This window comes from Collinsella aerofaciens ATCC 25986, from assembly GCF_964259375.1.
Lineage (GTDB): Bacteria > Actinomycetota > Coriobacteriia > Coriobacteriales > Coriobacteriaceae > Collinsella > Collinsella aerofaciens_BO.
In genome coordinates this window covers 1-57,671 of the sequence record NZ_CAXVJM010000014.1, presented here as the reverse complement: position 1 = coordinate 57,671, position 57,671 = coordinate 1, and the positions used below count along the sequence as shown (strand labels likewise).

The window sequence follows — 57,671 nt, the reverse complement described above, 5'->3', positions numbered from 1 at the left end:
TACTCGAGCGGCAGCAGACCCTCGCGGAAGTTCGCCTTAATGGGAAGGTCGATCGTCTCACCGGACATGTCTGCCATCAGGCCACGCATGCCGCCGAGCTGACGCAGCTGGGTCTTAGAACCACGGGCGCCGGAGTCGGCCATCATGTACAGCGGGTTCTCCTCGTCGAACATGTCGAGCATGAGCGCTGCAACCTTATCGGTACAAGCGGTCCACTCGTTAACGACTTCGATGTGGCGCTCCGTCTCGTTGATAAAGCCCTCCTCGAAGTACTCGTTAATCTGGTCGACGTTGGCCTGGGCGCGGTCGAGCAGCTCCTGCTTCTCGGCAGGGATAAGAGCGTCCCACACCGAGATGGTGAGGCCGGCGCGGGTAGCGTAGTGGAAGCCGGAGTACTTGATGGCGTCGAGGATCGGGCCGACCTTGGCCTCGGGGTAACGATCGCAGCAGTCGGCAACCAGCTTGGCCACATCGCCCTTGACCATCTTGTAGTTCATGAACTCATAGTCTTCGGGCAGGCACTGGCGGTTGAAGATGATGCGGCCGATAGAGGTCTCGAAGCGCGCGGTCTTGTTGCCGGTGACGTCGTAGTCGACAAACTCGTTCTTGCCGTTCTTGACGCGGAAGATACGGGTGCCGTCCTCGTTGATGACGTTGGCATCGGCAGCGGACACGCGGACCTGGATCTTGGCCTGCATGTCGACCTCGGAGCGGCAGTCATAGGCGTGCAGCGCGTCGTCAAAGCTCGAGAACACGTGGTTCTCGCCCGGCAGACCCTCGCGAACCTGGGTGAGGTAGTACACACCGATGATCATGTCCTGCGAAGGGATGTTGACCGGCTTGCCGGATGCCGGCGAGCGCAGGTTGTTCGCAGAGAGCATGAGCACGCGGGCCTCGGCCTGAGCCTGGCTGGACAGCGGCACGTGGACAGACATCTGGTCGCCGTCGAAGTCGGCGTTGAAGGGCGAGCAGACCAGCGGATGCAGGTGGATAGCCTTGCCCTCGACCAGCACCGGCTCAAAGGCCTGGATGGACAGACGGTGCAGGGTCGGTGCACGGTTGAGCAGCACGACGCGGCCGTCGATGACCTCTTCGAGGATATCCCACACAAAGGTGGCACCGCGGTCGATAGCGCGCTTGGCGCCCTTGATGTTCTCGACCTTGCCAAGCTCGACCAGGCGCTTCATGACGAAGGGCTTGAAGAGCTCCAGCGCCATGGTCTTGGGCAGACCGCACTGGTGCAGCAGCAGCTTAGGGTCGGTAACGATTACCGAACGGCCGGAGTAGTCGACACGCTTGCCCAGCAGGTTCTGACGGAAACGACCCTGCTTGCCCTTGAGGGCCTCGGCGAGCGACTTGAGCGGGCGACCGCCACGGCCAGAGACCGGGCGACCACGACGGCCGTTGTCGAACAGGGCGTCCACGGACTCCTGGAGCATGCGCTTCTCGTTGTTCACGATAATCGCAGGGGCGTCCAGGTCGAGCAGGCGCTTGAGTCGGTTGTTACGGTTGATCACGCGACGGTACAGGTCGTTGAGGTCGGACGCGGCGAAGCGGCCGCCGTCGAGCTGGACCATCGGGCGCAAATCGGGCGGAATGACCGGAATGACGTCCAGAATCATGTTCGCGGGGCTGTTGCCGCCCTTCAGGAAGGCGTCAACGACCTCGAGGCGCTTAACGGCCTTCTCGCGCTTCTGCTTCTGGGAGTCCTCGTCGGCGATGATGGCCTTGAGCTTCTCGGCCTCGGAGGGGAGGTCGATGGCAGCGAGCAGGTCGCGGACGGCCTCGGCACCCATGCCACCCTTGAAGTACATGGAGTAGTAGCGAGTCATCTCGCGGAACAGCGGCTCATCGGAAATGAGGTCGCGCTCGCTGAGCTTCATAAAGGCGTTGAAGGCGTCCGTGCGGAGCTGCTTCTCGTCCTTGCACTCTTCCTCGATGTCGACGATGCCAGAGGCGATCTCCTCGGGGGTCAGCGGCTCCTCGTCGGAGAACTCGTCAAAGTTCTCGGGGTTGCCCTGCTCCTTGAGGGACTCGATCTGGCGGGCGCACTCGGCATCGATCTCTTCCAGATCGGCGGCGAGCTCCTCGCGCAGGTCGTCGGCGTCGGCCTCGCGGGCCTCATAGTCGACCTCGGTGATGATGTAGCTGGCAAAGTACAGAACCTTCTCGAGGTCCTTGGACTTGATGTCGAGCATACGGCTCATCGGGAAGCTCGTGGGGCTCTTGAAGTACCAGATGTGGGACACGGGAGCGGCGAGCTCGATGTGGCCCATGCGGTCGCGACGCACCTTGGCCGAGGTGACCTCGACGCCGCAGCGCTCGCAGACGATGCCCTTAAAGCGGATGCCCTTGTACTTGCCGCAGGAGCACTCCCAGTCCTTGGCGGGACCGAAGATCTTCTCGCAGAACAGGCCGTCCTTCTCGGGCTTGAGGGTACGGTAATTGATGGTCTCCGGCTTCTTGACCTCACCGTGCGACCAGGAACGGATCTGGTCGGCGGAGGCAAGGGAGATCTTTACCGAGTCAAAATCAGTAGCTTCGAAATCTGCCACAGTCAACTACTCCTTATCAGTGGTCGTGGCGGCGACAGCCTCGGGTGCCTCGGCGGCCTCGGCATCCTCGGCCTCGACGTCGGCGTCAACGCCGGCGAGCGCAGCCAGGTCGTCGAGAGCAGAGGTCTCCTCGGCGGTCACAGGGGCGGAGGCGTCCTCGTCGGCATCGTGCATGGGCTCGATGTCCAGTGCGAGGGAGCGAATCTCCTTGACGAGAACCTTGAAGGACTCGGGGATACCCGGGACAGGAACGTTCTCGCCCTTGACGATGGACTCGTAGGTCTTGACGCGGCCCACGGTATCGTCGGACTTGACGGTCAGGATCTCCTGCAGGACGTTGGAAGCACCGTAAGCGTACAGTGCCCAAACTTCCATCTCGCCGAAGCGCTGGCCGCCGAACTGGGCCTTGCCGCCCAGAGGCTGCTGGGTAACCAGGCTGTAAGGGCCGGTCGAACGGGCGTGGATCTTGTCGTCGACCATGTGGCCGAGCTTGAGGATGTAGGACGTACCCACGGTAATGGGCTCGCGGAACTCCTCGCCGGTGCGGCCGTCGAACAGGCGGGTCTTGCCGCGCTCGTCAAGCTGGGTGACGAACTCGGGACGCATGTGATCGCCAAAGGCAGCGGTGGCTTTGTTGAGCATGTTCTTGTTGGCACGACGGATGACCTCGGCGATCTCGTCCTCCTTGGCGCCGTCGAAGACGGGCGTGGCGGTGAAGAACGGACCGGGGACGTACTTGTCGGAGTCGGCCTGCTCGGTATCCCAACCGCACGCAGCAGCCCAGCCAAGGTGGCACTCGAGCAGCTGGCCGACGTTCATACGCGAAGGAACGCCCAGCGGGTTGAGGATAACGTCGATCGGGGTACCGTCAGCCATGTAGGGCATGTCCTCGACCGGCAGAACGTTACAAATAACACCCTTGTTGCCGTGGCGGCCGGCGATCTTATCGCCCTGCTGGATCTTACGACGCTGGGCGACGTAGACGCGCACCTGCTCGTTGACGCCGGGGGCCAGGTCGTCGCCGTTCTCGCGGCTAAAGCGGACGACGTCGATGACGCGGCCGTAAGCGCCGTGAGGCATCTTAAGGGAGGTGTCGCGGACATCGTGGGCCTTGGCACCGAAGATGGCGCGCAGCAGGCGCTCCTCGGCGGTCAGAGCGCTCTCGCCCTTGGGCGTGACCTTGCCGACCAGGATGTCGCCAGGGCCGACCTCGGCGCCGATGCGGATGATGCCGTCCTCGTCGAGGTTGGCAAGCATGTCCTCGGAGAGGTTCGGGATCTCGCGGGTGATCTCCTCGGGGCCGAGCTTGGTGTCGCGGGCGTCGATCTCGTGACGGGTGATGTTGATGGTCGTCAGCAGGTCCTCGGCCACCAGGCGCTCGGACACGACGATACCGTCCTCGTAGTTAAAGCCTTCCCACGGCATGTAGGCCACGGTGAGGTTCTGGCCCAGTGCGAGCTCGCCGTGATCGGTCGAAGGACCGTCGGCCAGAGGCTCGCCCTGCTCAACGGTGTCACCGACGCGCACGAGCGGACGGTGGTTGATGCAGGTGGACTGGTTGGAGCGCTGGTACTTGGCCAGGTGATACTCGTCCATGCCGCCGGCATGCTTGACGATGATCTTGGCGGCGTCGGCAAAGATGACCTCACCGGCGTTCTTGGCCAGGGTGACCTCGCCGGAGTCCAGAGCGGCGCGACGCTCCATGCCGGTACCGACATAGGGAGCGGCGGGGTGAACCAGCGGCACGGCCTGACGCTGCATGTTAGCGCCCATCAGCGTACGCTTGGCGTCGTCGTGCTCCAGGAACGGAATCAGCGTGGCTGCGACGGAGAGCATCTGACGCGGTGAGACGTCCATGTAGTCGACGTCCTCGACGGGCACGTCGGCGGGAGCGCCGAAGGAGCCGTCGAAGTCGCGGGTACGGGCGATCACGGTGTGCGGACGGACGATCTTGCCCTCGGCATCGGTCGTGATGAACTCGTTGGTCTTGGGATCGAGCGGCGTGTTGGCCGGCGCGATGACGTGCTTCTCTTCCTCGTCAGCGGTCATCCAGTCGATCTGATCGGTGGCAACGCCGTTCTCGACGCGGCGGAACGGGGCCTCGATGAAGCCGTACTCGTTGACGCGGGCGTAGAGGGCGAGCGAGCCGATCAGGCCGATGTTGGGGCCTTCGGGGGTCTCGATCGGGCACATGCGGCTGTAGTGCGAGTTGTGAACGTCGCGGACGGCCGTCGGCACGTTGGTGCGGCGGCTGGAGCCGGACTTGTGGCCGGCAAGACCGCCAGGGCCGAGTGCGGACAGACGGCGCTTGTGGGTCAGACCGGTCAGGGGGTTCGCCTGGTCCATGAACTGCGAGAGCTGCGAGGAACCGAAGAACTCCTTGATGGAGGCCACGATCGGGCGGATGTTGATGAGCGACTGCGGGGTGATCTCGTCGATGTCCTGGGAGCTCATGCGCTCACGGACGACGCGCTCCATACGGCTCATGCCGATACGGAACTGGTTGGCGACGAGCTCGCCGACGGTACGGATGCGGCGGTTGCCAAAGTGGTCGATGTCGTCGACCTTGAAGCCCTGCTCGCCGGCAGCGAGGGACAGCAGGTAGCGCAGCGTCGCGACGATATCCTCGTCGGTGAGCACCGTGACCTCTTCCTCGGTGGTGAGGTTGAGCTTCTTGTTGACCTTGTAGCGACCGACGCGGGCCAGATCGTAGCGCTGCGGGTTAAAGAGCAGGCCCTCGAGCAGGCTGCGGGAAGCGTCCACGGTGGGAGGCTCGCCCGGGCGCAGGCGACGGTAGATCTCGATGAGGGCATCCTCGCGGGTAAGGGCGGTGTCGCGCTCCAGGGTGCGCTTGATCACATCGGAGTTGCCGAGCAGCTCGATGATGTCGTCGTTGGTGACAGCGATGCCAAGGGCGCGCAGGAACATCGTGGCGCTCTGCTTGCGCTTACGGTCGATGGAGACCATGAGCTGATCGCGCTTGTCGACCTCAAACTCAAGCCAGGCACCGCGGGACGGGATGATCTGGGCCTTGTAGATCTGCTTGCCCGAATCCATCTCGGAGCTGTAGTACACGCCCGGGGAGCGGACGAGCTGCGAGACGACGATACGCTCAGTACCGTTGATGATGAAGGTGCCCTGATCGGTCATCATGGGGAAGTCGCCCATGAAGACGAGCTGCTCCTTGATCTCGCCGATCTCCTTGTTGGTGAGACGGACGTCGGTCAGAAGCGGAGCCTGATAGGTCATATCCTTCTCGCGGCACTCCTCAACGGTGTGCGCGGGGTCGCCGAACTGATGCTCGCCGAAGGTAACCTCGAGAACATGGTTCTGGCTCTGGATGGGGCTGGATTCCTTGAACGCCTCACGAAGGCCCTCGTCCTTAAAACGCTCAAAGGATTCCCTTTGAACAGAGATAAGGTTGGGGAGCTCCATGGCCTCCGGGATTTTCCCGAAGCTGACGCGCTTGCGCTCAGTGGCAGTGTATGCGTAGGTCACCAGGTTTTTCCTCCTTCACGGAAATGCTCGGTGGGTTGGCGAGGCATAGCTTCGCCAGTTATCGCAACCTAATAGTTTATCAGGTACCGACCGTTGGGCAAGAAAAGCCTTGACGCGATTGAGTTTTTGGAGTAGCAAAGTTTTTCGACAGAAAAGGCGCAGGTAGATGGATGTGTATCGAACACCTGTTCATATATTTTCTGTGAACAGCGCTACTGATGCGCGCCGCTGAATGGCGGAATGGCTTTGAGGGTTAATCGGGCGGAAACTGCGTCCCGTTTTGAGGCCTCAAACTGGGCCGCAGTTTCCGGTTGAGCCCTGTTTGGGAAAGCATATCCCGTTCTGAGCCGATATTCCGGGTCGCAGTTTCCGCTAGGGGCCCCAACCGGAAAGCGCATCCCAGAATTCGACCGAAGGGTGGGACGCGCTTTCCGACAGGATGCGACAAAGGGACCGCCGCTTTACCACATCCGTTTGGCTATGTTGCGCAACAGATTCTTCGAATCCGGCATGAAGATACTAGATAGTTACTTATAACCCAACGAAAGGATTACCATGTTTAAGAGCATCCGAAAAGGCGGGAGGATCGCCGCGGTCGCAATCGGCATCGTAGCGGCGCTGACCCCGCTGGCTGCCCCCCCCGCAGCATTAGCTGACGGCCTACCGACACCGGAGCTGGAAAAGTCGCTAGCTGTCGACGTCGAAGGCGAGGATTCGTCTGCACGGGTCACAGACGACGGCAATTATGCCATCATCGCAGACTATGACTATGATCTTTACGATAACTATAACGATAATTATGTATATTACGGTTATTCACGGCTTGATTTTAAGAGCGGTGAAGTCACTCCTATCGACATACCGAAATCCTGTCTATCCGATGTTCAGAGTACTTGGGACAACAAGTACCTTTATTGGCTGGAGGACGGCAAGGTCATCGTCTATTCCGTCGAAGATCAACAGCGGGTCGCCCACTCTATACAAGTAAAGAAATCAGAGGTCAACGGCATCGAGCTTAATGAAGACGGAAGCAGCTTGACTGCCTATTGTTCGAATGGCAAATACGGGAAAGTTTGCGTTTTCAATCTGCAATCAAATGAGAAAACATTTACGTACAAGTTCGAAAAAGGCGATTTAGATGCCCTCCTCTCAAGGGATGGAAAGCGTTTGTATGTCTGCTCGAATCGAAAGCTCAAGATAATCGACATTCCCGATGGCTCCACGTCAATTAAAGAGATGCCAGGCAACGCCCAATGTAATGGGGTAACTAGGGCATGCAGGTCCGATAAACTACTCATAGAAACCACCAGCGACGACGATTCGCTATATACAACCTATTTCATGGCGGATTACGATGGCAACATCGATAAAGTAGCCGACGGCAATAAAATTAGTATCTATGACACCTGGGGAAAATATATCCTAGCCATTACTGGCGAAAACTACGACACTATTGTTATTGACCCAAACACTGGGAAGCAAATTCGATATTTAATAAAAAACGACGACGAGGACTGGATTGATAATACCGACATCTCGAGAGACGGCAATATCGTGCTGGCCTCGATCTCAAACGACAGTTCAACCGTCGTTCGCCTCATCGACACCAAGACAGGCCAGAGGGTCGACTGTAAAATTAAATTGGATAGCTATTGCTCCCCCGAGTTCGTCGATAACGACCAAAAAATCGTTGTGGACTATTCCGATGCCGAAGACCCCACGAAGATGCACATCGACGTCTACAAGTCGAATATCCACTATAGCCCGATCGAAAAACTCATCTTCTTTGCCCAGGACAACATGCCAATCGTTATTGGCGGTGGGATTGCGCTTGTCCTGATGATCATCGGCGGCATCGCAGTCGTTTGCATCCGTCGCAAAAAGCGCGCCGCAGCTCAAACAAGCATCGCTGGCACCGCACCCAAAGCAAAGAAGCACAAGCGCAGCCGCCACAAGAAGTATGCCCAGCAGGAACAGGTCGCTCAACAGTCTTCTGCTGATTCGGCATTTGATACACAATGGCAAACGTCAGGGGAGCCCCTCACAGACATTTCCCAGCAGCCGGTCGCATCTTCTGCCCCGAAATTCTGCCGCCACTGCGGCACCCCACTCGTACCAGAAGCCAAGTTCTGCCCCAAGTGCGGCCATCCGGTCGAATAACATCTGACAAGCGAACCCACAGCCAAATCGGGCCGCCCCTCACGGGACGGCCCTTTTGCTTGGAAGGAAATCAGTTGAAGCGGCAGGATGTGACAAAGAGACCGTCCCTTTGTCACATTGGCTGAAAAAAAACGGGTGCAGACCGAAGTCCGCACCCGTAAATGTCGATGCCCGAAGGCTTATTTGCGCATCAAGCCGCCGCGCTCGTCGATGGCGTCCCAGAAGGCGCCGGCAAAGCGAGGATCGCTTGCAGCCATGAGGGCGTTGGTGGCCATCCAGCCAGACGGGGTGCCGGTGTCGTAGCCCGAGAGCGGGTCGATGACGACAGCGTACATGGCCTCGCGATCGAGCGAGCGGGCCATGGCGTCGGTGAGCTGGATCTCGCCGCCCTTGCCGGCCTGCTGATCGGCCAGCAGGTCCATGACCAGCGGGCTCAGCAGGTAACGACCGACGATGTACAGGTTGGACGGAGCCGCCTCGGGAGCGGGCTTCTCGACCAGACCGCCGATGCGCCAGACAGCGCCCGACTCGTCGTCAGCGGCATTCTCGAAGCCCTCGAGAGAGCCCACGCGATCGCCGGCGATAACGCCGTAGCGGCTGACTTCCTCGGGCGAGCAAGCAGCGACGGCGATAACCGAAGCGCCACCGTGCTCCTTGGAAACGGCGAGCATCTTGTCGCAGATGTCGCGGTTAGGCACAACGTAGTCGCCCAGAAGAACCAGGAAGTTCTCCCCTGCCACGGCGTCGGCAGCAGAGCGAATGGCGTGACCGAGGCCCTTGGGCTCGTACTGATAGCGGAAATCGACCGGCATACCGCCAGCGTGGGCGACGGCATCGGCATAGGCGTTCTTGCCGCGCTCGCGCAGCAGGTTCTCGAGCGAACGATCGGGCTGGAAGTAGCTCAGCAGCTCGGGCTTACCGGGAGAGGTAACGATGATGGCGTCGTCGACCTCCTCGGGGTCGAGCGCCTCCTCAACGACATACTGGATGACCGGCTTGTCGAGTACCGGCAGCATCTCTTTGGGCGTGCACTTGGTGCCAGGCAGAAAACGCGTGCCAAGACCGGCGGCGGGGATGATTGCCTTCATATTATTCAAGGATCCTTTCGCAGGCGCAGAATGCGCCCTGTGCGTGCGGCACGGCGGCCGCAGACCAAATTGCGATACCGAAGTATCTTACCGCCGGAGACATACGTCGCCGTAAGGCAAACGCAATTCTTCAGCAGGTCAACGCAAATTATTGCTCGAATGGTGCAATTTTACGCCCCAGCGGTAACGGGATTGGCGCGGCGAAGACAGCGGTGTGCTGCGTGCCGAGTAATGGGAATGAAGGGCCAAAACAAAAAAGACGGGGCTCGCAATGCGAACCCCGTCTGCAAAGAAATCTGGCGAGAAAGCCTGATTACTTGAGGGTGACAGCAGCGCCAGCAGCCTCGAGCTTCTCCTTGGCAGCCTCGGCGTCCTCCTTCTTGGCACCCTCGAGAACAGCCTTGGGAGCGCCCTCGACGACCTCCTTGGCCTCCTTCAGGCCAAGGTTGGTGAGCTCACGGACGGCCTTGATGACCTGGATCTTGTTGTCGCCGAAGCCCTCGAGCACGACGTCAAACTCGGTCTTCTCCTCGGCCTCAGCAGCGCCAGCAGCGGGAGCGGCGACAACAGCGGCAGGAGCAGCGGCGGAAACGCCGAAGGTGTCCTCGATAGCCTTGACGAGCTCGGAAGCCTCGAGAAGGGTCATTTCCTTAAGAGCATCGATGATCTCATCGGTGGTAAGCTTAGCCATTTCTAAGTCCTTTCGGTTTCCGTGCGAATGCACGGAGATCAGTTAAAACACGGCGCGAATGCGCCAGGGGTGCGGCGTTGCCGCCGCGGGTGAAAACAGCAACTAGGCTGCCTTCTGCTCGGAGACCTGCTGGATCGAACGAGCGAGACCAGAGGAAACGCCGTTGACGCAGACAGCGATGTCGCGAGCGAAACCGGAGATGAGACCGGCGATCTGGCCGAGAAGCTGATCCTTGGTGGGCAGCTCGGCGATAGCCTTAACATCATCAGCGGAAACGGCCTTGCCGTCGGAGATACCGCCCTTGATCTCAAGGACGCCCTTGGACTTAGCGGAGAAGTCCTTAAGGGTCTTAGCGGCCTCGACCGGCTCGGTCTCGTAGAACACATAAGCGACGGGGCCGGCGAGGATCTCGTCGAGCTCGGGCTGCTCCTGGTTCTTGAGAGCGATCTTGACCAGGTTGTTCTTGTAGACCTTCATCTCGGCGCCGCACTCGCGAAGCTGATGACGCAGCTCCTGAGCCTGCTTAACCGTCAGACCATTGTAGTTGACGACGAACAGACCGGCGTTCTCGGCGATACGGGACTCGATCTCTGCAACCTTGTCGATTTTGTACTGCTGGGGCATGAATTACACCTCCTCGAATTCTTTCCGGGCACGGTCCGCCACAAGGACGTGACGGGGGCATGTCCAAAAAGAAAGCCCCCGCGCTGCATGAGCGACGGGGGCGAGAAGACATATCTACTCGACCACCTCGGCTGGCGGGATATCCCATTAAGCTCGCGGGCGATGCCCGTTTGCACCGGCTGTCTCTGGCAGCGGATTCGTGCGTGAACCGAAAGTATTATGGCGGGGACCCCGGCGTCGGTCAACGGCAACCCTGGCTGCACACAATTCCACCATCTCGGTCGCGCCGCCAAAGGCCAGGCGCAAGCTTTTCGCTCGGTCAAGTCCTGGGCTCGCACGAAGAGCACATTTAGTGCTCTTCGGCTCGTGCGGAATCTACGAAAAGCTTGCGCCTGGCCTTTGGCGGCGCGACCTGTGTTGACTTTGGGGCAGCCAGGGTTGCCGTTGGCCGGCGCGCCCCACGCATAATGCTTGGGTCGGCGGGCTGATGGTTTTGGGTCCCGGTGGGCTATAGGGTTGACACGAAGTTGGACAGGCGGCGGAGACCTTCGTCCAAATCTTGGTCGGAGACGCAGTAGCTTAGGCGGATGTGGCCTTCGGTTCCGAAGCAGTCGCCCGGGACTAGGGCTACGTTTGCCTCTTTGATGGCTTTGATGCAGAAGGCTTCGCTGGTTAGGCCGAATTGTTTGATGCTGGGGAAGGCGTAGAAGGCGCCGGCTGGTTCCACTACGTCGAGGCCCATGGCGTTTAAGGCTGCGAGCACGCGTTTGCGGCGGGCTCGGTAGACTTTGAGCATGGGGGTTGGGTCGACGGTCAGGGCTCGGGCTGCGGCGTCCATTTCGAAGGAGACGGCGCTCGATACTAAGTATTGGTGAGCCTTGGCAATCTCGGCGATAACGGGGGCTGCCGCTGCGAGCCAGCCCAAGCGCCAGCCGGTCATGGCCCAGGGTTTGGAGAAGCTCTCGATGACGACCGTCTGCTCGCGCAGCTCCGGGTGTCGCTGGGCGAAGCGCTCGTAGCCGTCCACATAGACGAGTCGGTTGTACACGTCGTCACAGACCACGTAGATGCCCGCCTGCTCCGCTACGCGCGCCACGGCGTCGAGCGAAGCCGCGTCGAGAATGCAGCCCGTAGGATTGTTGGGCGTGCAGATGACGATGGCCTTGGTCGCCGGCGTTACGCAAGCACGAAGTGCGCCCTCGTCAATCTGGAATTGCGCAGGCTCTGTATCCAAAAAGACCGCTTTGGCGTGATTGGCCACGACGATGCTCTCGTACAGGCCAAAGGCCGGCGTGGGAATAATGACCTCGTCGCCGGGGTTGAGCATGGCCATAAGCGTAGCCGACAGGGCCTCGGTCGCGCCGTCGGTCAGGATGACCTCGTCGGCGGAAAACGTCAGGCCCGCGTCCCCCATGTAGGCAGACAGCGCCTCGCGCAGGGCGGGGCGACCGTTGTTGGGCGGATAGTGCGTGTCACCGCGGTCCAGTGCGGCGGTCACCTCGGCGCCAATCACGTCGGGCGTGGGAAAATCAGGCTCGCCGAGCGCGAGCGCAATGCATCCTGGGTGCTGGGCGGCGAGCGCGTTGATTCGGCGGATGCCGGAGGGCTTGAGCGTGGCAAGCGAGGTATTCATGGGCAGACGCATGGCGTTCCTTTCGTAAGGGTTGCACTAGGATAGCGCGGCGGAGCGCCACCAGACGGTGTAACCTAAACGGAAACCAACCGAAAAGGAGGCGGCATGGAGACGACCGCACGCGGCGATGTACCAAAAGCACTGCACAACATCGCGTTTGTCAGTATTCCCGAGAGCGCCGATCTTGAGTTTTTGCTTTGGGACCTCCAGGATGCCATCGCCGCCTATGCTCAGCTTTCCGGCACCGCACTCCCCCGCCCGGTCAACTTGAAGGCAAATGACACCGGTGCAGTCGATGGCATGGTGCTCGCTGTTGATGATGCATTTGGTGATGAAACGATGACCGCTGTCGAGCAGACACTCGATCGCCTTAAGAATACAGACGCGCGCGTCTATGTCATCGTCCAAGCCCTGTCCAAAAACACCAAGCAGGCGGACGAAGTTCTCGACCGCCTGTATCGGGCATGTCTTCTACGTGACCTGCCATGGTGCGACGGCGTTGTCATCTGTGCCGGCAACGGCATCGCAGCACTTCGCCACTCCCCGCGTATGGGCCTCTTGCGTCGGCCATTTTCGGAAGCGATGGATAAGCTTGTGGGCGCTGTGCGCATGGGCTGCTCCATTGAACATGCGCAGCTGCTTGGCGGTGGCAATGCCGGTAGCGTCGATGCCGACGGCATGGTGCGCGTCAAGCCCGCGCTGCCCGCACCGATCTGGCATGCCATCATGAAACGCCTCAGCACCCGCGCCCAATCAGATATCTAAATTACAGAGCGCCCCAGTCAACGGCCTCGCGCCAGCGCTCGACAAGGCGTTCCAGGCGCCATGCCGCATTGGCGGGACTAGTCGACGGCAGAACGATGGCCGACAGCCCCGTGCGTTCTTGTAGATAGCGCTTGTAGAGCCGACCAGCTGTACCACCGTTGCATATCACCTGCTCAATGGGAGCTGCACCGGTAATGCGCTCGATATGTGCCGGCACAACGTTTTTGATGCTGGCGTCACTCGAGCCCTTGATGTCACAGCTCTCGATCACGTCCCACAGGGCCACACCGCCGTTCAGCAGCATAGCCCGCTTGGCGGCAATCGAGGCGTCAAGCGTCGCGGGCTCGCCACTCGCCAAAGAGTCTCCCTCGTTGGGCGGCACGGGCGCACCAAGGCACGCGGCCATCACGCGCCAAAAGCGGTTCTGCGGATTGCCATAGTAGAAGGCATTGGCACGCGAGAGCACCGAGGGAAACGACCCCAGCACCAAAACGCGCGAGCGCTCGTCAAACACGGGTTCAAACCCATGCTCAATATGCTGATAGCCCTCATCTGGCGTGGCCACGAGCTAGGCCCTCAACAGATAACGCACCTCATAGGGCGCAAGTTCAAGGGAGCCCGGCAGCTCGACCGTGGGCGCGTCGTCGGCAAGCAGGTCGACGAAGGAGCCGTTGAGTTCGCCGGCTCCAAAGGAATAGGGCTCGTTCACGGCATTGACCGCCACGAGCACCGTCGCGTCGTCGCAGGCGCGCTCGAACAGCAGTTGTTTGTTCTGGATCACCACGTTGCGATAGGCACCATAGTTGAGGGCACGAGCCGCCGCATCGTTTGCCGAGCGCAGGTGCGCCAGCTGCGTGACAAATGTCGTCAGATCGTTGGGCGCAGGCTCATCGAGCGCAGGACGCAGCGCCCAATCGCCATCGGAGCCGCCCTTTTCGCCGGCAATCCCCCACTCGCTGCCATAGTAGACGCACGGAATGCCCGGCATGCCAAACAGCATGCCATAGGCGGGGCGCAGGCAGGACTTGTCCGTCAGGATGCTCGCCAGGCGCGGCACATCGTGGTTGTCGACAAACGACAGCAGGTGTTTGCCACGGTAGATGCACCACGGGTCACCGCCAAACTGACGGTGCAACGAATGGGCGATCTCGAACATGTTGACCGAGTTAAAGCTGGAGTATAGGCCCTTGTAGCACTCGTAGTTGGTGCAGGAGTCGAGCATTTCCTCGTTGACGATCTGGTTGTAGTCGCCGTGAAGCGTCTCACCAATCAGCACAAAGTCGGGCTTGAGCTCACGGGTAAAGGAGTGCAGGCGGCGCATAAAATCGCGATCGAGCATATAGGCAACGTCCAAGCGCAGGCCGTCGACGCCAAAGACCTCGGCCCAGCGACGCACGGACTCAAGCAGGTAATCGACCACGGCGGGATTTTGCAGGTTGAGCTTCACAAGCTCAAAATGGCCTTCCCAGCCCTCATACCAAAAGCCATCGCCATAGCAGGAGTCGCCGTCAAAGCTGATGTGGAACCAATCCTTGTAGGGCGAGTCCCACTTACGCTCCTGCACATCGCGGAAGGCCCAAAAGCCGCGACCGACGTGGTTGAAAACGGCATCGAGCACCACGCGGATGCCATGGGCATGCAGCGTGTCGCATACGGCGGCAAAGTCGGCATCCCCACCCAGGCGGCGGTCGATATGGCGCAGGCTGCGCGTGTCGTAACCGTGGCTATCAGACTCGAGTGGAGGATTGATCAGCACGGCGCCAATACCGAGTCCCTGCAGGTAGTCGGCCCATTGGGCGACCTTCATGATGGGGGCATCGGGGCTAGCTGTGGCATCGGCGGCCTGGGCGAGCTCATCCTCGGCAACGGGGGCGGCGTTTTCGCGCGGAGCTCCGCAAAAGCCCAGCGGATAGATCTGATAGAACGTCGTCTCGTATGCCCACATAGCAACCTCCCGGAAATCTGTCACGCAACGCCATCCATTGTATGCCCAACAGGGTAGCTAATTTGGGACGGGGCTTTTTTGGCTACCCCTGCTTGAAGGGTAGCCAAAAAAGCCCCGTCCCAAATTAGCTACCCCAGTACGCATTCTGCCGCAACCGATGAGGGGATGTGGTTAGGCGACAGGCTTTGCACGGCGGATGGCTGGGAACAATACGGTGATGGCGAGCATGACGCCCACGACGGCAATCGCCCCGCCCACGAAACCAATCCAAGCGATTCCGGGGCCCGACACCACGGCGCCGCCAATCGCGGTGCCCGTACCGATGCCTAAGTTGAACAGGCCCGAGAAGATCGACATGGCCACGGCTGACGAATCCGCCGGCGTGTGCTTGATGAGCTCGGCTTGGAACGCCACGTTAAAGGCCGTGGCGCAGCAGCCCCACAGCGCGCAGACGGCAAGCACTGCCACGAGCGACGATGCGGCCGGACCCATGAGCAGCAGAGCCACCGGCACGCCGGAGAGCGTAATCGCGAGGAACGGGAACCGGTGCCCATCGAACAGCCGACCGAACAGCCAGCTTCCGAGCAGACCAGAGCAGCCAAACGCCGTCAGCGTCATGGTGATGGCGCTTGCGTCGACATGCGCGACCTGAGCCAGGAAAGGCTCGATATAGCTATAGCCCGCGTAATAGCCGGTCGCCATAAAGACCGTGACCACATAGAGCGCGATGAGGAACGGGTTCTTGAGCAGGTCGGGCAGCTGCTTGAGCGTAAAACGCTCGCCCGCTGGCATGGTGGGGAACACCGTGGCCTGGTAGACGACCGCGACAGCAGACAGCGCTCCGACCACGGCAAACGTCATACGCCAGCCCACGGCCAGGCCAATGGCGCGGCCGAGCGGCAGGCCGAAGATCTGTGCGATGGAAGAGCCCGTGGCGATCATGCTGATGGCGAGCGCCCCGTGGCGTGTGTCAACCAGGCGCGACGCCATAATCGAGGCGACCGACCAGAACACGGCATGTGCGCAAGCGACCACCAGGCGCGCGCAGACCAGGATGGGATAAGTCGGCGCCACAGCGGACAGAAACTGGCCGAGCGAGAACACGGCGAGCACGCCCAGCAGCATCCGCTTGAACTCGAAACGCGAAGCGAACACCATGAGCGGCAACGACAGCAGCATGACGCCCCAGGCATAGACCGAGATCATGATGCCCGCCTGGGCCTCGGTGAGCGAGAACGACGCGGCGATATCAGTCAAAAGGCCGATGGGCATAAACTCCGACGTGTTGAACACGAACGCACAGCAGGTGAGCCCGACGAGCGGGAGCCACTGCCTGAGCGTGATGCCGTCTTGCCTTGCCTGACTCATATATAACGTCTCCAATCATTTTGAGTGGAGGCGATTATATAGCAACGGCCCCGCATCCGTCAGCAACAGATGCAGGGCCGAAAACAATTCGATACACAGAGGTTGCGCCGTCAATACATAACTAAGCCAACCCCAGCAATATGCCCGCCGAATGCACGACAAACGCCACGATCCAGGCGACTGCCACCTGAAACGCGAACACGGCAACGGCGTAGCGCGCGCCCAGCTCGCTCTTGACGGCGCCGATGGCAGCCACGCAGGGCGGATACAGCAGCGTAAAGACCAGAAACACATAGGCAGTAAACGGCGAAAACATGGTCGACAGTGCCGCGGGCGAGGTCGCGCCCAAAAGCACCGTGAGCGTCGATATGACGCTCTCCTTGGCGATAAGTCCGGTGACGAGCGCCGTGGACGCACGCCAGTCGCCAAACCCAAGCGGCGCCAGCGCCGGCGCGATGATGCTGCCGAGGCCCGCAAGCAGGCTTTGCGACTGATCGGCGACCACATTAAAGCGAATGTCGAACGTCTGAAGGAACCAGATGACCACGGTAGCGGCAAAGATAATGGTAAAGGCCTTGGTAATAAAGTCCTTGGCCTTATCCCATGCCAGCATCACTGTCGTCTTGACGCTCGGCAGGCGGTAGTTGGGAAGCTCCATGATAAACGGCACCGGGTCGCCCTTAAATGCCGTGCGGTTGAGCACCAAAGCCGCAATGCAGCCGACCACGATACCGATCAGATAGAGCGAGACCATGGCGGGAACCGTCGCCTGCGGGAAAAACGCCCCGCACAGCAGGCCGTAGACCGGCAACTTGGCCGAACAGCTCATGAACGGTGTGAGCATGACCGTCATCTTGCGGTCGTGCTCGGATGGGAGCGTACGGGTCGACATGATAGCCGGCACGGTGCAGCCAAAACCGACGAGCATGGGCACGAAGCTGCGGCCCGACAGGCCAAAGCGACGCAACACCTTATCCATGACAAAGGCCACGCGTGCCATGTAGCCGGAGTCTTCCAGAATGGAGAGGAACAAAAAGAGCACGACGATAATCGGCAGGAAGGTCAGCACGCTGCCCACGCCCGTAAGCACGCCGTCGACAGCCAGCGAGCGCACCACGTCGTTGGTTCCGAACGCCTTAAGACTTGCATCGGCCGAGGCGATGATGACAGCGATGCCATCCTCCATGAGTCCCTGCAACGCCGCGCCGATCACGCCAAACGTCAGCCAAAAGACGAGGCCCATGATCAACAGAAACGCCGGAATGGCCGTATGGCGACCCGTCAGAATGCGGTCGATTTTGACAGAGCGCACGTGTTCGCGACTTTCGTGCGGCTTGACGACGCAGCGCCCGCACACATCGCCGATAAAGCTAAAGCGCATGTCCGCCAGCGCAGACAGGCGGTCAGTGCCGGCCTCGCCCTCCATCTGGGTGATGATGTGCTCGATAGCGTCGAGCTCGTTGCGATCCAGGTGAAGCGCCTCGGTTACCAGCTCATCGCCCTCGACCAGCTTGGTCGCCGCAAAGCGCACCGGGATGTGCGCCGTCACGGCATGGTCTTCGATGAGGTTGGCGATGCCGTGGATGCAGCGGTGCAACGCGCCGCCGTCCGGGCCATCGGGCGCGCAGAAGTCCAGGCGGCCGGGACGTTCGCGAAACTGCGCCACATGCAGGGCATGGTCCACCAGCTCGCCGATACCCTCGTTGCGTGCGGCGCTAATGGGAACGACCGGCACGCCCAGCAGACTCTCGAGCAGGTTGACGTCAATGGCACCGCCGTTGGTCGTCACCTCGTCCATCATGTTGAGCGCGATGACCATGGGGCGATCAAGCTCCATAAGCTGCAGCGTCAGGTACAGATTGCGCTCGATGTTGGTGGCGTCGATGATGTCGATGATGGCGTCGGGATGCTCATCCAGGATAAACTGACGGCTGACGATCTCTTCGCCCGTGTACGGCGACAGCGAATAGATACCAGGCAGATCAGTGACGCTCGCCTCGGGGTGGTTACGGATGGTGCCGTCCTTGCGGTCGACCGTCACGCCGGGAAAGTTACCGACATGCTGGTTGGAGCCCGTAAGCTGGTTGAACAGCGTGGTTTTACCGCAGTTTTGGTTGCCGGCGAGGGCAAAATGTAGCGGTGCGCCCTCGGGCACGGCCGTTTTTGCCGCACGGGGCGAATACGTCCCCTCGCCGAGTGCCGGGTGCTCCGTCGTGCCGATTGCGGCGTTAGCGCGCGGACCCGTATCGGTGTCGTGAACACCCACGAGCTCAATCCGTGCGGCATCGTCCTTGCGCAGCGTCAACTCGTAGCCACGCAGGCGAATCTCGAGCGGGTCGCCCATGGGGGCGTACTTCATCATGGTGACTTCGGTGCCCGGTGTTAGGCCCATGTCCAAAATATGTTGTCGGAGTGCCTGGTCGTCCGATGTCACCGATGCGACAACGGCGTCCTTTCCAATCTCGAGCGTATCGAGCTTCACGTCCGTGTTCCTCCCCCGGCGCCCACAGGGCGTTGCATTTATGTTTACCATGGCTAACCGTTTGCCATGGCTAACCAATTTATCCATGCATGATAGCGCGAACACACAACGATGTTCAATCGACAGATTGGTGCAAGGGGGATTCCGGGCCATTGCTTCCCAATGAGACCTCTCGGGGAAACTGCGTCCCACTCTGAAGCGTCAAAACGGGATGCGCTTTCCGGTTGAGGTCTCTAGCGGAAACTGCGCCCCGGAATCTGCAGCAGAAACGGGACGCAGTTTCCGAACGGAGAGCCCAGCAATGTTGCGCAACAACGGGCGAGCGTTCGCCCTTAGCATGAGGACAGAAGGAAATGCGCCCGGTATTCGCGCGGGCGTCGTTCGAGGGGAGTCTGCACATGTTCTGCCGAAATTGCGGGTCGAAGGTCGAGGGCGGGGCCAGGTTCTGCCCCGCGTGTGGAGAGCCCGTCGCCGCCGAACATGAAGCCCCGGCCGAATCGCACACCGACTATCAATCCGCCCCGGCAGCCGAGGCGCGACCGACGACGCCGGTGCCGGCCAAGGCCAAGCGCTCAAAGAAGCCCCTCGTGATCGCGGCGGTCGTGGCCGCATTGCTCGCCGCGGGCGGCGGCGCCGGCTACTACTTCGGCATCTACGCCCCCGAGCAGGCACGGGAGGTGGCAGAGCAGGAGGCGCTCGCGGCGAAGCACGCCGTGCGCTTTAGCGTCTCGGCCCAGGGTTGGGACACCTCGGCAGGCGCGAGCAGACTGCCGGTTCATATTACTGGCAAGGAAGAGCGCGGCAAGAAGGTCGACGCCGTGCGCTACGTGGACAGCAGCGGCGAGGGCGTCGAGCTTCGCCGCGGCAGCTACAAGGTGGAGGTCGCCGCCTCCCCCATCGCGGCCGACGGCACGGTCTACGCCGTCCCCGCCGAAAAGCTCAGCATCAAGCTGGGCGAGAAGGCCGCCGAGAAGAAGATCGTCGATGCGGGCGACGTGGCGCTGGAGCCGGTCGAGGCGTCCGAAGTGACCGATGACCAGATCGCCGCGGCAAAGAAGTACGCCGAGGAGGACGAGGGCGCCAAGAAGGCCGGCTTCAATATTGACGCCAATGCGCTCGCGACCGCCGCGACCAAGCGCCGCGACGACGCCGTGGCAGCCAAGCAGGCCGAGGAGGAGGCAAGGCGCCAGGCGGAGGAAGAGGCCAGGAAAGCAGAGGAGGCTCGACAGGCAAGGACGTTTGAGACCGACTACTTCACGATGGTCCTTCCCGACTGGTTCCCCATGGACTGGCTTGAATTCGAAACGACGTCCGACACCCTTACCGCCAACGATGTTCGAGCGCAAGATGTTGCCTCGAAAGCGAACTTTACGGTATACGCAACCGATGGATCGCCGCGCGGCGCAGAGACCGCCTTCTCTAAGACGATCGGAAAGACGTCATCGGCCAAGACTGTAGTGCTGTCCGGCGGACCTTACTGGGGATATGTTCAGGATGGATATCGCCCGCTTGGGATCAATTATGATTTCACGGGAGAGACATACTGCGACCTCCTCGCGTCCTGCATCACGCTGAAGTAGCCGACCGCCGCCACCCAAAATGGTCAGCTCTCCTCCGTCCCCGGTGGATCACGGGTCACAGTTTCCCAAGCGGCGCCCTTCTGGAAAGCGCATCCCACCATCCGGGCGAATTCCGGGATACCGTTTCCGGGCGGGGCATCAAAACAAAGTTGCGGTGGAATAGTTCCTGCTTGGGCAGGTTGAGGGCTTAAATAGGAGCTATTTCACCGCAAGTTATTGAGGGGATGTCCGTCCTCTTACAGATGGCGCTCCAGGAAACGGAAGGCCAGGCGGATCCAGGGACGGACGGAAACCTGCTTGTCCTCGTTGTCGACCGCGGTATTGGCGTTGCCGAGCGAAAGGCCGTGGCCACCCTGGTCAAAGACGTGCATCTCGCATGCAACACCCTCCTCGGCCATGCGCTGCGCAAACGGGTAGACCTGCGCGATCGGCGCCGTCTTGTCGTCCGAAACGCCCCACACAAAGGTCGGGGGCATCTGGCGCGAAACGTGCGTGGTAGGGCAAATATCGGTCAGGTGCTCATCGGTCGCCTCGCCGCCCGTCACCATCGACAGATAGTCGTTGAGCAAATCGCGCCCCGTCTTGCCACCCGTCTTGGGCACGCGCAGGTCGATGCGCGGATCGCGCGTCTGCATATCGCGCACATAGGCAAGGTCGAGTAACGGATAGCCCAGCACCACGGCGTCGGGACGAATATCCTCCGGACGAGCCCCGGCAAGGCCCGCGAAGGGTCCGGTCTTCCACTGCGTTGCCAACGAGGCGCAGATCATGCCGCCCGCCGAGAAACCCACGATGCACACGCGCTTGGGATCGACATGCCACTCGTCGGCGTTGGCGCGCACGGTAGCGACCATCTTGGCGAGGTCCGCCTGCGGGTGCGGAAAGCTCACGTCGCCCGTAGCGCTCGTCACATAGTTGAGCACAAAGGCCTGGTAGCCGCGGTCCAAAAATGCAAACGCCACCGGGTCCTGCTCGTGCGGAGCGATATGCGTAAACCCGCCTCCGCCGCAGATGATCACCGCGGGGCGGCGGCCATTGGGCTTGTCGGGCAGCGGCTCGGCACCCAGATACGTAAACGTCGCCGGATAATCCTCGGTCGGCTCCTCGCCCCACAGCGCATGGTTCTCAATAATCATAGGTGCTCCCTCCGTGCGATTCGTGCGCACTCGTTTTTCGCACCTTAGCGTACCCCACTTGAGCCCGCGGCGCAGAAACACCCCCGCAATAAGTTGGCCATCAACTGATATATCACATAATCCCAGCTCAGGACCATCGTCAAGCAGCGTAAAATAGGAGCGCTGACCGTGCTGGGAAACACGTACGAAACGTTTCCGGCAAACCACACGCGTGCAACATGCGCGCCTGATACGTTGGAGGCATCTATGGGTCTGCTCGATTCGCTCAAGTCCACGTTCACTTCGTCGGGCGAGGCGTCCGTTCCGCCCGCAGCAAGCTTCGCCACCCGCGAAGGCGTCATCTACGCTCCTGTCAACGGCGTGCTCGTCAATCTGAGTGATGTTCCCGACGAGACCATCGCCTCGGGCATGCTCGGCCAGGGCTACGGCATCGAGCCCATTACCGGCACCATTTACGCCCCCGCTAACGGCCGTATCGGCGCCACCACCGTCACCAACCACTCCATCGGCATGATCACCGAGGACGGTCTTCGCGTGTTCATCCATGTTGGCCTGGGCACCGTGGAAATGAACGGCAAGGGTTTTGCCCGCTTTGTCGAGATGGGCGATGTGGTCAAGGCCGGCCAGCCGCTCATCAGCTTCGACCGCGACGCTATCAAGGCCGCCGGCCACGAGGACATCGTGACCGTCATCGTCTCTGAGCTCGACCGCCTCAAGAGCATCGACCACGTCGGCGAGTCTGGCACGCTTATCGGCGGCAATCCGCTCGTCAAGCTTGGCGATCCGCTGCTGGTTGCCAAGACCAAGTAGCCGAGCATCATCGCATAAAGGCTCAACCCCCCCGTGCATCTTTGCCGCATCTGTGTTGTTGTTTTTGCCTATGTAGAGGTTCTGAAACGTTTCTATATAGGCAGCTGAGCATCAACGCAGGTGCGGCTTTTGCGTAGCGAAGCATCGCCCCGCGGCATGTTGTTCAACCGCACGAACCCCCTTCCTTTGTCCGCGCAGAGCGCTAGACTGCTAGGTCGACATTGGAGGAAAGATCGATGCAAAACACACCCACGGGCGCCGTACATGCCGCGCCTCAACGCAACCAACGCATCGTCGCGCTCGACGGGCTCCGCGCCCTCGCCATCGCCGGCGTCGTCCTATATCACCTTCGCCCCAGCCGCCTGACCGGCGGTTTTTTAGGCGTTACACTCTTCTTTACGCTGAGTGGCTATCTCGCCACCAAAAGCATTATGCGGGCCACGGCACGCGACGGATTCTCGTACCCACGCTATATCTGCCGCCGCATTGCGCGCATGATGCCGCCAATCGTCGTGACCATCGCGCTTACCGCCATCGCCACCTACATCGCAGCCCCGAGCTTACTCCCTAAGGTGCAGCAGGACGCCCTGTCATCGGCACTCTTTTTGAGCAACTGGTTCTACATCTTCCGCAACGTCTCGTATTTCGCCGCCGCGGGGCTCCCCTCGCCGCTCACGCACCTGTGGTTCTGCGCCGTCACTATGCAGTTCTATCTGGTGTGGCCGGTCATCCTTATGGCACTGTGCAGCAAAACCAGGTCGCGCAGTACCGCCATCGGCATCACGATCGCATTCGCGCTTGTATCGACGGCAGCCATGGTCCTCATGTTTAATCCCACCGCCGACACATCGCGCGTCTACTACGGAACCGACGCCCGTGCCGCCGAGCTTCTATGCGGAGCCTTAGCCGCCATCGCAGCGCCGCGCCTGCGTGAGATGCTGAGCGGTGACATCCATATCCCCGGCGCCAACAAGGGCATCTCAAAGGTCAATGCGATTTCTATCGCGTGGCTCGTTGCCGTTATAGCCGGCGCACTCATGCTGACCGGAGAGAGCGTCTGGCTCTACCGCGGCGGCTTTTTGTTGTTTGCCCTCGTCACCGGACTCCTCATCATCTGCGTGCAGAATACGGAGTGCATCGTGCGTCGCCTGTTGTCGGCCAAACCACTCATCTGGTTGGGGCAGCGTTCGTTCTCGGTTTATCTGGTGCACTATCCCCTACTGCTTCTTATGAACCCCGCAACCCGCACTACCCGCACCGCCTGGTGGGAGCAGGTATTACAGCTTGTACTGATCCTTGCGGTAGCCGAGGTTTTCTATCGCCTCGTCGAACGTCCTTGGTCCCGCAAGCCGGCCCAACAGGACAGCACGGCAAGAAAGCACGTCCTCGCGCCCGCCATGGTGCTCCCCGCGCTTGGCGCCGTATGCGTCGCCGCACTTGCCTTCGCGCCGCTTGACTGGGCAGACATCGCCACCGCCCGCGCCGAGCAACTCCGTCCCGAGCTTGCCCAGAACGCGACTTCCGCCCAGGACAACGGAGCCAACGACAAGGGCGCCGAGCCCGCATCCGGTAAAGAATCCCAGCCCAGCGACACCGCATCCGAAGACGCCACCAAGCAAAAACCCAAAGAGGGACCTATCGCCGAAAAGGTCCCGAAGAACCTTGACTGGAAGAGCTTTACCTACGACGAGGCAACCGGAACCTGCGACGCCCGCGTGCTCATGATCGGCGACTCGGTCACCGCAGGTGCCCAACCTGGCATTCAGGCGGCGCTTCCCAACGCGCACATCGACGGCGTGGTGAGCCGCCAGTTCTACACCTTCCAGGATGTCTATGCACAGGACAGCGCCAACTACGATCCAAGCGTGGTCATCTGCGCGCTTGGCACCAACGGCCTCATCCGCGACCCCCAGCAGGTGCAGGACGTGATTAATGCCGTGGGCGGCAAGCCCATCTACTTTGTGACCGTGCGCGTACCGCTCGAGCTACAGGACCGCAATAACCAGATGATTCGTGACGTCTGCGCCCAAAACGACAACGCCGGCGTCATCGACTGGAACGGCGCCTCGGAGGGCCACAGCGAATACCTCGTCGACGACGGCACACACCTCACCCAGGCGGGAATCGACACCTACGCAGCCCTCATACGCCAAGCCATCTGCGGGCACTAGGCAACGCAAAATCGGCGCTTGCGCGGTGCCCACGTCACGCCCATACATCACACCTGACGTTTTGCTACGCCCCCACTCGCGGGTTAGAATGGTTAACTGTTTGGAAATAATCCGTACAACCGTTATGGGAGGATACGTGAACCGCACCAAAATCGCGCAGCTCTATGCCGATGCCGAGTCGCTCGGTGGCCAGACCGTCACCGTTGCCGGCTGGGTCAAGTCCGTCCGCGACATGAAGAACTTTGGCTTCGTTACGCTCAACGACGGCAGCTGCTTCCGCGACCTGCAGGTCGTCATGAACCGCGAGGCGCTCGACAACTACGACGAGATCGCCCATCAAAACGTCTCGGCCGCCCTCATCTGCAGCGGCACCGTTAAGCTGACCCCCGATGCGCCCCAGCCCTTCGAGCTTTCTGCTACCTCCATCGAGGTCGAGGGCGTCAGCGCCCCGGATTACCCGCTGCAGAAGAAGCGTGCCACCGTCGAGTTCCTGCGCACCCAACAGCACCTGCGCCCGCGCACCAACCTGTTCCGCGCCGTGTTCCGTATCCGCTCTGTCGCGGCTGCCGCTATCCACCGCTTCTTCCAGGAGCAGGGCTTTGTCTACGTCAACACCCCCATCATCACCACGAGTGACTGCGAGGGCGCCGGCGAGATGTTCCGCGTGACCACGCTCGACCCCAAAAACCCGCCCCTCACCGAGTCCGGCGAGGTCGACTGGAGCCAGGACTTCTTTGGCAAGCATGCGAGCCTCACCGTGTCCGGCCAGCTCAATGCCGAGAACTTTGCCATGGCCTTTGGCGACGTGTACACCTTTGGCCCCACCTTCCGCGCCGAAAACTCCAACACCACGCGCCATGCCGCCGAGTTTTGGATGATTGAGCCCGAGATGGCCTTCGCCGACCTCAACGACTACATGGATAACGCCGAGGCCATGCTCAAGTACGTCCTTAAGGACGTTATGGCCAGCTGCCCCGACGAGCTCAATATGCTCAACAAGTTTGTGGACAAGGGTCTAATCGAGCGTCTGAACCACGTGGCAAACTCCGACTTTGCCCGCGTTACCTACACCGAGGCCGTCGAGATCCTGGAGCAGGCCGTCGCCGCCGGTCACAAGTTTGACTATCCCGTGAGCTGGGGCATCGACCTACAAACCGAGCACGAGCGTTTCCTGACCGAGGAGCACTTTAAGCGCCCGACCTTCGTAACCGACTACCCGGCCGAAATCAAGGCGTTCTACATGCGCATGAACGAGGACGGCAAGACCGTCGCCGCCGCCGACTGCCTGGTGCCGGGCATCGGCGAGATCATCGGTGGCTCCCAGCGCGAGGAGCGCCTGGATCTGCTCGAGGCCCGCATCAAGGACCTGGGCATGAATCCCGAGCAGTACAAGTACTACCTTGACCTGCGCCGCTACGGTTCCTGCAAGCACGCCGGCTACGGTCTGGGCTTCGAGCGCTTGGTGATGTACCTCACCGGCGTGGGCAACATCCGCGACGTCCTGCCGCACCCTCGTACCGTGGGTAACGCCGACTTCTAATCTCCACAGCGCCAACAAACGCGTTCCAGTGCATCACGCCAGCGCCTCTCGGCAAGCCGAGGGGCGCTTTTTCAACAGCATCCGTCAAGCTTTTGGCAAGGTTTTGGTCAGTTAGGCAGGGTTGTTGAAAACTCGACCCGCCGTTTGCCGGCAACCATCGACCGTCCAAGGCGCCATGCGTCCTTAGCCAGGCTCCGCGCCCTAGGCTCTGATCTGCCATCACCAAAAAAGGAAAGAACGTGGGCGCTATGACCGAAGCTGTTGTTGAAAACTACGAGACCACGACCAGGGGCTCCGCCTCGATGGCAGCCTATCGCGCCGTACGCATCCTGCAGCTCTTGAGCGAGAACACCGGCGAGGACAAGGCGCTGCTTTCCGACGAGTTGGTCGAGCTCCTCGCCCATCCCGACGACCCCGCCCGCATGCCCATCTCGGCGGCACGCCGCAGCATCTATACCTCGATATCCGCACTTCGTCACGCCGGATACGAAATCGACTATAAGCGCGGCGTGGGCTATCGGCTTCTCACCCGCCCACTTGCTGACGAAGAGATCATACGGCTCCACGGCATGGTCATGCGTAACCGATCGACGCCCATAGCCATTCGAAAGAGCATGGCGCAGCACCTGGTCGCCATGGCGAGCGCCGATGTTCGCGACTATCTCGATATGCCCGAACCGGCACCGGCCGCCAACGACGCGCTCGTCAAGACAACGCGTCCGCACGCCAAGCGTATCGACACGTGCGAACTCGTCGAACAGGCCATCGACCATGGAACAACTGTCAGCTTTGATATCACAAACGTCCTGACCCGAGGCGAAATCGAGGTGGTACGGATGACGGTCCGACCCTTTGCCATCAGGCAGCGCGATGGCGTCTCGTATCTGCTGGGAACGGTCTACGACACCCGAGGCGCCGACGACACCCTGCGCACCGTTGAGGTCAGCCGCATGAGAAACGTCAGCACGCGTTTGCTCGACGGCAAGAAACTCTTTGCCGCGCTAGACGAAGAAGACAGCCCCGCACCCGCAGCATAAGCCCCGTTACCGTCCGTCGTTCCTCAGCACCGCCCATCCGGTTCAGTATTAAAAAACCCGCCAGGTTATTGTAAAAATGGACATCGGCGTTACTATAGTCCCACTTGCACTTTTTCCTAGTGCAGTGTTTCCAGCCATTTTTATACTGGGGGTAATGATATGAAGGACATCACCATCAGCCGCAGGAGCCTTCTTGTCTCCGCTGGCCTGCTCGCGCTCGCTCCGCTCGCCGGATGCGGCGGCAACTCTGGTTCCGGCTCCGCTGCCGCCGGTTCCGACTACACCATCGGCGTTCTGCAGCTTACCGAGCACTCCGCGCTCGATGCCGCCAACGACGGCTTCGTCAAGGCCATCAAGAAGAGCGGTCTCAAGGTCAAGATCGACCAGAAGAACGCCCAGAACGACCAGTCCACGTGTAAGTCCATTGCCGACAAGTTCGTAGGCGACGGCGTCAACCTGATCTATGCCATCGCTACGCCCGCCGCGCAGGCTGCCGCCGGCGCCACCGCCGATATCCCCATCGTGGGCTGTGCCATCACCGACTACGCCGCTTCCGGCCTGGTCCAGGACAACGACAAGCCCGGCACCAACGTCACGGGCGCTTCCGACCTCACCCCGGTCGCCGAGCAGCTCGAGATGATGCAGAAGGTCTTGCCCGACGTTAAGAAGGTCGGCCTGCTCTACTGCACCGCCGAGTCCAACTCCGACGTCCAGATCAAGGCCGCCAAGAAGGAGCTCGACAAGCTGGGCCTCGAGTACACCGACTTCACCGTCTCGAGCTCCAACGAGATTCAGTCCGTCGTCGAGTCTGCCGTGGGCAAGGTCGACGCGCTGTACTCCCCCACCGACAACACCATCGCCGCGGGTGCCTCGCAGGTGGGCCAGATCTGCAAGGAGAACAAGCTCCCCTTCGTGACTGGCGAGGAGGGCATGTGCAAGGCCGGCGGTCTGTTCACCCTCTCCATCAACTACGAGGACCTGGGCTACGCCGCGGGCGAGATGGCCGTCAAGATCCTGAAGGGCGAGGCCAAGCCCGAGGATATGCCGATCAAGCACCTCTCGAGCAAGGACCTGGTCGTCGTCAAGAACGACGAAATGGCCGAGGCCCTGGGCATCGACCTCTCCGCTCTGGACGCGTAGCGGCATGCGCGGCGATGTGCCTAGGGCTCATACTCGCGCCGTTGCCGTGCTATTCAATATCTGAGCCACAGGGGCGGACGCCAAAGACCGGCGTTCGCCCTGCTTGTTACGGATGAGACAAAACATCCGGCCGCAGCTCTTTTATTCAGTGTTACCGCTATTATGGAAAATCACGTGTCCACCCTATCCTAGGAGGTATGAAGCATGCTCATTGCATTGCAGGGCGCCGTTTCGCAGGGCGTCCTCTGGGGCATCATGGTGCTCGGCGTGTTTATCACGTTCCGCCTGCTCGACATCCCCGATATGACCTGCGACGGCAGCTTTGCCCTCGGCGGCTGTGTTTGCGCCGTGCTCATCGTCAACAATAACGTCGACCCGCTGCTCGCCGTGCTGGCCGGCATGTGCGCCGGCGCCATCGCGGGCGCTGTCACGGGCATCTTGACCACCGTCTTTGAGATTCCCGCGATCCTTGCCGGAATCCTTACGCAGATCAGTCTGTGGTCCATCAACCTGCGCATCATGGGCAAATCCAACACGCCCATCCTTGCCAAGGGCACCATCTTCTCATCCGTCAGCCACATGACGGGCCTGCCGCAGTCCACCGTTGCCATCATCCTGGGCATTGTGCTGGCCGTGGCCATCGTCGCCATCCTGTACTGGTTCTTCGGCACCGAGATCGGCTCGGCACTGCGTGCCACCGGCAACAACGAGTACATGATCCGCGCCTTGGGCGTCAACACCAACTCCACCAAGATGATCGCCCTCGTGCTCTCCAACGCCCTTATCGGCCTTTCGGGTGCGCTCATCTGCCAGAGCCAGAAGTACGCTGACATTGGCATGGGCACCGGCGCCATCGTTATCGGTCTTGCCGCCATTGTTATCGGCGAGGTGCTCGGCCGCCTGCTGCCCGGCGGTCTCACGCAGTTCTCCGTCCGTCTTGCCTCTGCAGTCTTTGGCTCCGTGGTGTACTTCCTCATTCGCGCCATCGTGCTGCAGCTGGGCATGGATGCCAACGACATGAAGCTGCTCTCCGCCGTGATCGTTGCCGTGGCCCTGTGCGTGCCCGTGGTTTGGGAGCGCTACAAGCTCCGCAGCTCCTATACGAAGGGAGATGAGGCAAATGCTTAAGCTCTCGCACGTCAAAAAGACCTTTAACAAGGGCACCGTCACCGAAAAGCGTGCACTCACCGGCGTCGACCTTACCCTTAACGACGGCGACTTTGTGACCGTGATCGGCGGCAATGGCGCCGGCAAGTCCACGCTGCTCAACATGATCGCCGGCGTGTATCCGCTCGATTCGGGCGTTATTGAGCTCGACGGCAACGATATCTCGCGTCCGAGCGAGTCGCAGCGCGCCAAGTACCTGGGCCGTGTGTTCCAGGACCCCATGCGCGGCACCGCAGCCGACATGCAGATTGCCGAGAATCTGGCCCTCGCCAAGCGTCGCGGTCAGCGTCGCGGTCTTTCGTGGGGCGTCACCAAGGCCGAGAAGGACGAGTACGTTGAACTGCTCAAGCGCTTGGACCTCGGTCTGGACACGCGCCTCAACGCCAAGGTCGGCCTGCTCTCGGGCGGCCAACGCCAGGCACTCACCCTGCTGATGGCCACGCTCACCAAGCCACGCCTGCTGCTGCTCGACGAGCACACCGCGGCCCTCGACCCCAAGACGGCTTCTAAGGTGCTCAACCTGACCGAGGAGATCGTCGACGAGAACCACCTGACCACACTCATGGTCACGCACAACATGAACGACGCCATCCGTCTGGGCAACCGTCTGATCATGATGCACGAGGGCCATGTGATCTACGACGTGGCCGGCGACGAGAAAAAGTCGCTCACCGTCGCCGACCTGCTCCAGAAGTTCGAGGAGGTCTCGGGCGGCGAGCTCGCCAACGACCGCATGCTGCTGAGCTAAAACCTGCCAAAGAGGGACAGGTTTATTTTGGCAGGTTTTATCTGCACAAACGTCAAAACCGCCGCAAAGGGACAGGCGCCCTTGCGGCGGTTTTCGCATATCATGTCGATAATCCAGCGTCAGCAGGGACCACTGGTCAAGAACTAAGGAAACTGCCTTGAGAAGATCTCTTCCCCGCCGTGCAAACCTTATACCCACCAAGAAGCCCGTCCGAATTTGATCGGACGGGCTTCTTGGTGGGTATCATGATTGAATGATCCTTAGGAGGTTTTCCCTACATGGAATTGTTTGAGCCAATTCTTCATTTCTTTGCACAACGATGGGTCCACAACATCATCTGGGCAGGTATCTTGGCTATCGGCACCGCCGTTGCCGCCAAGGTCGCGTCCAAGACCCTGCGCCACCTGCTTAACCGCGACGACAATCCGCTTCCCGCATCGAGTATCTTCATCAACATCGCGCGCGCCGTCATATGGATGATTGGCGGCAGCTTTATCCTCGACAACTGCTTTGGCATTAACGCAAACGCCCTCGTCGCCGCTCTTGGCGTCGGCGGCATCGCCATCTCGCTCGGCTTTCAGGACACGCTGTCAAACCTTATCGGTGGCATGCAGGTGACCTTTATGGGCATCATCAAGCCCGGCGACAATATCGAGGTCGGCGGCGTGTCGGGCGTGGTCCAGGACATCACCTGGCGCCACACGACCATCGAGGACGCCTCCGGGCAGACCATCATCGTTCCCAACTCAAATATCTCCAAGAACACGCTCGTGCACCTCATGCCCTTTGGGCGTGTGGCTGTGCCCGTTGCCGTAAAGGACACGTCCAAGTGGGCCTCACTCGACGCACTGGCAGATGAGCTCACCGACGCCACCAAGGCCGCCGTGCTTCCCATCTCGGGCTTTGACAAGGAGCCCTACGTGCTCTTTAGCGAGATCGGCGACTTTGGCATCAAGGGCAAGATCATCTTTATCGTCAGTGACGACAGCACCACCTTCACGGCAGCCGACGCCTGCATCCGCGCCATCGCCCCCATCATCGCCTAAAACCACCACAAAGGGGACAGGCACCTTTGTGGTGGTTTCGCATCGTGGTACCATGGTTCATATCGTTGTTTAAACGACTAAGGGAGTAGACACCATGGAAGAGGCCTATCGTCAAGCACGCAAGCGCGGCGAGCAGGGACGCCGTCGCGCCATCAGCCAAAGCGAGCACCCGTACCTTACGGACCTCGACGGCCTCGTTGCCCAGCTCCCCTTAGGTCAGCGAGAGAGCGTCGGCCTGAGGGACATTCCGCTCGAAATGGTCGTCGGCACGGTCACCAAAGGCCGTCAGTCTGCCTTTTCGTGTAACTTTATGCCCCTGCTGCCGTTTAGCACCGAATTCGCCCGCAAGTGGTCCAACCTCTACGACATTCAGGTGACCGAGGGCTATCGCGACCCCATCATCGTCACCGAGTTCATGCATCGGTTCTATGTCCAGGAAGGCAACAAGCGCGTCAGCGTCCTCAAATTCCTGGACGCCCCGACGGTTTCGGCCAAGGTCACCCGTCTCTACCCCGGCAAATGGGATTCCGTCGAAAGCCGCCTGTACGGCGAGTTCTGCACGTTTTGGCGCGTCTGCCCCCTATACGAGATCGAGTTCTCGCGTGAGGGAAGCTACGAGACGCTCGCCAAGATGCTCGGTCAGAACCTTATCGAAAAATGGCCGCAGAAAAAAGTCGACTACCTGCGCCACACCTTCCTACTCTTTAAGCGCGCCTACCTGCGCGCCGGCGGCGACCATCTGGACATTACGCCCGCCGACGCCATGCTCGTCTACCTCAATGTGTACAACCAGGACCGCCTGCTAGATACGCCGACGGATATCGTCGTAAACCGCCTGTGCAAGATTTGGCGCGAGCTGGTCATTGCCGGCAAAAATGACGAGGACAAGGTCGATCTTGTCGAAGCGCCGAGCGTCGATGAGGATATAGCACCCGCCAAGTCCACCTCCGGCGTGCTCAACTTCTTTATGGGCAAGACCGTTTATTCGGCGGCCAACCCTCTGCGCATCGCCTTTATCCATGAATTCCCCTGTGCATCGTCGAGCTGGGACAGCTTGCACGACCAAGGGCGTCAGTATCTCGATGAGCACTTTGGCGGTATCGTGCGCACCGAGGCGTTCGAGGACTGCCACGATCCGGACGCGTTCTACGCCGCCGCGGAAACGGCTGTCAAACATGGAGCAAACGTCATCTTCTCGACCTCGCACCGCCTGATGGAATACACGCTCAGGGCTGCCGTTGAGTATCCTCGGGTTCGGTTCCTCAACTGCTCTATCGGCCTTCCCCACCAAAGCGTGCGCTCGTATTTTGGAAAGATGTACGAGGCCAAGTTCCTCCTGGGCGCCCTTGCGGCCAGCATGGCGGACAACCATCGCATTGGCTACCACGCGTCGGTCTTTGCGTCGGGCGCACTTAGCGAGATCAACGCCTTTGCGATTGGCGCCTCGCTGCTCGACTCCCGCGCGCAGGTAATCCTCACCTGGGGCGATGTGCCCGCCGGCGGTCTTGCCGAGGCTATGCGCCGCGAAGGCGTGAGCGTCATGACCGGCGCTGACATGTCCAAGTCGCTGGAGGACCCTACGGCCTACGGACTCCACCGCCTGGTCGATGGCAAGGTCGTCGGCATCGCCATGCCGGTATGGAACTGGGGCCGATACTACGAGCTTATCGTGCGAAGCCTGCTGCATGGCACCTGGGATGAGACCAGTGACGCCAACCAGGTTCGCGCCGTCAACTACTGGTACGGCATGAGCTCGGGCGTTATCGACATTCGCTACGCGCCGGGCCTGCCCTATCAGACGCGCAAACTGGTGCAGCTACTCCGCAACGGCATCGTCGAGGGCTCCATCAATCCGTTTGGCGGTGAGCTCCACAGTCAGAGCGGCGTGGTGCAGATCGAGGGCTTTCCCCCACTGCCAAGCACGCAAATCGTCGAGATGAACTGGCTGGCCGACAACGTGGTAGGCGCCATTCCACAGCCCAACGATGAGCCGAAAGTCCGCGCCCTATGAAGATCCTTGCCGTAGCCGATACCGAGGAACGATGCCTTTGGGAATGCTTTCGCAAGGAACGCTTTGAGGGTGTCGACCTGATTTTGTCCGCCGGCGATCTGGACCCGGATTATCTTGAGTTTTTGGTCACCGTCATCAACAAACCGCTCATCTACGTGCGCGGCAACCACGATGACCGCTATTCACGTCATGCACCGGGTGGCTGCATCTGTGTCGAAGACGCCGTCTACGTGTACCGCGGCGTCCGCATTGCGGGGCTTGGCGGCTCCATGCGCTACCGAGACGGTGCCAACATGTATACCGAGCGCGAGATGACCAAGCGCATGCGCAAGCTCTCCCGCAAAGTGAGGATGGTCGGCGGCTGCGACATCCTGCTCACTCACGCGCCCGCCGCCGGCGTGGGCGATCTGGATGATCTGCCGCATCGAGGATTCGAATGCTTTAACACGGCGCTTGAGTCCTGGGGGGCCGACTACATGGTGCACGGGCATGTGCACCAATGCTATGGCCACGATTTTCAACGTGAGCGGCAACACACGTGCGGGACGACGATCATCAACGCCTGCGGTTATACGCAGTTTGAGCTGGACGAGGCGCGCTACCCCATCCGTGGCTGGCAGGCAGCTTGGCTCAATTCGCAAACTATGCGCCGCGAGCTCAAGCGCCACGAGGCCATCGAGTCCTCAACCGCCAGAACACCCTGGTAACCACCTTTAAGGCTTGACGCTGCGCCGGCCCCAAGCACCCCATCTCGCCCCTCAAGCCGTCGCTCGCGTACCAAAGTACGCGTCGCTCCTCTTTCGGGGCGACCTGGGGCACTTGGAACCGGCTCGCTGCGATGCCATAACATTGACGCCAAAGTGCCAAAACCACCACAAAGGTGCCTATCCCCTTTGTGGTGGTTTTGGCCCGAGATAGCAAGAAACCCGGTCCTGCACGAGGCAGAACCAGGTTTCTTTAGCAATGCTTGCTTTGCTCAGGCGGTAACTAGCAGTTACTCAGCCAGGAAGTCACGCTGGACAGCGGGATCGACCTTGACGCCAGGGCCCATGGTGGAAGACACGGAGATGGACTTGACGTACTTACCCTTAGCAGAAGAGGGCTTGACGCGCAGGATCTCGGTGTACAGGGCAGCGTAGTTCTCGACGAGCTGCTGCTCAGAGAAGGACTTTTTGCCCAGGGGCACGTGGCAGATGCCGTAGCGGTCGGCGCGGTACTCAACGCGGCCGGCCTTGAGCTCGGAGACCATCTTGGCGACGTCCATGGTAACGGTGCCGAGCTTGGGGTTCGGCATGAGGCCACGGGGACCAAGGATCTTACCGATGCGGCCAACCTTGGCCATCATGTTCGGCGTAGCGATAGCGGCGTCGAAGTTGATCTCGCCCTTCTGGATCTGGGCGACGAGCTCGTCGGAACCGATGATGTCGGCGCCGGCAGCCTCGGCCTCGCGGGCCTTCTCGCCCTCGGCGAAGACGGCAACACGAACGGTCTTGCCGGTGCCGTGGGGCAGGGAGATGGAACCACGGATGTTCTGGTCAGCCTTACGAGTATCGATGCCCAGACGGAAGTGGGCCTCGACGGTCTCGTCGAACTTGGCGGTGTCGAGCTCCTTGATGAGCTTGGCAGCCTGAAGGGGGGTGTAGAGCGTGGCGCGGTCGATCTTCTCGGCAGCGGCGTTATAGCTCTTACCATGCTTAGCCATGTGCATTACCTCCTGTGGTTAAACGGGCTTATGCCCTCCCACATCGTATCGTGTGCCCTATTGCACACATATAACGGGCGCCCCGGTCGGAGCACCCGTCATTACCTAAAGAAATCGCTACTCAGCGATGGTGACGCCCATGGAACGGGCGGTACCGGCGATGATCTTCTTGGCGGCGTCAATGTCGTTGGCATTGAGGTCCGGCATCTTGATCTCGGCGATCTTGGTGAGCTGCTCCTGGGAGAGCTGACCAACCTTGTCGGCCTGGGGCTTAGCAGAACCAGACTTGAGGTTCAGCTCCTTCTTGATGAGGTGAGCCGCCGGCGGGGTCTTGGTGATGAAGGAGAAGGACTTATCCTCGTAGACAGAGATCTCAACGGGGATGATGTCGCCCTTCTTGTCCTGCGTCTCGGCGTTAAAGGCCTGGCAGAACTGCATGATGTTCACGCCAGCAGCGCCCAGGGCGGGGCCGACGGGAGGAGCGGGGTTAGCGGCACCAGCAGGAATCTGGAGCTTAATGACGTTGGCAACCTTCTTCTCAGCCATGGTCATTCCTTTCGAATCACGAGTGTGAAGTACTTGCTATATCGTAAGCACGCACGTGTTAGAAGCACTCCTGAGATGAGCAGTCACAGAAGAAGCACGCTCGCGCGAACGGACGAAAACTTAAGCGATGACAGCGACCTGGTTAAAGTCGAGCTCGACCGGCGTCTCGCGGCCAAAGATCATCAGCGTGACCTTGAGCTTGCCAGCCTCGGTGTTAACCTCGGAGACCTTGCCATCAAAGTCGGTAAGCGGGCCATCGGTGACGCGGACGGACGTGCCGACCTGAATATCAACCGAGGTGCGCTTGGGCGAATCGCCCTTACCAGGACGACGAGTCATCTTGTTGTACTCGTCGCGGGAAAGCGGAGCGGGCTTGCCGTTGCCGCCTAGGAAACCGGTGACGCCGGGCGTGTTACGAACGCACGTCCAAGCATCGTCATCCATCTCCATGCGGACCAGGACATAACCCGGGAAGATCTTGGAATCCTTGGTCTCGCGCTTGCCACCCTCTTTAATCTCGGTGACGCGCTCCATAGGAATCTCGATATCAAAGATACGGTCCTGCATGCCCATAGTCTCGATGCGATGCTCGAGATCGGACTTAACGCGGTTCTCGTATCCAGAGTAAGTGTGAACGACGTACCAACGCTTAGACATGGTTTAGCCCCTCAATCCAGAGAACAGAGCAAGAGCCTCGCCAAAGCCAGCATCGAGCAGAGCGATGACGACGCCGACGACGATCAGAGAAGCGCAAACGACGACCGAGTAGTTCACGAGCTCCTTCTTATCGGGCCACGTGACACGCTTCATCTCGGACTTGACCGAAGCGAAATACTTCTTGGTGCGGGCGAAGAAACCAGGCTTCTCGTTCTTCTTGGACTTCGCAGCCTTCTCGTTCTTCTTGGCAACGGCCTTCTTGGCCTCAACCTTGGAGTTGGCGGCAGCGTTGTTGGCAGGCGCCTGCTGCTGAGCCTTCTTCTTGTTCTTCTTGTTGGCCATTTGGGTTACCTCCGCGCAATGCGCTTATACATGAGTAAACCGTAAGCCCCCAATTGGGAGCTTACGGAATAATGACTGGCACGCCAGGAAGGACTCGAACCCTCAACACTCGGTTTTGGAGACCGATGCTCTACCAATTGAACTACTGGCGTATGTGACTAGAGACTAGCGAGTCTCTTTGTGCAGCGTGTGGTGACGGCACCAGGGGCAATACTTCTTGATCTCCATACGATCAGGCATGGTCGACTTGTTCTTGGTGGTCGTATAGTTGCGGCGCTTGCACTCAGTGCACGCAAGAGTAACTAGAGTACGCATGTATCCTGAACCTTTCATTTCCGCCCCGTACGGGCACGAGTTGATACTTTATCAGCTCTACGTAAGTGCTGTCAACGAAAACCTCGAATCAATTGGTTCTCGGTGAACCCATTCATATTTGGAACACATCAATGGAGCCAACGAGATCTAATCGACGGTGCACCCAGGACCATTATCAATCCTCTCGACACCAGCAACGGCTCAATATCCATTGCAGAAAAGAACCCGGCACCCATATAAGTGCCGGGTTCTCTAAGTCAGCTATATCAAAGAGCTAATTTACTCAATGATCGTGGAGACGATGCCCGAACCGACGGTGTGGCCGCCCTCGCGGATAGCGAAGCGCAGGCCCTCCTCCATGGCGATCGGGTGGATGAGGTCGCCCTCGATGGTGATGTGGTCACCAGGCATAGCCATCTCGGTGCCCTCGGGGAGCTTGACCGTACCGGTAACGTCGGTGGTACGGAAGTAGAACTGAGGACGATAACCATCGAAGAACGGGGTGTGACGGCCGCCCTCCTCCTTGGTCAGAACGTAGATCTCGCCGGTGAACTTGGTGTGCGGGGTAACCGAACCGGGCTTGCAGAGAACCTGGCCGCGCTCGATGTCCTCGCGCTTGATGCCGCGGAGCAGCAGACCGACGTTGTCGCCAGCCTCGCAGAAGTCCATGGACTTACGGAACATCTCGATACCGGTAACGACGGTGTTCTGGGTATCCTTGATGCCGACGATCTCGACGGGCTCGTTGAGCTTGAGCTCACCGCGCTCGACACGGCCGGTAGCAACGGTACCACGGCCGGAGATGGTCATAACGTCCTCAACGGCCATCAGGAACGGGAGGTCGTTGTTACGAGCAGGCGTCGGGATGTACTCGTCGACAGCCTTCATGAGCTCGCGGATGGCGTCCATCCACTTGGCGTCGCCCTCGAGAGCGCCCAGAGCGGAACCACGGATGACGGGGATGTCGTCGCCGGGGAAATCGTACTCGGAGAGGAGCTCACGGGTCTCCATCTCGACGAGGTCGATGAGCTCGTCATCGTCGACCATGTCGCACTTGTTCAGGAAGACGACGATGTAGGGAACGCCGACCTGACGGGCGAGCAGGATGTGCTCGCGGGTCTGAGCCATGGGGCCGTCGGTAGCGGCGATGACCAGGATAGCGCCGTCCATCTGAGCAGCACCGGAGATCATGTTCTTGACGTAGTCAGCGTGGCCCGGGCAGTCAACGTGAGCGTAGTGACGGGCAGCAGTCTCGTACTCGACGTGGGAGACGGAGATCGTAATGCCGCGCTCGCGCTCCTCGGGAGCCTTGTCGATGTTCTCGAACGCAGTGAAGTCAGCCTTGCAGCCCTCGGTCTCGGAGAGAACCTTGGTGATGGCAGCGGTCAGCGTGGTCTTGCCGTGGTCAACGTGACCAATGGTGCCGATGTTAACATGCGGCTTAGTGCGCTCAAACTTCTCTTTGGCCATAAAGCCCTCCTCTAAACAGGTCGTCCCCGGACGGGACTTTGCCTTTATACCATAGTGGCCTCTCAACATACTATTGAGAAGCCACCGTGTTACCTATGGTAGCGGTGACTGGATTCGAACCAGTGACGCCACGGGTATGAACCGTGTGCTCTAACCAACTGAGCTACACCGCCGGATGGAGCCTGCAACCAGACTTGAACTGGTGACCTCTTCGTTACCAACGAAGTGCTCTACCGACTGAGCTATACAGGCACTTGACGGGTGGGAGCTATAGGATTCGAACCTATGTAGGCAGAGCCAACGGGTTTACAGCCCGTCCCCATTAACCACTCGGGCAAACTCCCAATCGTTCAAGTATCCGCAGGTTCTTTGGTCTTTTGGACCGCCGCCCCCGCGAACGAAAAAGATAATACGATGCAACCTTGGGGGCTGTCAACGAAAACCTCTAGATACACGGCGCCGGGCGTATCTATATGCTTTTGACCTGCGGTTTTGCTGAGTTTTGATATGAAGGAAGGTGAATTTGCATATATCGATGACATTTCCCGAGGGAACACTTTGGCGTAGTGGAGTGAGCCTGCAGAATATTACTTCGATAACGACTCATTTGCACCTATATATAGGTTGAGATCGGGCTTCCCAGACAAAAGATTGCTCTTCCCAGGCAAAATCGAGCGTGGATAATCTCCCACTTTTGGCGTGCCATCGAGTCCAAAGTGGGAGATTATCCACGCTCAGCCTCCAGGCGGGAGATTTTCCACGCTCGTATGTCCGGAAATCCTCGCTCAAACAGGATGACTGGGACCGGTCCGGCCTTTGTCTCGATCTGTAACATCTAGAGAATATTTTCTCCCCTATCTGTTACAGATTGAGATACTACGCAGTAGCCCCGACTTCCGTCTCATTCTGTAACAGTAAGAAAGGTTTTCAGCCTCTTCGTGTTACAGATCGAGATATTACCCGCCAACCCGTCTTAACATCTCAATCTATAACAGCTTGAAGAGAAATACCGGTCTAGATGTTACAGATTGAGATTGAATCGTTTGGGCCGAATGTCCCCAAGATATTGGCTGGAGGTCACTAGAACTCAATCTCGTCAAAGTCAAAAGCTTTCAAAGTGAGTCCAACGAGCTTGTCTGTGCGCTCCTGAATCTGCTCGCTGGTCCAGGTATCCGTGTTTACCAACTCGTCGTTCAGGTTCAACCCGTTGCGGTATCCGACGTTCGCCCCGTTCGCATCCTTGCGGTCTCGCTTGGTCACAAAGGGCATGTTGCTCAGCTTTGAGTTATATCCGGTGATAGTCAGATTTCCAAGCGTATGAACCTGCTTCTCCTGCACCTCAATCGCCCTGGAAACGTCGCCGTCCGCAACCATCTTCACCCATTCGTCGGGAATGTTCTTACCTTGGGGAAAGATGTGCTCGATTGTCCAAACGTAGTTTCCGGAGTCATATCGATCCCAAAGTGGCTTCATCTCCTTCGTAACGCTCGGTGATGCAATAACGGTCAGGATGTAGCGCGTCATATCGGGATTGACATCGTAAATCGGCCCTTCAAGACGTTCTTTGAAGGAAGCGTCACTGGCAGACACGTCGACGAGGCGCTTCTTGATGTATTCCGCGGCCGCAATGCCCTTGAGACCCTCGCTTTCGAGGCTCTCGCAAATACTGATGAAGAGCCTCTCCAGGTCACGCGTGGGAGGCGTATCGGTAAGGTTGCGTCGGACAAAGAAGCAGACAAGGAGCTTAACAAGAAGCGCGAGGGTTTCATCTTTTAGCTCCAACTGGTCCTGCTTCTTGAAAAGGAACAGCAGCATCAGGTAAGATGCGACGCCCTGCGCTCTCGAAAGCTCCAAAAGCTGATGCGAAAGCTCGGAATCCGGGCTCTCTTGATCGAGCCCAATGATCTTCGAGTAGAGTGCGGAATTCTCGGTCAGCTCGTCCAACACCTTAAGGGCGCCGTCATCGGCTTCCATCCGCTTCTCGTAGATTTTCAGAAGGTTGGAACGCGTGGCAACGGAACCGAGGGGGAGTTGGGAACCTGATTCGCCGATAAATGGCTTATTTACCTCCCGGCGGAAGGCATCGTAGTTCTGGCGGAAGAAGCGCTCCTGCGTCTTGTAGTCATCGCCGAGATTGCGGAGCACTTCCTGCCAGCGTTCAAAGTAATAGTCGAGCCGTCCGTCATCCACCCCGGCAACCTTGCCGAGAAGCATGTTTTTGATGAGGTCAACGGCGCTCAAGGGGACACCGCGGTTGTTAAGGGACGCGAACAGGGTATAGGCGTCCGCATGGCTATCGACGGTAATCTGGACCACGACTGCGGAGCACACCAGCTTGCAGATATCAAGCAGGGCATGAACACATTCGATCCCGCTCCCGTCTTCAACTTCCTCGCCCAATCGATCGTAAAAATAGTTGAATGCCTTAGACATCTTTCTCAGACCGAGGAACTTCGGCTTTTGCATAACGACGTCTAAACCGATATGTTCCTTCAAGATCCAGCGGTAATCCTCAAGGTTATGATTCTGAACCTGAGGAATAACGCGCGTCCTCGACTTGTCGGATTTCAGGATAAGGCGATTGCGCAGAGGGCGGACATCGTCCAGCATCAGGTCATCGTCGATAGAATCCTTATGCTCCATAACGCGAGCGTAGATGGCAGCAAGGAGAAGGCTGAGCGTCGTCAGGCGTTGCTGGCCATCGATGACTTCATAGTGAATGGTATCCATCTTGGAATTCACAGTCCCGTTCACGACAATAAACGAGCCCAGGAAGTATCCGGCATCGTTTTGGGTGATATCGTCATAGAGATTCGCCCAATCGCGCTGATTCCAAGTGTATTCGCGCTGGTAACGAGGAATGTCATAGATTTTTAGCATATCGGTCGACAGAATATTGGCAACCGTTGGGTCCTCTACGCTATTAATCATCATGAGTCCTTTCAATCACCTTGCTCACAAACGACGGGAAATCCTTGTCGCCCTTGACTTCTCGCGCCGAATTAAATCTAGACTATAGTAATACCCATGGGCTACAGGAAAGAGCGCCGCGCACGGCGCGCGATCTTTCGAGAGGCAGCATCGGAGCTCTCGGCACCTTGGTCACTTTCCACCCTATCCCAGTTGGAGAAACAAAGCCCAAAACTCTAATGGAGACAGCAACTGTAAGCTTTGCTTTTCCTGCTTCGTTGCACGCATTTATGGACATTGGACATCGGTCACAAAACACACATAAATGCAATTCCGATTTAATTGTTGCATGTTTGTTGCATGAGCTGTTGCATGAAAATGCAAAATCGGGAGCCATACGGCCCCCGACCTGCGAAAACTCATGGAGCCAGTGACAGGAATCGAACCTGCAACCCACTGATTACAAATCAGTTGCGCTACCGTTGCGCCACACTGGCACACTTGGCGCTTTCACGCGAAGCCAGTTAAGAATAAAGGAATTGCGGACGAGGCGCAACAGACCCTTTGACCGACCACATCTCAAAACCCTTCGTCAGAACGAATAGTTTTATCTGTTCGCCAGAACCAAAAACTATTCGTTTTGGCGAGGCCGGCCTGCAACCCACTGATTACAAACCAGTTGGTTGGTCAATCGAGAAAGCAGCCCCCATTGAAGGTCTACCTACCTCCCGCGCAGGGCCTTGAGCTTGGCCAGCACCTCGGGGCTCAGGCGGCTGCCCAGGGTCATCTTGATCTGCGGAGCTTCCTCTGCCTCGTGAACGTCGTTATCGATCTGTTTGATCTCGTCCACCAGCATGCGGCTCGAGATGCGCGTGACGCCCTTGCCCATGACGACGGCCTGGATCGTGCCGTCGCTCGACACCACGGAGCACGCGCGGCCTTCCTCGCGTGCCTCGATACAGAGCTTCTGCACCACGGTATCGGCAGAGACGCCCGTCGGCGAAAACTCGATGCGCACGCCACGGGCCGGCAGATTGGGGCGCTCGCTGGAGATATTGCCCGCGCCGTCAAACACGATTACGGCCTCGTAGCGGCCTTGGGCAAACGCGGCAACGTCGTTGATGAGGGCAGTGCGCGCCATATCGTGAACGTCGCTGGAATACGGATCGTCGGAATGGTCGTACACGAGCTTTTCGTAGCGCGGCGTGCAGTGGATCACGTTGTAACCGTCGACCACCAGCAGCTCGGGCTTGTTGGAGTGCACCGTCGAGACTGGGTCGGCGATAGCCTGCGCAAACGCATTGCCGCCCACGCCATAGGTCGCAGCCGAAACAATCGGCTTGGCCGAGCCCTCGCCAAAGCGCTTGGCCTTGGACTTGGCGCGGTTCTTCTTGGACATGCGCTACTCCTCCCCCATGAGCTCGCCGGCATTGCGGCGCAGCCACTCAAAGCACAGCGCCGTTGTCGCCTGGGCAACATTGAGGCTCTCGGTCATGCCGCGCTGGGGAAGCTTGGTCAAAAAGTCGCATTTCTCAAGCACCAGGCGCGAGATGCCGTCGCCCTCGGAGCCCATGACGAGCGCCACGCGGCCCTCGAAGGGAGCATCCCAGCAGCTGCCCTCGGCGTGCTCGGAGGCACCGCCCACCCAAAAGCCAGCGGCCTTGAGGTCATCGAGCGCACGGGCGATATTGGGAACCTGTGCGATAGGCAGGTGCATGACAGCACCGGCAGAAGTCTTGTAGCTGCCAACGGTCACGCCGGCGGCGCGCTTGTTGGCAATGATGACGCCCGCCGCGCCCACGACCTCGGCAGAGCGCACAATGGCACCAAAGTTACCGTCGTCGGTCACATGATCGAGCACGACGACGAGCGCCGGTCCGTCACCCGCGCGGCCGAGGATGTCGGCGACGTCGGCATAGGGGAAGTTGCCAACCTCGAGCGCAATGCCCTGGTGAGCGCCATGGCTCGACAGCGCATCGAGCTGCGCGCGCGGCACATACTTAATGCGGACGCCTGCAGCGTTGAGGTCGTCGACCAGGTGCGACAAGGCGGCATCGCGCTCCCCGCCCTCAGCGATGAGCGCGCACTTTACGGGAAAGCCGGTACGCAGCGCCTCGGCGGCAGCACGACGACCTTCGATAAATTCGCCCTTGGGAACCTGGACGTTATCGCGGCTACGCTCGCGCTGCGGGCGAGCAGCCTGTGAGCGCTCGCGCTGGCCCTTGGGAGCGGCAGCGCGGTCGTTGCGGCGAGTCGGACGCGAGCCAGAAGCAGTCTGCTTGCCTCCACGCGATGCACGCTTGCGATTGTCGGCCATAAAGCGACCTCCTAAATACAACTATCAAATGAAACAAATAGACCGACCGCCCGAGGTGCGGCAGATTGTCTTGAAAGAGGAGGGCATTGACCTTGAGGTCATGCCCGACGATTGAAAGGCAAGGTGCCGTGGCTCGGGCGGTCGGGTGCTTGGGAAACCCGCGGGGATTAGAGAGATTTGATACGGGTACCGGCGGCGGTATCCTCAATGGTGAGGCCCAGGTCCTTGAGCTGATCGCGGATGGCATCCGCCAGATCCCAGTTCTTGGCGGCGCGGGCCTCGGCGCGGGCCTCGAGAATCTTGGCAGCGGCCTCGTCCACGTCGTCACCCGTGTAGGCGACTAGGCCGGCGGCAACGCCTAGCAGACCCAGCGGCAGCTCGACCTTGGGCTCGGGAAGCTCAACACCAAACGTATCGAGCAGCTCGGCCAGCGTGTCGGCGGCGGCAAGCGCGGCGGCCTTGTCGGCAGCGTCGCCCGCCTGCTCCAGGTACTGGTTGCACTCGGTCACAAAGCCAAAGACAGCACCCATGGCACCAGCGGTGTTAAAGTCGTCGTCCATGCACTCCTTAAAGGCGGCACGGGTCTCGGCGGCCTTGGCGGCAAACGCCTCGGATGCTGCCTCATCGGCATCGGCCGTCGCATGGTTCGCGGCCCAGCGCAGGTTCTCGACCGTACCGGCAATACGCGTGAGCGAATTCTCGGCACCCTCCAGGCGCTCCCAGGAGAAGTCGAGCGGCGAGCGATAGCTCGTCTGCAGCATCAACAGGCGCAGGGCCGCGGCAGAGTGCTGCTCGAGCACCTCGGCCAGCGTAAAGAAGTTTCCGAGCGACTTGGACATCTTCTCGCCGTCAACCAGCAGCATGCCCGTGTGCATCCAGGTGTTGGAAAAGCCCTGGTGCCAGGCGCAGGTGGCCTGGGCGCACTCGTTCTCGTGATGCGGGAAGGCAAGGTCGGAGCCGCCGCCGTGGATGTCGATCGGGGTGCCCAGGTAGCGATGCACCATGGCAGCGCACTCGGTGTGCCAACCGGGACGGCCCTCGCCCCAGGGACTCGGCCAGCTGGGCTCGCCGGGCTTGGCGGCCTTCCACAGGGCAAAGTCGAGCGGGTCGTTCTTGTCCTCGTTCTCCTCGATACGCGCACCAACCATAAGGTCATCGATGTTGCGGCCCGAGACCTGACCATAGTTGGGATCGCTGCGCACAGCAAAGTACACGTCGCCGTTATCGGCGGCGTAAGCATGGCCCTGCTCGATGAGCGTCTTGATCATGGCGATCATGGGGCCGATCTCCTTGGTGGCGCGGGGGCGCACATCGGGATCGAGCACGTTGGCGGCGCGCATGACGCCGATGAACTTGTCGGAGAACTCCGTCGCGACCTCGGCGGCCGTACGGCCCTGCTCGTTGGCGCGCTTGATGATCTTGTCGTCGACATCGGTGAGGTTCTGGGCGAACGTGACCTCGTAGCCGCTCGCGATGAGCCAGCGGCGAATCACGTCAAAGTTGATGAACGTGCGGGCGTTGCCGATGTGGATGTTGTCGTAGACCGTGGGGCCGCACACGTACATGCGGACCTTGCCGGACTCGATGGGCTGGAACTCTTCCTTTTTATGGGTAGCGCTGTTATAGATACGCATTCGTTACTCCTTAACGGTTTTCTGTAGCAGGCAGACGGCCCAGGCGCCGATTCCCTCGCCCTGGCCTTCCCAACCGAGCTTTTCGGTCGTAGTGGCGGCGACGCCCACGTTTTCGACGTCAACGCCCAGGGCATGGGCAAGGTTGGCGCGCATGGCATCGCGGTGCGGGGTGATCTTGGGTTGCTGACAGGCAATGGTGCAATCGGCATCGACAAACTCGAAGCCCAGCTCGCGCGCATAGTCCATCACGCGAGCGAGCAGCACCATCGAGTCGGCACCCTCATAGGCGGGGTCGGTATCGGGGAATAGCTTGCCGATGTCTCCCCCGCGGCAGGCGCCCAGAATGGCGTCGGCCAAGGCGTGCGCGAGCACATCAGCATCCGAGTGGCCCAGCAGGCCGCGCTCGTAGGGAATGTCGACACCGCCGATGATACATCGACGCCCCTCCACCAGACGGTGAACGTCGTAGCCATGGCCAATGCGCAGGTTACTGAACATGGGGAAGGTCCTCTCCCTCGGCCATGCGGCCAAGCAGAATCGCGGTTACGGGACGCAGGTCCTCGGGCACCGTCACCTTAAGGTTATCGCGCGGGCTCTGGACGCAGCGGACGCGCCCACCCATGCGCTCGACCAGCGACGAATCATCGGTACCGATAAAGCCCTCGGCAATGGCTGCAGCGTGGGCGCGCTTCATAGCATCGACGCTAAAGATCTGCGGCGTCTGCGCGGCCCAATAGAGCTCACGCGGCGGCGTCTCGACGATGTTGTCGCCATCGACGATCTTGAGCGTGTCGATCGCGGGCTGACCGCACACGACACCGTCGAGAGCACGGTCACTCACGAGCACGTCGATAGCGTGGTCGATGGCCTCGGTCGTAATGAGCGGACGAGCGCCGTCGTGGATAGCGACATATTCGAAACCCGCCGGCACCGCGTGCACGCCGGCACGGGTGGAATCCTGACGGGTATCGCCGGCATCGGCAAAGCTGATGGGCGTGTCATAGTCAAACGGGTCGATGGCCAGGCGACGCATCTCGGCACGGCGCTCGGCAGGACACACCACCACAATGTGGCCGACCTTGTCGCTACGATCGAACGCGCGGATGGACCAGCTCATGAGCGGACGGCCCGCCACGTTAACGAGCTGCTTGCCGCCGGGATTTCCAAAGCGCTGGCCGCTGCCGCCGGCAACGACCACGGCGCATACGGGCGCCATTATGCGTTCCCCTGTTTGGTACCCTTCATGCGGTACAGGGAGTCCGCAAGAATGGCAGGGTTGTTGACGCCAAAGTCGCCCAGGCGCTCCGGGTCCTCGCTGATGTCATCCATGAGCTCCTGCAGCGAGCCGTACTCGTCGACGATCTTCTCGGCCACGCCGTCGCGCACGACGGACACGCGAGAAAGCGTGCGCAGGCCCAGCGGGGTCATGACGGAGTCCTCGTCTAGGTCGTCATAGCCCAGAACTGCCGCCACGTGCTGCGGGTCGGACAGGTCCTTAGGCGTCATACGGGCAAGCTCAGCGCGAATCTTCTCGGCGTTGGCCTCAGAGGAATCGCTTGCGTAGTCGCGGATCATCAAGTCGTATTCGGTATCCATGCTGGAGCCCGCGAGCTGCTCGAGCTGCATCTGCACGAGCTTGCCCTGGTTACCCAGCTTGACAATGCAATCCTTAAGCTCGGTCTTTGCCTGCTGCATGATCTCGAAGCTCGAGAAGATGCCGGTAATGTCGGCGAGCGTGACGTAGTCGTCGAGCTCGAGGGCCGTCAGGCGCAGCAGGGAGCGATCGAGCGACTGACGGGTAGTCTGGAGCGTGGCGACGAGCTGGTTGACCGAGCTCATGATGGTGGTGACGGGCTGGATCTCGTAGCTCTTGCCGTGGACGTACACGTTGACGACGGCACGACGAGCCGAAACCGAGATCACGATGGCGTCGGTGAGCACCGACATGCGAGCGGCAGTACGGTGACGCATGCCCGTCTCACTCGTGGCGAGCGAGGGATCGGGATTGAGGTGGAAGTTGGCGCGCAGGATCTGGGTGAGGTCGCCGTCGATGACGATGGCGCCGTCCATCTTGGAAAGCTCGAACAGGCGGTTCGAGGTAAACGAAATGTTGAGCGGGAAGCCGTCGTTACCGGCGGCGAGCACGTTTTCGGTGTCGCCGACGCAGATAAGGGCGCCCAGGTGACCGGCAATGATCATGTCGAGGGCGGTGCGGATCGGCTGGCCAGGTGCCGTCAGGCGAATGGCCTGTTCCATACGCTTTTGCAGCTCGTTCTTATCCAAGGCATCGCTCCCATCGTATACGCTCCATAAACGTCAATAAGTTTCTCACGGTTTGCCCCTGTGACGCCCGCAAAATCCGATGCTTACAGAATGAGCGAACACAGCTGAGAGCCCCAATCCAAATGAGCTGCTTATGTGGTAGCATCGAGATTCGCATAAATGAGGGAGTAGTCGCGTGATCGGGTTCGCCTCCGGTAGCGCGGCAAGTCAACACACTGGCCGATACGGCCTGGCTTGCCTTAATGAACGAGACTCGTGGTTGTGCGCGCAACGCGTACGCCACGGGTCTTTTTTGTTGCTCCCCTGCCAGAAGTACACGCGGGTTCGCCCGCAGAGAGGGAGCCAGACTATGGGACTCGCCGAGCTCGTGCTGCTCGCCGTTGGCCTTTCGATGGACGCCTTTGCCGTTTCCATCTGCAAGGGTCTCGGCATGAAAAAGATCAACCTTAAGGTCGCCGTAGTGCTCGGCCTGTTCTTTGGCGGCTTTCAGGCCGGCATGCCCGTAATCGGATGGGCGCTCGGCAGTCAATTCATGGGCATCATCGGACCCATCGACCACTGGATCGCTTTTATCCTTTTGGCCTTTATCGGCGGCAAAATGCTGTGGGAGGCCTTTATCGAGGACGAGGATGAAGGCGACGGCAAGGATGCCGAAAAGATTGACCTGGTCGAGTACCTGATCCTCGCTATCGCCACCTCAATCGACGCCCTAGCCGTGGGCATCTCATTTGCCGCGCTCTCGGTCGACATCGTGCCCGCTGTATCGCTCATCGGCGTCACAACGTTTATCTTCTCCGTCGCCGGCGTAGCGATCGGCCACACCTTTGGCGCGCGCTACGAAAAACCCGCCACCATCGTGGGTGGCGTCGTGCTCATCCTTATCGGCCTCAAGATCCTGCTGGAACACTTGGGTTTTTTGGTGCTGTAAAACACCCTTCAAAACTAAACGTCCGTATGAGGTCTCATGCAGAGTTTTGCATGAGCCTTTTCATGCAGACTTTTGCATGTCATACTAGGATGCAAAAGTCTGCACGTTAGGAGATTGCCATGGATACCCTTCCCATCACCACGCCGCGCCAAGCCGGCATCTACGTGCGTCAGGCGCGCGAGGCGCAGGGGATCACCCGTGCTGCCCTCGCTAAAAAAGCCGGTGTTTCGGAACGCCTGCTCGCATCGCTCGAGCTGGGAGATGCCACGGGCATTCGGCTCGACAAGCTGCTGGCAGTTTTCGGTGCTCTTGGACTGGCGCTCGCCGCTCAAGGGGATATAGGCGAAACGAAAAATGAGCAACCAGTCGACGCCCCGCATGCTGATCAACCTTGCAGCACCTCCAGACGCCATCACGCCCAACGTCTTCATCATCGCAACCGTCGCAGCACAACCATTCCGGCTCTTGCAGATGCCCCCTTTACATCCGCACTCTACGACGAGGTCTTCGCCGATTTCGCCATGTCCAATCTCGGAGTCTCGACTGCCACAAACGCATCTAGCCAAACCATGCCCGAAGGGAAATAGCCAATGGCCAGAACATCACTTCGGACCATTATTTGCGGCGTGCCTGCTGGAACGCTCACGCAAGATGAGAACGGTCTTATCAGCTTTACCTACGATCATGACTATGACGGGCCAGCCCTATCGACCAACATACCCGTATCGAATCGCACATACGGACAACAGGTCATGAATCCGTACCTGTTTGGCCTTCTACCCGACAGCGAGGACCAACGAAAAGCGATTGCCGCCGAATTCGACGTTAGGCCCAACAATCCCGTTGCGTTGCTCAGCCATATCGGACTCGACTGTCCGGGCGGCGTGCAGTTTTGTGCCGAAGAAGATACCGACGCCGTCCTGCATCGCGCTGGCGAATACCGCCCTATAGACAACCACGAAATTGCTCTTCGTCTCAAGTCGATCAGAGATGACCGCGATGCATCGTGGATGGGTCTAGATGAAAGTTGGTCACTTGGAGGCAACCAGGGCAAGTTCGCGCTCGCGTTCATAAACGGCCGCTGGTGCGAATGCATGGGCTCCTCGCCCACGACGCATATTTTCAAAAATGGCGTTATCGGATTTAAACTCGAGGCTCTCAATGAGTTTGTCTGCATGAAAAGCGCCCAGCGCGCCGGTATCGCAACGGCAAACGTCGAATATCGTATGTTTGAGGACGAACCCGCCCTCATTGTTGAGCGCTATGACCGCATGAAAGTCAAAGACGGGACAATCAGGCGTCTACATCAAGAAGACCTCTGTCAGGCACTTGGGGTGATGCCCGCCCAAAAGTACACGGCAGACGGCGGCCCGACCACACGCGACATTCAAGAGCTCCTCGTAAATACGAGCCACCATCAACTTAACCTGTATCTGTTTACGCAGATACTGTTCTTCAACGCCATTATCGGCGCACCGGATGCGCACGCGAAAAACTATTCCCTGCTCCTTGGAAACGACGGCACAGCTATGATGGCCCGTATGTATGACGTTGCATCTGGGCTGGCATACGAACGTATGCGGCGAAAAGCGCGCCTCGCCATGAGCGTTGGCGGCGAAAACCGTGTGGGACGCATCGGTCCAGGCGCTATCCGCCGATACCACGGTATGGGCGACCCCGCGCTGGAGGCGGCACTCACCGATGCCGGGCTATCCGAGAAGTTTTGCTTTGCGACCATGATGGACCTCGCCTACGAGGTACCCATTTGCATGGAAGAGGTCATGGACGAATACGCCGACCTGCCCGGCATGGCGGACCTACGCGAGCATATGCTCGGCCCCGTCCGCGAAAACTGCAAGCGCACCCTCGACCTCATCAAGGCGGATATGGGCTAGACGTTCGCAATTTCCCATTTCTTAAAAGAAAGGAGGGGGCACCCGTCGCAAAAGCTCGGATGTCCCCTCTCGTAATGTCATTTGCAATCCGCTAGCACGTGGCTCGGACTGCTGCTAGCGCAACCTTTACGCAGCGAGACGCTTGAGGACGTCGATGAGCAGCTCGTAGAAGCGCTCGGCAGAAGCGAGCTCCATGCTCTCGTCCGGGGTGTGGACATCGGAGAGCGTCGGGCCCACGGCGATGGCGTCCAGGCCGTGCAGGGCCTCGGCAAACAGGCCGCACTCAAGGCCGGCGTGAATGGACTCAATGCGCAGCTCGGAGCCAAAGAGCTCGCGATAGCTCTCGATAAAGACGTCGCGGACCGGCGAATGCTCGGCATAGCTCCAGCCGGGATACTCGAACTCAAACTTGGCGTCGAAGCCCAGGACATCGGCCAGCATCTGCAGGCGGTCCTTGAACTCGTTCTGCAGCGAGGTGATCGAGGAGCGCGGGGACAGCATGATCTTGACCTCGTCGTCAGAAGTGGCAACCACACCGATGTTGGAGGAAACCTCGACGGAGCCGTCGGTGGCGACGTTGCGGCGAATCACGCCGTTGGGGGCAAGACGCAGGGCGCGAATGAGGGCAAGCGCGGACTTCTGGTCCATGGCCTCGACCTCAGCGTTGTCGGCAATCTCAACCGTGCAGGTAAAGCCGGGGTCGAAGACCTCGAGCTCGGCAGTGACGTCGGCGATGATGTCCTTTGCGATCTGGGCCGCGGCCTCGGCGGCAGCGTGGTCGGTGTAGACCAGAACAGCCTTGCACTCACGGTTGATGGCGTTGTCCTTCGTGCCGCCGTTAAAGCTGACGATGGCGGGCTCGCCGGCAACCATCAGGCGGTCGATGATACGGGCCATGATGAGGTTGCCGTTGCCGCGCTCCAGGTTGATATCGCTGCCGGAGTGACCACCCAGCAGGCCAGAGATGTCGAGCGTGAGGGTGCTACCAGTCTTGTGCTCGCGCACGATGGGGCAGGTGTAGGTAACGACGACGCCGCCGGCGCAGCTGACGGTGGCAACGCCCTCTTCCTCGGAGTCAAGGTTAATCATGGTGCGGGCGCTGATCTGGGACTTGTCGAGCGTCTCGGCGCCGACCAGGCCAGTCTCCTCGTCGGTGGTGAATACGCACTCGAGGGCGGGGTGAACGATCGAATCGTCATCGAGAACAGTGAGCATCAGAGCGACGGCGATACCGTTGTCGGCGCCCAGGGTGGTGCCGTTAGCGGTGAGGACGCCGTCCTTGACGACCAGGTCGATACCGTCGGTCGTAAAGTCGTGCTCAACAGAGCCCAACTTGTCGCACACCATATCGATGTGGCCCTGCAGCATCACGGTCGGGGCATTCTCGGCGCCGGCAGAAGCGGGCTTGCGAATGATGACGTTGTAGACCTCGTCCTGGTACACATCGAGGCCGCGCTCCTTGGCAAACGCAACCAGGAAATCGCTGATGCCCTTCTCGTTGCCAGACCCACGGGGGATCGCGCTGACCTCCTCAAAGAAATGGAACAGCTGGGCGGGCTCGTAGCCGGTGATTTTGTAATCCATGGTGCCTCCTTGGCGCAACTGGTTAGACAGTAAGACATGCGACTTGTATATTCCCAGACTTTGCGTGCATAAACCAGTCGAAAACGCCGAGCGCCCTTGCATCATCGGCTAACGGCGGGGAAACGCCACTTTATTAAGATAAAGCAGGTTAGACGGGCCGCGCCGAAGGGACGTTTGACCCTTCAACCAACCTCAACGCTTGATCAACGTTTATGCATACGCCATTGGTATGTTTAATGAGATCTACCTTGAACGAAGGGGCCTTTTCAACAGAAAAAGGGCGCTCCTTTGGAACGCCCTCGTGGACACAAGGTTTTGTTACGCCCTACAGCGCGCCGGAACCGGCTTGCATCATGCCGCCGGGGCCCGAGGTCACGCCGCCGCTCACAGGCGCGGCGTTACCGGCGTGCGGTGCCGCCGGGGCGGTATCGCCACCGAGCGTGCCCGCCGGACGCGGTGCCGGAATCTCACCCGTGCCATGGCTAAAGACAAACTTGCCGTCGGCCACATCGCACAGGACGGTATCGCCCTCGCCCCACTCGCCGGCCAGAAGCTCCTCGGACAGCGGGTCCTCGATGAGCTTTTGAATAGCACGGCGCAGCGGACGCGCACCGTTGGTGAGGTCGGTGCCCTCGGCCACGATCTTGTCATAGGCCGCATCGGTGAGCTTGATGTTCATGCCGTTGGCAATCAAACGCTGACGCAGGTCGTCCACCAGCAGGTGAGCGATCTTGGTGAGATTCTCGCCCGAGAGCTTCTGGAACACCACGATGTCGTCGATACGGTTGAGCAGCTCGGGGCGGAACAGGCGCTTGAGCTCGCCCATCGCGCGGCCGCGGATCTCACTCGAGGTGAGGCCCTGCTCGCCGGTGGTGCCAAAGCCAACGCTTGCATCCTGCGCAATCTCGCGGGCGCCCACGTTGGACGTCATGATAATCACGGTGTTGCGGAAATCGACCGTCTTGCCCTGGCTATCGGTCAGACGACCCTCCTCCAGCACCTGCAGCAGGATGTTAAAGATATCGGGGTGCGCCTTCTCGATCTCGTCGAACAGCACGACCGAGTACGGGTGGCGACGAACGGCCTTGGTGAGTTGGCCGCCCTCATCGTGACCGACGTAACCCGGAGGGCTGCCGATGAGCTTGGAGACCTCGAACTCGCTACCGAACTCGGACATGTCGAAGCTGATGAGCGCGTCCTTGCTGCCAAAGAGGTATTCGGCGAGCGTCTTGGCGAGCTCGGTCTTGCCCGTGCCGGTGGGACCCAGGAAGATAAAGCTGCCGCCGGGGCGACGCGGATCCTTGAGCGGCGAGCGGCTGCGGCGCACGGCCTTGGCAACTGCCTCGACAGCCTCATCCTGACCGATGATGCGCGTCTTGAGTACGCTTTCAGCCTGCAGCAGGCGACGGCTCTCGCTCTCGGTAAGCGAGGACACCGGCACGCCCGAGGTCACGGACACGATATCGGCGATCTGACTCACATCGATGGTGAGCGGGCTGGCGTCGAGCTCGGCGGTCCAGGCAGCCTTGGCCTCGGCGAGTTCAATCTCGGCAGCCTTCTGCTGCTCGGTGATCTCGGCGGCCTTGTTCATGTCGTCGCTCTCGGTGGCCTCCTGCGCGGCGGCCTTGAGCTCCTCGATGCGATGCTCGGCCTCGCGCACCGGCTCGGGCGCGCGATTCGCGGCGATGCGAGCGCGAGCACCGGCCTCGTCGATGAGGTCGATTGCCTTATCGGGCAGGAAACGATCCTGGATGTAGCGGTTGGAGAGGTTCGCGGCGACCTCGATGGCACCCTGCGTGTAACGCACGTGGTGGTGCTCCTCGTAGCGCGGCTTGAGCGCAGTCAGAATCTTGACGGTGTCCTCGACACTCGGCTCCTCGACATCGATGGTCTGGAAGCGACGCTCGAAGGCCGGGTCCTTGGTGAGGTACTTGCGGAACTCCTCGGCCGTGGTGGCACCGATAATCTGGAAAGCGCCGCGCGCGAGCACCGGCTTGAGCATGGAGCTCGCGTCGATGGAGCCCTCGGCGGAACCGGCACCGATGATGGTGTGCATCTCATCGATAAACAGGATGACGTCGTCGGCCTCGGTTGCCTCCTGGATCACGTTCTTGAGGCGCTCCTCGAACTCACCGCGATACTTGGCGCCCGCAACGAGACCCGGCAGGTCGAGCGTCCAGATATTCTGGTTCATAAGGTTCTCGGGCACGTTGCCAGCAGCGATCTGCTGCGCCAAGCCCTCGACGATGGCCGTCTTGCCCACGCCGGGGTCGCCCAGAATGAGCGGGTTGTTCTTGGTGCGACGCGAAAGAATTTCCATCATACGCTGGACTTCCTTTTCGCGGCCGATCACCGGATCGAGTTCGCCGTCGCGCGCCTTCTGCGTGAGGTTGGTCGCGAACTGCTTAAGTGTATCGGTGCCGCTCCCCTTTTGCTGGGAGGCATCCGAGCCGCTAAAGAACGGCAGGCCCGTACCGGGACGACCAGCACCGGCACCAGCGAGCGGACGCTTCTTATCCTGGTCCTTGGCGGTGAGTTTCTCGATAGCCTTTTTGATGGAGGCGGACGACACACCCAAGCGCATGAGGATGTCCATGGCCATGCCGTTGCCCTCTTCGACGATGCCGATCAGCAAGTGCTCGGTCGACACGTAGGTCTGGTTGTTCTCACGCGCCACGCGGAATGAACGCTCCATCACGCTAATGACGAGCGGCGTAAAGGCGAGCTTAGCCGCCTCGGTCTCCTCACTGGGCACGGGAACCGTGGTCTGGACCTCTTTAAGAGTATCCATGATGTCGTCGTAGGAGATATCGAGCGAACGCAGTGCCTCGGCGGCAATGCCCTCGTCCTCCTTGGCGAGTGCGAGCAGCAGGTGCTCGGTACCCACCTTATTTGAGTGAAGATCGAGCGCTTCTTGCTTGGCCATGGACATGACCTTACGCGCGCGATCGGTAAAACGGTCTAACATGCTAGTTCCTCTTAGACGAGCTAGTTTTTTCAAACGCAAAGCGCCGCCCCGCGGCAGCGCTTTGGTCTCTTTACCCATATGGAGTATATGTTAACCGTTGGGACCTTTCCCGCCCGTAGCCGCGCGACAACGTCTACAAAAAAGGAATTGCTCGGGTCCGTTTGGCGGTTTGGTTTTAAGCTGCTGTCTAGCAGGCGGGCTCGGCGTCCATGCTCTCGGCAACGTCATTGAAGGCATCGGCAACGGGAGCACCAGGCATGCGCACGAGCTCCATGTGCGGCTCGGCAAAGACCGTGCCCATGGGGAAGGCGCGACGGAAGACAAAGCGAGCAACCGGACCAGCCACCAGCAGGTTCCAGGGGAGGGCCATGATAAAGTTGCGCGGAATGTTGACGAGCCACATCATCGGCAGCGCCTGCAGGTTTGCGAGCGGGCCGCCAGGCATGTGGAACAGGCCCTCGCACGCACCGTAGAGCGACATGATGATGACCATAGGAACGACCATGCAGGAGCTGATGGCGAGCGTCATGGCAAGCGGCGAGCTCTTGCCCGGCGTGACCAGGAACTTAAAGGCGAAACCCTTGGCAAGGGGGCTGGCAACAAACCAGTCGCAGCACATGGCAAAAACGTAGGCAACGGGGAAGCCGAGCCACGCGGCGGCAACAACCTCGCCGTTGATGGCTCCATGCTGCAGGGCAACGTTGTAGATGCTCATCCAGAGCACCATGCAAAAGCACATGATAAAGGTGAACAGCAGGCTCTCTCGTTTGTTGATAGGCATAAAGGGCAAAATCCTTTCTGTGTTACGCCGCGGCACCACGCAACAAAAACGGGCGGGCAAGATGGAGCTGTTGGGACTTCATCTCGCCCGCCCGTGATACGTGCGTCTGCGACTACTTATGTGGTGAAACCAGCCTAGCACGAAAACCCCGCGCTTCGTAAGCGTTGAGTTTGTGAAGATGCAGGGCACCAATAATCCCCCGACCCCATAAGTTGCGGTGGAATACGGACTGTTTTGACCCTTTAAGCAGCAATTCAGTCCCTATTTCACCGCAACTCATTTGGTGCAAAGTAACCTGTTCCCCTTGCACCAATTAGCTGGTGTGGCGCCAGCGAGGGTCAGTGAGCGTACGCGCCACACCCAGGCCAACGGGCAGAAACGCCACGATGAGCACTGCACGCACAAACCAGCCGAGCATATTGACCGTGTCGAAGGTGCACATGTAATACATCGAGCGATACAGATACAAGCCCGGCACCATAATGACAACCGATGGCACCGTGAGGGCGATACGTGGGTAGGTGAGCCTGATTTCTGCCAGGCTTGCCAGCAAACCCGATACGAGCGCCCCGATAAATGCAGCCGCCTCGGGAGGCATTCCCGCGCTGAGGCCCAGGAAGGGAAACAGCGTCGGCGCATCGACGAGCGTAAGGCGCAAGGTATTAGACACGGCGCCGATGAGCCCTGCCGCCGCTGCCATCTTTACCGGACTGTTGAACATCACCGAGAAGCCAAATACGCCGATAAAGCTCATCAGTATGCGCAAGAGCGTAAGAGCCAACGGTGAGAGGCCGAGCGGGGCGAAGTCATCCGGCGCCAGTCCCACACACTCGGCAACCATCCAACCTACGAGGGTCGCCATCACAATAATCGATACGGCATACGAAAGACGTTCGATACCGCTTCGCATGTCGAGCTTAGCGATGTCGAGGCCTGCCGTAATGAGGGGAAAGCCGGGAATCACAAAGAGCATGGCGCCGATATAGCCTTCTTGGTGCGACATTGCCCCCGGAATGACCTGGCCAAGGCCGAGCAACGCCAGCAAATACGAGACACAGGCCAGCGCGACGCCAATCGTCAGCGCGCTAAACTGGCCAAGACCCTGCTTGAGAATATGGGAGCGAGCAAAGTTGCCGACACCAGCGCCTACGAACGCGCAAGCCATCTCGATAGGGCCGCCGCCAAGCAAAAAGACGAAGGCGCCGCAAGCACAGGCCGCCGCAAGGCCCTGTTGCCAGGGAGAGTAATCGGGCTTTGAACTCTCAACGGTCTTGAGCATCTCGTGGTACTCGTGCACGGTAAACCGGCGCCCGTAAATCTCGATTTCCTTTAAGAAGCTCTCCATCATCCAAATGCGATGAGTATTGACCCCCGTTGTGGGTAGGCTGACGACCTCGTTAAAGCAGTGGCCATCTTCGATGCAGGTGCACTCGAACGACAGGAGACTCAGGTCAACGTGGATGGTGACACCGAGTACGGCGGCGACGCGATTCATGGTATCGCGCACGCGCCAGGCACCTGTTCCGCTTGCCAGCATAAGCATGCCGGTGCGGCAGATAATGGACGACTTATCGGTGAGCGGCGCATCGACGGCAAGTTCATCGCCCGCCGTCACGATCTGGTGCCAGTCAGTTTTCATATGAAGCGCGCCGGCACGAACGCCGTGGTGCATGGGGGCTCTCGAAAGCAGCGAGTCAAGGCGCGAAGGCTGTGGGGGTTCCGTCGATTCGCCCTCAACCTCATCAGCCTCTTCATCGACCAGATCAAAGGAATCAAGCGGCGCTGGCTCGCGACGGTCGATCAGCTCCTCGTCCTCATCATCAAAGTAGTTGAACTGATCGAGCATGTCCTCTTCGATCGCGCGCTCGCTCGCATCGTCCATATAGACGCTCCCTTCCTGCCGACTAACCCCCATCCTAGGCAGCAACGGCTAAAGGAAACATAAAAGAGACGGCTGTCATGCGAGCCATGTGCGCAATAGCCGTTGGGTAGTCGTTTAAGAACGTCCCCAATGACCATAAGTGCCAACCAGGGCAACGCCGCAGGTAGAGGACGGACAGCGAGCGGCGTCCAGAGCGAACAAGTTGGCATGAAAAAGGCAAGGCATAGACCTTCTGGTCATGCCTTGCCTTTTGAATGACAAA

The 57,671-nt window shown here is 59.9% G+C and carries 45 protein-coding genes and 5 tRNA genes (1 of these 50 running past the window's edge); 16 read left to right on the top strand and 34 right to left on the bottom strand.

From position 1 onward, the window contains the following. Together ACEXKH_RS07330 and rpoB are read right to left on the bottom strand one after the other, a co-directional pair. Positions 1-2,555, bottom strand: partial view of a DNA-directed RNA polymerase subunit beta' gene (locus ACEXKH_RS07330; protein WP_175406066.1) — the 5' portion only. The gene continues 1,924 nt to the left of window position 1, outside the view; the window shows 2,555 of its 4,479 coding nt (coding positions 1-2,555); its start codon is at positions 2,553-2,555; the stop codon falls past the left edge of the window. A gap of 6 nt (positions 2,556-2,561) precedes the next feature. After that, entirely contained in the window at positions 2,562-6,053 is a 3,492-nt protein-coding gene (rpoB, locus tag ACEXKH_RS07325; protein WP_373573640.1) for a DNA-directed RNA polymerase subunit beta, read from the bottom strand. Positions 6,054-6,608: 555 nt separating this feature from the next. Between rpoB and ACEXKH_RS07320 the strand changes: the two genes are divergently transcribed. Continuing rightward, complete coding sequence (locus ACEXKH_RS07320; protein WP_373573639.1) at positions 6,609-8,213, top strand: zinc-ribbon domain-containing protein; 1,605 nt, start codon at positions 6,609-6,611, stop codon at positions 8,211-8,213. Between the two features lie 179 nt (positions 8,214-8,392). Here ACEXKH_RS07320 and ACEXKH_RS07315 read toward each other — a convergent pair whose 3' ends face one another. From ACEXKH_RS07315 to ACEXKH_RS07300, 4 genes are all read right to left on the bottom strand, one after another. Next, positions 8,393-9,301, bottom strand: a complete 909-nt coding sequence (locus ACEXKH_RS07315; RefSeq protein WP_373573638.1) for a UTP--glucose-1-phosphate uridylyltransferase — start codon at positions 9,299-9,301, stop codon at positions 8,393-8,395. A 313-nt stretch (positions 9,302-9,614) separates the two neighbouring features. Then, entirely contained in the window at positions 9,615-9,992 is a 378-nt protein-coding gene (gene rplL, locus ACEXKH_RS07310; protein WP_006235005.1) for a 50S ribosomal protein L7/L12, read from the bottom strand. Positions 9,993-10,094: 102 nt separating this feature from the next. Then, positions 10,095-10,616, bottom strand: coding sequence for a 50S ribosomal protein L10 (gene rplJ, locus ACEXKH_RS07305; protein WP_117646079.1), 522 nt, complete (start codon positions 10,614-10,616; stop codon positions 10,095-10,097). 508 nt (positions 10,617-11,124) lie between these two features. After that, positions 11,125-12,261, bottom strand: a complete 1,137-nt coding sequence (locus tag ACEXKH_RS07300) for a pyridoxal phosphate-dependent aminotransferase (protein ID WP_373573637.1) — start codon at positions 12,259-12,261, stop codon at positions 11,125-11,127. Positions 12,262-12,354: 93 nt separating this feature from the next. On the opposite strand from ACEXKH_RS07300, the gene ACEXKH_RS07295 reads away from it, so the two are divergent. Beyond that, the gene (locus ACEXKH_RS07295; RefSeq protein ID WP_373573636.1) at positions 12,355-13,014 is read left to right on the top strand and encodes a hypothetical protein; all 660 of its coding nucleotides are present in this window, start codon (positions 12,355-12,357) and stop codon (positions 13,012-13,014) included. 1 nt (position 13,015) lies between these two features. Here ACEXKH_RS07295 and ACEXKH_RS07290 read toward each other — a convergent pair whose 3' ends face one another. The 4 genes from ACEXKH_RS07290 to feoB form a co-directional block, all read right to left on the bottom strand. Further along, positions 13,016-13,579, bottom strand: a complete 564-nt coding sequence (locus tag ACEXKH_RS07290; protein ID WP_373573635.1) for a DNA-deoxyinosine glycosylase — start codon at positions 13,577-13,579, stop codon at positions 13,016-13,018. A gap of 3 nt (positions 13,580-13,582) precedes the next feature. Next, complete coding sequence (locus tag ACEXKH_RS07285) at positions 13,583-14,959, bottom strand: alpha-amylase family glycosyl hydrolase (RefSeq protein ID WP_373573634.1); 1,377 nt, start codon at positions 14,957-14,959, stop codon at positions 13,583-13,585. Between the two features lie 171 nt (positions 14,960-15,130). After that, complete coding sequence (locus ACEXKH_RS07280) at positions 15,131-16,327, bottom strand: MFS transporter (RefSeq protein WP_373573633.1); 1,197 nt, start codon at positions 16,325-16,327, stop codon at positions 15,131-15,133. Positions 16,328-16,448: 121 nt separating this feature from the next. Further along, on the bottom strand, positions 16,449-18,860 hold the full coding sequence (gene feoB / locus ACEXKH_RS07275) for a ferrous iron transport protein B (protein WP_373573632.1): 2,412 nt from the start codon (positions 18,858-18,860) through the stop codon (positions 16,449-16,451). 347 nt (positions 18,861-19,207) lie between these two features. Between feoB and ACEXKH_RS07270 the strand changes: the two genes are divergently transcribed. Continuing rightward, positions 19,208-20,389, top strand: a complete 1,182-nt coding sequence (locus tag ACEXKH_RS07270; RefSeq protein WP_373573631.1) for a zinc-ribbon domain-containing protein — start codon at positions 19,208-19,210, stop codon at positions 20,387-20,389. A gap of 236 nt (positions 20,390-20,625) precedes the next feature. Here ACEXKH_RS07270 and ACEXKH_RS07265 read toward each other — a convergent pair whose 3' ends face one another. Further along, positions 20,626-21,525 carry an alpha/beta hydrolase gene (locus tag ACEXKH_RS07265; protein ID WP_373573630.1) on the bottom strand — a complete coding sequence of 300 codons (900 nt, stop codon included), beginning with the start codon at positions 21,523-21,525 and terminating at the stop codon, positions 20,626-20,628. Positions 21,526-21,771: 246 nt separating this feature from the next. On the opposite strand from ACEXKH_RS07265, the gene ACEXKH_RS07260 reads away from it, so the two are divergent. From ACEXKH_RS07260 to ACEXKH_RS07215, 10 genes are all read left to right on the top strand, one after another. Continuing rightward, entirely contained in the window at positions 21,772-22,335 is a 564-nt protein-coding gene (locus ACEXKH_RS07260; protein ID WP_373573629.1) for a PTS sugar transporter subunit IIA, read from the top strand. Positions 22,336-22,571: 236 nt separating this feature from the next. After that, positions 22,572-24,506: an acyltransferase family protein gene (locus ACEXKH_RS07255; protein ID WP_373573628.1), complete on the top strand. Its 1,935-nt coding sequence runs from the start codon at positions 22,572-22,574 to the stop codon at positions 24,504-24,506. Between the two features lie 136 nt (positions 24,507-24,642). Then, entirely contained in the window at positions 24,643-26,046 is a 1,404-nt protein-coding gene (gene asnS / locus ACEXKH_RS07250; RefSeq protein ID WP_373573627.1) for an asparagine--tRNA ligase, read from the top strand. A 248-nt stretch (positions 26,047-26,294) separates the two neighbouring features. After that, entirely contained in the window at positions 26,295-27,083 is a 789-nt protein-coding gene (locus tag ACEXKH_RS07245; protein ID WP_373573626.1) for a hypothetical protein, read from the top strand. 159 nt (positions 27,084-27,242) lie between these two features. Further along, positions 27,243-28,223 (top strand): ABC transporter substrate-binding protein, encoded by a 981-nt coding sequence (locus ACEXKH_RS07240; RefSeq protein ID WP_117797400.1) that lies wholly within the window; start codon positions 27,243-27,245, stop codon positions 28,221-28,223. Positions 28,224-28,427: 204 nt separating this feature from the next. After that, a complete protein-coding gene (locus ACEXKH_RS07235; RefSeq protein WP_035137531.1) occupies positions 28,428-29,351 on the top strand; it encodes an ABC transporter permease in 924 nt (307 codons plus the stop codon). Beyond that, positions 29,344-30,138 (top strand): ABC transporter ATP-binding protein, encoded by a 795-nt coding sequence (locus tag ACEXKH_RS07230; protein ID WP_373573625.1) that lies wholly within the window; start codon positions 29,344-29,346, stop codon positions 30,136-30,138. The genes ACEXKH_RS07235 and ACEXKH_RS07230 overlap by 8 nt, the downstream gene beginning before the upstream one ends. A gap of 278 nt (positions 30,139-30,416) precedes the next feature. Further along, positions 30,417-31,184 (top strand): mechanosensitive ion channel family protein, encoded by a 768-nt coding sequence (locus tag ACEXKH_RS07225; protein WP_373573624.1) that lies wholly within the window; start codon positions 30,417-30,419, stop codon positions 31,182-31,184. Positions 31,185-31,278: 94 nt separating this feature from the next. Then, complete coding sequence (locus ACEXKH_RS07220; protein WP_373573623.1) at positions 31,279-33,195, top strand: BMP family ABC transporter substrate-binding protein; 1,917 nt, start codon at positions 31,279-31,281, stop codon at positions 33,193-33,195. Continuing rightward, a complete protein-coding gene (locus tag ACEXKH_RS07215) occupies positions 33,192-33,902 on the top strand; it encodes a metallophosphoesterase family protein (protein WP_373573622.1) in 711 nt (236 codons plus the stop codon). Before ACEXKH_RS07220 ends, ACEXKH_RS07215 begins: the two co-directional genes overlap by 4 nt. Before the next feature lie 287 nt (positions 33,903-34,189). Here ACEXKH_RS07215 and rplA read toward each other — a convergent pair whose 3' ends face one another. The 18 genes from rplA to disA form a co-directional block, all read right to left on the bottom strand. Then, positions 34,190-34,897, bottom strand: a complete 708-nt coding sequence (gene rplA, locus ACEXKH_RS07210) for a 50S ribosomal protein L1 (RefSeq protein ID WP_022093892.1) — start codon at positions 34,895-34,897, stop codon at positions 34,190-34,192. Positions 34,898-35,014: 117 nt separating this feature from the next. Further along, positions 35,015-35,443, bottom strand: a complete 429-nt coding sequence (gene rplK, locus ACEXKH_RS07205; RefSeq protein ID WP_022093893.1) for a 50S ribosomal protein L11 — start codon at positions 35,441-35,443, stop codon at positions 35,015-35,017. A 120-nt stretch (positions 35,444-35,563) separates the two neighbouring features. After that, positions 35,564-36,100, bottom strand: a complete 537-nt coding sequence (gene nusG, locus ACEXKH_RS07200) for a transcription termination/antitermination protein NusG (RefSeq protein ID WP_006234984.1) — start codon at positions 36,098-36,100, stop codon at positions 35,564-35,566. 3 nt (positions 36,101-36,103) lie between these two features. Further along, complete coding sequence (gene secE, locus ACEXKH_RS07195; RefSeq protein WP_006234983.1) at positions 36,104-36,442, bottom strand: preprotein translocase subunit SecE; 339 nt, start codon at positions 36,440-36,442, stop codon at positions 36,104-36,106. Positions 36,443-36,518: 76 nt separating this feature from the next. After that, positions 36,519-36,594, bottom strand: a tRNA-Trp gene (locus ACEXKH_RS07190). Between the two features lie 13 nt (positions 36,595-36,607). Further along, positions 36,608-36,757, bottom strand: a complete 150-nt coding sequence (gene rpmG, locus ACEXKH_RS07185; protein ID WP_022093895.1) for a 50S ribosomal protein L33 — start codon at positions 36,755-36,757, stop codon at positions 36,608-36,610. Between the two features lie 279 nt (positions 36,758-37,036). After that, positions 37,037-38,227, bottom strand: coding sequence for an elongation factor Tu (gene tuf, locus ACEXKH_RS07180; protein ID WP_035137538.1), 1,191 nt, complete (start codon positions 38,225-38,227; stop codon positions 37,037-37,039). 96 nt (positions 38,228-38,323) lie between these two features. Further along, positions 38,324-38,400: transfer RNA gene (locus tag ACEXKH_RS07175), tRNA-Met, on the bottom strand. A 3-nt stretch (positions 38,401-38,403) separates the two neighbouring features. Further along, positions 38,404-38,479: transfer RNA gene (locus ACEXKH_RS07170), tRNA-Thr, on the bottom strand. Between the two features lie 10 nt (positions 38,480-38,489). Next, positions 38,490-38,571: transfer RNA gene (locus ACEXKH_RS07165), tRNA-Tyr, on the bottom strand. Between the two features lie 736 nt (positions 38,572-39,307). Continuing rightward, a complete protein-coding gene (locus ACEXKH_RS07160; RefSeq protein WP_040359003.1) occupies positions 39,308-41,158 on the bottom strand; it encodes a DUF262 domain-containing protein in 1,851 nt (616 codons plus the stop codon). Positions 41,159-41,559: 401 nt separating this feature from the next. Beyond that, a tRNA-Thr gene (locus ACEXKH_RS07155) sits at positions 41,560-41,634 on the bottom strand. A gap of 224 nt (positions 41,635-41,858) precedes the next feature. Then, positions 41,859-42,536, bottom strand: coding sequence for an NYN domain-containing protein (locus ACEXKH_RS07150; protein ID WP_373573621.1), 678 nt, complete (start codon positions 42,534-42,536; stop codon positions 41,859-41,861). A gap of 3 nt (positions 42,537-42,539) precedes the next feature. Then, complete coding sequence (rlmB, locus tag ACEXKH_RS07145) at positions 42,540-43,454, bottom strand: 23S rRNA (guanosine(2251)-2'-O)-methyltransferase RlmB (RefSeq protein WP_373573620.1); 915 nt, start codon at positions 43,452-43,454, stop codon at positions 42,540-42,542. 167 nt (positions 43,455-43,621) lie between these two features. After that, positions 43,622-45,088, bottom strand: a complete 1,467-nt coding sequence (cysS, locus tag ACEXKH_RS07140) for a cysteine--tRNA ligase (RefSeq protein WP_373573619.1) — start codon at positions 45,086-45,088, stop codon at positions 43,622-43,624. Between the two features lie 3 nt (positions 45,089-45,091). Then, entirely contained in the window at positions 45,092-45,586 is a 495-nt protein-coding gene (ispF, locus tag ACEXKH_RS07135; protein WP_006234975.1) for a 2-C-methyl-D-erythritol 2,4-cyclodiphosphate synthase, read from the bottom strand. After that, the gene (gene ispD / locus ACEXKH_RS07130) at positions 45,576-46,304 is read right to left on the bottom strand and encodes a 2-C-methyl-D-erythritol 4-phosphate cytidylyltransferase (protein WP_035137545.1); all 729 of its coding nucleotides are present in this window, start codon (positions 46,302-46,304) and stop codon (positions 45,576-45,578) included. The genes ispF and ispD overlap by 11 nt, the downstream gene beginning before the upstream one ends. Beyond that, a complete protein-coding gene (gene disA / locus ACEXKH_RS07125; protein WP_040359001.1) occupies positions 46,304-47,371 on the bottom strand; it encodes a DNA integrity scanning diadenylate cyclase DisA in 1,068 nt (355 codons plus the stop codon). The genes ispD and disA overlap by 1 nt, the downstream gene beginning before the upstream one ends. 349 nt (positions 47,372-47,720) lie before the next feature. Here disA and ACEXKH_RS07120 point away from each other — a divergent pair, with 349 nt between their 5' ends. The 3 genes from ACEXKH_RS07120 (at position 47,721) to ACEXKH_RS07110 (ending at position 50,194) form a co-directional block, all read left to right on the top strand. Then, positions 47,721-48,299, top strand: coding sequence for a manganese efflux pump MntP (locus ACEXKH_RS07120; RefSeq protein WP_373573618.1), 579 nt, complete (start codon positions 47,721-47,723; stop codon positions 48,297-48,299). A 119-nt stretch (positions 48,300-48,418) separates the two neighbouring features. Next, positions 48,419-48,886, top strand: coding sequence for a helix-turn-helix domain-containing protein (locus tag ACEXKH_RS07115; protein ID WP_230320255.1), 468 nt, complete (start codon positions 48,419-48,421; stop codon positions 48,884-48,886). 3 nt (positions 48,887-48,889) lie between these two features. Beyond that, on the top strand, positions 48,890-50,194 hold the full coding sequence (locus tag ACEXKH_RS07110) for a type II toxin-antitoxin system HipA family toxin (protein ID WP_373573617.1): 1,305 nt from the start codon (positions 48,890-48,892) through the stop codon (positions 50,192-50,194). Between the two features lie 126 nt (positions 50,195-50,320). Here the strand turns inward: ACEXKH_RS07110 and ACEXKH_RS07105 are convergent, their stop codons facing one another. The 5 genes from ACEXKH_RS07105 to ACEXKH_RS07085 form a co-directional block, all read right to left on the bottom strand. Next, on the bottom strand, positions 50,321-51,778 hold the full coding sequence (locus tag ACEXKH_RS07105) for an aminoacyl-histidine dipeptidase (RefSeq protein WP_373573616.1): 1,458 nt from the start codon (positions 51,776-51,778) through the stop codon (positions 50,321-50,323). Positions 51,779-52,103: 325 nt separating this feature from the next. Then, positions 52,104-54,746 (bottom strand): ATP-dependent Clp protease ATP-binding subunit, encoded by a 2,643-nt coding sequence (locus tag ACEXKH_RS07100; RefSeq protein WP_373573615.1) that lies wholly within the window; start codon positions 54,744-54,746, stop codon positions 52,104-52,106. Positions 54,747-54,933: 187 nt separating this feature from the next. Then, complete coding sequence (locus ACEXKH_RS07095) at positions 54,934-55,527, bottom strand: DUF2798 domain-containing protein (protein ID WP_373573614.1); 594 nt, start codon at positions 55,525-55,527, stop codon at positions 54,934-54,936. 313 nt (positions 55,528-55,840) lie between these two features. Next, the gene (locus ACEXKH_RS07090) at positions 55,841-57,409 is read right to left on the bottom strand and encodes a threonine/serine exporter family protein (protein ID WP_373573613.1); all 1,569 of its coding nucleotides are present in this window, start codon (positions 57,407-57,409) and stop codon (positions 55,841-55,843) included. A 34-nt stretch (positions 57,410-57,443) separates the two neighbouring features. Continuing rightward, positions 57,444-57,671 (bottom strand): hypothetical protein (locus ACEXKH_RS07085; protein ID WP_373573612.1); only part of this gene is annotated, 228 nt, incomplete at its 5' end.

What these genes read in the sequence shown, in the direction of transcription:
- ACEXKH_RS07320 (WP_373573639.1), top strand. Translation starts at nt 6,609, where the DNA reads ATGTTTAAGAGCATCCGAAAAGGCGGGAGGATCGCCGCGGTCGCAATC.
- ACEXKH_RS07315 (WP_373573638.1), bottom strand. Translation starts at nt 9,301, where the DNA reads ATGAAGGCAATCATCCCCGCCGCCGGTCTTGGCACGCGTTTTCTGCCT.
- rplL (WP_006235005.1), bottom strand. Translation starts at nt 9,992, where the DNA reads ATGGCTAAGCTTACCACCGATGAGATCATCGATGCTCTTAAGGAAATG.
- rplJ (WP_117646079.1), bottom strand. Translation starts at nt 10,616, where the DNA reads ATGCCCCAGCAGTACAAAATCGACAAGGTTGCAGAGATCGAGTCCCGT.
- ACEXKH_RS07300 (WP_373573637.1), bottom strand. Translation starts at nt 12,261, where the DNA reads ATGCGTCTGCCCATGAATACCTCGCTTGCCACGCTCAAGCCCTCCGGC.
- ACEXKH_RS07295 (WP_373573636.1), top strand. Translation starts at nt 12,355, where the DNA reads ATGGAGACGACCGCACGCGGCGATGTACCAAAAGCACTGCACAACATC.
- ACEXKH_RS07285 (WP_373573634.1), bottom strand. Translation starts at nt 14,959, where the DNA reads ATGTGGGCATACGAGACGACGTTCTATCAGATCTATCCGCTGGGCTTT.
- ACEXKH_RS07280 (WP_373573633.1), bottom strand. Translation starts at nt 16,327, where the DNA reads ATGAGTCAGGCAAGGCAAGACGGCATCACGCTCAGGCAGTGGCTCCCG.
- feoB (WP_373573632.1), bottom strand. Translation starts at nt 18,860, where the DNA reads ATGGTAAACATAAATGCAACGCCCTGTGGGCGCCGGGGGAGGAACACG.
- ACEXKH_RS07270 (WP_373573631.1), top strand. Translation starts at nt 19,208, where the DNA reads ATGTTCTGCCGAAATTGCGGGTCGAAGGTCGAGGGCGGGGCCAGGTTC.
- ACEXKH_RS07265 (WP_373573630.1), bottom strand. Translation starts at nt 21,525, where the DNA reads ATGATTATTGAGAACCATGCGCTGTGGGGCGAGGAGCCGACCGAGGAT.
- ACEXKH_RS07260 (WP_373573629.1), top strand. Translation starts at nt 21,772, where the DNA reads ATGGGTCTGCTCGATTCGCTCAAGTCCACGTTCACTTCGTCGGGCGAG.
- ACEXKH_RS07255 (WP_373573628.1), top strand. Translation starts at nt 22,572, where the DNA reads ATGCAAAACACACCCACGGGCGCCGTACATGCCGCGCCTCAACGCAAC.
- ACEXKH_RS07245 (WP_373573626.1), top strand. Translation starts at nt 26,295, where the DNA reads ATGACCGAAGCTGTTGTTGAAAACTACGAGACCACGACCAGGGGCTCC.
- ACEXKH_RS07240 (WP_117797400.1), top strand. Translation starts at nt 27,243, where the DNA reads ATGAAGGACATCACCATCAGCCGCAGGAGCCTTCTTGTCTCCGCTGGC.
- ACEXKH_RS07235 (WP_035137531.1), top strand. Translation starts at nt 28,428, where the DNA reads ATGCTCATTGCATTGCAGGGCGCCGTTTCGCAGGGCGTCCTCTGGGGC.
- ACEXKH_RS07230 (WP_373573625.1), top strand. Translation starts at nt 29,344, where the DNA reads ATGCTTAAGCTCTCGCACGTCAAAAAGACCTTTAACAAGGGCACCGTC.
- ACEXKH_RS07225 (WP_373573624.1), top strand. Translation starts at nt 30,417, where the DNA reads ATGGAATTGTTTGAGCCAATTCTTCATTTCTTTGCACAACGATGGGTC.
- ACEXKH_RS07220 (WP_373573623.1), top strand. Translation starts at nt 31,279, where the DNA reads ATGGAAGAGGCCTATCGTCAAGCACGCAAGCGCGGCGAGCAGGGACGC.
- ACEXKH_RS07215 (WP_373573622.1), top strand. Translation starts at nt 33,192, where the DNA reads ATGAAGATCCTTGCCGTAGCCGATACCGAGGAACGATGCCTTTGGGAA.
- rplA (WP_022093892.1), bottom strand. Translation starts at nt 34,897, where the DNA reads ATGGCTAAGCATGGTAAGAGCTATAACGCCGCTGCCGAGAAGATCGAC.
- rplK (WP_022093893.1), bottom strand. Translation starts at nt 35,443, where the DNA reads ATGGCTGAGAAGAAGGTTGCCAACGTCATTAAGCTCCAGATTCCTGCT.
- nusG (WP_006234984.1), bottom strand. Translation starts at nt 36,100, where the DNA reads ATGTCTAAGCGTTGGTACGTCGTTCACACTTACTCTGGATACGAGAAC.
- secE (WP_006234983.1), bottom strand. Translation starts at nt 36,442, where the DNA reads ATGGCCAACAAGAAGAACAAGAAGAAGGCTCAGCAGCAGGCGCCTGCC.
- rpmG (WP_022093895.1), bottom strand. Translation starts at nt 36,757, where the DNA reads ATGCGTACTCTAGTTACTCTTGCGTGCACTGAGTGCAAGCGCCGCAAC.
- tuf (WP_035137538.1), bottom strand. Translation starts at nt 38,227, where the DNA reads ATGGCCAAAGAGAAGTTTGAGCGCACTAAGCCGCATGTTAACATCGGC.
- ACEXKH_RS07160 (WP_040359003.1), bottom strand. Translation starts at nt 41,158, where the DNA reads ATGATTAATAGCGTAGAGGACCCAACGGTTGCCAATATTCTGTCGACC.
- ACEXKH_RS07150 (WP_373573621.1), bottom strand. Translation starts at nt 42,536, where the DNA reads ATGTCCAAGAAGAACCGCGCCAAGTCCAAGGCCAAGCGCTTTGGCGAG.
- rlmB (WP_373573620.1), bottom strand. Translation starts at nt 43,454, where the DNA reads ATGGCCGACAATCGCAAGCGTGCATCGCGTGGAGGCAAGCAGACTGCT.
- cysS (WP_373573619.1), bottom strand. Translation starts at nt 45,088, where the DNA reads ATGCGTATCTATAACAGCGCTACCCATAAAAAGGAAGAGTTCCAGCCC.
- ispF (WP_006234975.1), bottom strand. Translation starts at nt 45,586, where the DNA reads ATGTTCAGTAACCTGCGCATTGGCCATGGCTACGACGTTCACCGTCTG.
- ispD (WP_035137545.1), bottom strand. Translation starts at nt 46,304, where the DNA reads ATGGCGCCCGTATGCGCCGTGGTCGTTGCCGGCGGCAGCGGCCAGCGC.
- ACEXKH_RS07120 (WP_373573618.1), top strand. Translation starts at nt 47,721, where the DNA reads ATGGGACTCGCCGAGCTCGTGCTGCTCGCCGTTGGCCTTTCGATGGAC.
- ACEXKH_RS07115 (WP_230320255.1), top strand. Translation starts at nt 48,419, where the DNA reads ATGGATACCCTTCCCATCACCACGCCGCGCCAAGCCGGCATCTACGTG.
- ACEXKH_RS07110 (WP_373573617.1), top strand. Translation starts at nt 48,890, where the DNA reads ATGGCCAGAACATCACTTCGGACCATTATTTGCGGCGTGCCTGCTGGA.
- ACEXKH_RS07105 (WP_373573616.1), bottom strand. Translation starts at nt 51,778, where the DNA reads ATGGATTACAAAATCACCGGCTACGAGCCCGCCCAGCTGTTCCATTTC.
- ACEXKH_RS07100 (WP_373573615.1), bottom strand. Translation starts at nt 54,746, where the DNA reads ATGTTAGACCGTTTTACCGATCGCGCGCGTAAGGTCATGTCCATGGCC.
- ACEXKH_RS07095 (WP_373573614.1), bottom strand. Translation starts at nt 55,527, where the DNA reads ATGCCTATCAACAAACGAGAGAGCCTGCTGTTCACCTTTATCATGTGC.
- ACEXKH_RS07090 (WP_373573613.1), bottom strand. Translation starts at nt 57,409, where the DNA reads ATGGACGATGCGAGCGAGCGCGCGATCGAAGAGGACATGCTCGATCAG.